This is a genomic window from Rossellomorea vietnamensis (assembly GCF_008180615.1).
Lineage (GTDB): Bacteria > Bacillota > Bacilli > Bacillales > Bacillaceae_B > Rossellomorea > Rossellomorea vietnamensis_D.
Genome location: NZ_VTEH01000002.1, coordinates 346,029 through 403,699 on the forward strand (window position 1 = coordinate 346,029; position 57,671 = coordinate 403,699).

Consider the following 57,671-nt stretch of genomic DNA (forward strand, 5'->3'; position numbering starts at 1 on the left):
TTTCCTGATTTTAATAGGGTGTTTTCCCGCTAATCACCATGCTATAGACAGGTGCATTCACCGGCACTTTTTAAAAAAACACTCTTTTCGCAAGAACTCTGGCTGTTGCAAAAGTAATGCTCCTCCATCATGCAGGCTTGCATTGAGTCTCCTTCGGCTTCGTCAGTACAAAAAGTCGTATCGCCCCAGCCTGCCACTCAAGGATACTGTTCTAAAAGAAATCGATTGAGGTAGTAAGATTTCATAGTTTTCTGCCTTTACAGTTAGTTGACGGTAATAGAGTTTACACGGTATGGTTACCTAGATAAAGAGCTGGTTTTAAAAAATTTTTAGAACAAGGTGAGTTCACGTGGAAAATATAATAGCAGAATGGCTGGGTTCCCTGAATGGGCCTGCTGCCGCAGGAGTCAGCATCCTTTTAAACATCATTATCAGCACACTCGGGGTCATTCCCAGTGTATTTTTAACAGCCGCCAATATCTCCATCTTCGGTTTCGAATTTGGTTTATTTCTGTCATTCACCGGGGAAGTACTTGGTGCAATCATCAGTTTCATTCTCTACCGTAAAGGATTAAGAAAAATCGCAAGCAGGAAAAGCATTCAACAGAAGCATTTAAAAAAGCTGCTGCATTCCAAAGGCAGGGAAGCATTCCTCCTGGTTTTGGGCCTTAGATTGTTTCCTTTTGCACCATCCGGTTTGGTCACGCTGGCGGGCGCTTTCAGTACAATGAGCATCCTCAATTTCGCAGCCGCAAGTACACTTGGTAAGATTCCGGCCATTCTCATAGAAGCCTATTCCGTTCAGGAAGTGCTTCTGATGAGTGGAACAGGAAAATTCATTTTGACTCTCACTGCCATTGTGTTGATTGGGTCTTTCATTATCAGAGTCCGTAAGTCACCTCGAAGATGACTCTTCAGGGAGCCATTCATAAAAAAGTGTAAGCTTCGGCTGGAAAATCTCCCCTGAAAAAAAGGCGATTTTGTCTTTTATTATCCAAGTGTTATTTGGATCGCAAGCCAGCCCCTCCCTTCAAATGGAGAGGACGCAGCGGCCTTTTTAAGCATGAACTTGGCTCGATCGCTCATATTCTGGATTTCCCGCTCGTATTTGTGGATAAAGCGATCGTATAGTTGCATACTTCGCTCATAAATGTCTATAACCCGATCGTATTTTTGCATAACCCGCTCGCAAGCCCACCTCATCCCTTCAGCTGGAGAGGGCGCATGCACTTTTTAAAGTATGCACTTAGCTCGCTCGCTCATATTCTGAATTTCCCGCAAGTATTTGTGTATAAAACGATCGTATAGTTGCATTCTCCGCTCATAAATGTGCATAACCCGATCGTATTTTTGCATAACCCGCTCGCAAGCCACGCCACAAGACCATTCTCCTATCTGCTGCATGCCAATCAGCTCATTTTCCAAAAAATGCTTCTTAAACTGATAGGATTTCCGATAGGATAGATGGGGAGGACTTCCCCTATTTCGGATGAAATGGAGTGGGAAAATGAAAAGGTTGGGATTGATTTTGTTAATGCTGTTTTTGGTGCTGCCTGTCAGCGCAAACGCTGGGACAATCGGCGGGAAGGATAATCCCGGTGGTGTTCCTGGACAATGGTATGCCGGAGATGCTCCTGGTTACTCTGACCCTAATAAGCCGGTGCTTGTGTTTATTCACGGAATCAACAGCTCCTCCAAAACGTGGTGGGAGAGCAACAATATGTATCAAACCGCCCTCAATAATGGGTATCAAACTGCCTTTATCGACGTTCATCCAGACAAGAATATGTGGGATAACGGAACGATTATCAATAACCGTGTCCGTGACATCTACAACTATTTTGGCCAGAAGAAACTGGTGATAGTTGGCCACAGCAAAGGTGGAATCGATGCACAAAATGCATTGGTCCATTACGGAGCACACCCTTATGTTTCTAACCTCATCACTCTTTCTACACCTCATTACGGCTCACAGCTTGCCGATCTTGCTTATAGCGGTTGGGCCGGTTGGCTTGCAAGCATTTTAGGAAGCAAAAATGATGCTACTTACTCACTTCAGACTGGATACATGAGAAATTACAGGCCCCAGATTGACACACATATCAACCGCTCTAAAAATCCGGTCTTTACTTTAGCCGGTACCAAATGGGGAAGCTTCGGATCTTCTCTATATTGGGGAGGACTCTACCTAAGCTCTTACGGTTCCAATGATGGTGCCGTAACTGTTGCGAATTCCCGGCTTCCTTACAGTAAAGAGGTCCGTGTCAGCAGCTGGAATCATACGACAGTCCGGGAAGGCGGGACATTCCAATATTTCCGCCCTTACTTAACTCTTAATGCCCAGCCGGTTGCTGGAATTACATCTGCAGAATCAATGAGTGAGCCATTGGCCTCGGAACTGGAGCCTGCTAATATCAGTGTCCTTCATCGAGGAGGAGAATTTACAGCGAGTGCTCTTGAAAACTTCCAGGTGGAAGAAAACGTTGCTAAACTAGATCTTGACTGGCTCAGTGATAAAAAAATGAAAGATCTTGTAGTCATCAGCCCGTCTGGTGTTGAGTACAAAAAATTCACTCATTCAGTAGACGAAGGAGTATTCAAAGGCGGACATCACCACAGCTTTCAGATCCAGAAGCCAGAAGCAGGTCAGTGGAGTGTAAAAGTGAACAAAAACAAAGCAGCCTATCTGATGACAGTCGGCTTCCATTCTGATTTAAACGAAGAGATCATCCTGGATGAGAAGACCATTGAACTGAAGAACAAAGGCAGCAAAATTAAAGACTTCCAAGTCAATGTCAATATCAATAAAGATGGCCAGAAGAAGAAAGATGCCTCTATGATGATCACGCAAAAAGGAAAAGTGCCATTTACATTCAAGGAAGAAGGCGTCTACACCCTCACCCTGGATGTCAAAGGAAAGACCAAAGCGGGAAAAAAATTCGAAAGAACGATCGTTAAATCTATTTACGTGGACAAAAATGGGATTACCCATTAAATAATTCATTTTGAAGCAACACAGCCCTCTGCTATGCAAGGCTGTGTTTTTTTAGGAGATTTCTATTGAAGTTATGGGAAGGGACCGTTTTTATACACGAAACGCCTCTTATCTTAAATAAAGAAAAGAGTTATATTTACAGTGGCCGAACGGGGTTGGATTCTAATTTCGACTGATTTTGAACTACCTAAACGTTCACGGTGAAAAAGTCATGAACTTCAACAGTATCATTACAGGTGTTTACCAATTGCACACTAAGCATACTTCAATGACCTAGCGAATAAATCACTCTATGAGAACCTGTTGGAAGCTATCACAGCAACGTGCTTTCAAGAATGAGACTGATTTTCCTTATAGTGCTTTCTTTGTATGCAGTTTATCAGAACATCAAGTTCTTGGCTGATATCAATGGTCACCTGACTATCCAAACCATTTTTAGCTGCGGACTTGAATAATCTTGACCTGGTTTCTTCTATTAGCCTGCGCAAATCACACTCTCTCAAAAGAATCTCCTCCAGAGAATAATATATAAACAGAATTTGGTATTTTTTCTAACCTCCTAAAAATTATAAAATTTGTTCCTATTAATGTAAATTTAATGATGTTAAACTTTATTTAAGCATTACTTAACATAAGGAAGAATGGTGTTGATTTTAAAGTGAATATTGAGCAGATTAAATACATACTTGAAGTGAGCAAAGAAGGGTCCATTACCAAAGCTGCTGAGCGGTTGCACCTTTCTCCTTCCGCCTTGAGCCAGTCTATTACTCAATTAGAAAAAGAGTTGGGAGTAACAATCTTTTCACGTTCCCGAAAAGGGACCACACCAACTTCGGAAGGAAAAAAAGTTTTAAATCGCGGACATGAAATGATTCACAGCCTGGAAAAATTGTATAAAGAAATATCAATAGATAAAGAGGAAAAGCTTTTAAAAATAGGATGCTCTCCCTCCATCACCTATCTGGTATATGACGCTTTTGTACTTTTTTACGAAGATCACAGCAATGTAAAAGTAGAAATCATTGAACTTGACCAGGATGAAATCTTGAGCAGGCTGATCCACGGAGATATAGATTTAGCCTTTTCTCCTTTCAGTGAGGAGGAATTGAGCGGACTGAGAATCAGTGATTTTCTCGACTATCAATTAATCTATACTGGCTATGCCTGCCTTTGTGCAAGTAAACATTCTCCTCTTTTCTTAAAAGACTTTGTCACCCCTGAAGATTTAAAAGGAGAAAAAGTCGTCATGTATAATTCTAAACGTTCCAATCACTTTGTGAATTCCTATTTGCCGGGTGCTTCTCTTTTATTTACCACTAATAACATAGGGGTATTAAAGAGTGCGATTTTTGATGGTCATGCCTCCTGTCTCGTATATAATTTCACTTTTAAAAACCATATGGACGTTAAAAAAGGAAACCTGGCCATCATTCCCTTCATGAACCCTGGCAAGATTCTCAATTATTTTTGGGTCATTTATAACCGGAACAAAGAGCTTTCTTATGAAGCCCAGGAATTTCAGAAGAAAATCATCCAATTGCTTAATGAGTAAGTTTAGAGCCTGATTCAGAAACACTGCTTGACAATAGAAATTTAATACTTTCTTATCTTATAAAAAAGGATTAACGCAGTGTGCGTTAATCCCTCTCCTTAATTGCTTTGTTGTTTTTGTCCCTACAGGCTTTCTTTAAAATCCTCCACCATACTTAAGAAACGGCTTTCTTCTTCCAAATAGGGAAGGTGGTTGCTTTCATTAAAGATATATAACTGTGAATTCGGAATCTCTCTATGTATTTCTTCTGAATAATGCAGTGGACACTGCTTATCGTGGCTTCCGCAGTAAACCAGGGTTGGAATGTTAATCCCCGAAAGTTTTTCACGAATATCAAACAGGGGAAGCTCTTGAAAAGAGTAATAATCCAGCCTTCTTTGAACGACTCTTCCGCTTGATGGTCTCTTAAAATAGTCTTCTCTTTTATCTGCATTAAATAATGACATGTTCGTCCATTCTTTATTAGCATTCCTTTTTTCCTCAACCGTTGCCTCAGGTGACTTTAAAATAGCAAATATTTCTCTGAGACGTTTGTTTAAGGGACTTTGGGAACAATACATACTTTCCCGGTTCTCCATATATTTTTTAGAGGCAGCAGCACCGCCGACAACCAATCCTTCAAGACTATCGGAGTATAAATCCCCATAAACAAGCCCTAACATTCCACCAGTAGAATGACCTGCAAAACTCCATTTCTCAAAACCCAATGCTTCCCGAACCGCTTCAAGATCCTTCACTGATTCTGCCATACTCAACTCTTCTGCCAAATCAGCCCTGCAAGAGTTCCCAGCTTCTTTAAGATTAACAAGAATAACCTTGAATTGATGCACAAAAGTATCAGCAAAATAATAACCCAATTCATTGAATTCACTGTACAAGTGTGTGATACATACAGGTTTACCTTTTCCTCTGACAAAGATTTCAAAAAGCCCTCGATTCGTTTTTAGCAACTGCTGTTTCCACATAAAAAACACCTCCGCAAAAAGTATTATCCCTTAATGAGTATCTGGCTGATTTCCGCTCCAGGTGTACGACTCCTCGGGGCGGGCGGTGAAACTAAAGCGGAAGCGGCCGTTCAGCGACGTACAGATTTTAGGGCTCTCGTATGAGATAAAGGAATCACGAAGAGCGTAAGCGATTCGATGATGACTTATCGCAAGGAGAGAGACCGAAATCTGCTAGTCGCTGGCCGCTAAAGCTGGGTGAGCCTCCTCAGCTTCGCTTGCGGGGTCTCACCTGTCCCGTTAGTCCCGCAGGAGGCCGTACACCTACCACTTCAATCATCCTCAACTTGAAATTGCCATCCTTCTGATAGTCACTCAATACATATTAGAGAGCAAAAGCTTTAAAGACAGCGAAAATCGAAAGAAACACAATCGCAGATAAAATAACAGCCATTTTTTTATTCAGCTCTCTCTCTAAGCCAGGTATTCGTTCTATTAAGAAATAACTTATTGAGACAAGGCCTCCTGCAAGGATTCCTCCTTCAAGTGTAGAAAAATCATATACATATTGATCAATCCACCTAAGTGAAATAACTGAAAAGGGAACAGAAAGGGCTTTGAAAAAAGTTGAATAAGTTTGCATAATTCCGTCCCCCTCTTTACGATTACTGATTAATTTCTAATTAGACGAACATTAGTTCAAAATGGTTTCATTATTCGTGTTCCTTTTTCGTACTAATGAAACACCTCCCATACATAGCTTTTAATAATACAAAAACAGCAATCGAAAGATGATTGCTGCTTGCACTTTGACTATTCATTTCTACTACCGGCTGCTCTCTTTAGTAGTTTTTATATAATTCATTAAGAGAACAGTACCTGACACATTCAATATCAAACTCGAACTAAGCAAAATACCCTTTAAGACAGCTGCCAATGGCATCGTAACTCCAAGCAGCAGAAAGATTAAACCGCATAGCACAAGCACTAACCCTTTTGTTTTGTTATCCATAAAAATATTCCTCCATAGTATGACCCATCAGATTTTATATCTATTATACGAAGCAGCAGTAGAATGGTTTCATTTTCTAAACTATTTTTCCACTAGCATCCGTTACCTTTTCCTATCTATTATTCACTTATACTTATCCCGATACATATGAGTTTAAGATCAGTCGACTCAAATACAGCCCATGTGTATGCAGTGTTTAGTTGCCGCCTCTACCTTTATCCCAAAGAAATAGCACATATAGTTTGAATTCTTGAGGTAATAAGAAAATAAGCAAAACTCCCACAACTAAAAACGGCAGCAGAAGCATCCAGTAACGTTTACTTTTAAGCATTTATACCTCTCTCTGGAACTATGATAAATGGCAGTATGCCCTCATAGCCTGGCTGTTTCCCAGTCTAACAACCAACAGTGAATTCAATCGCCAACCGAAATTTTCCGTTCAAATATAATTTCATAATCTGTTGGTTTTCCATGTCCGTTATATTTGAGAGGCAGTACCTGAACCAATCTCCAGCCCTGCGCAGCGTACTCATCGATTACCTCTCTGTGCTGAGGAGAAGTGAAAAATCCTCCAAGCGTCGTTTCCACATACTTGTATTCATACCTTGGCGGCCCTCCGTCTTCTTCTATATGTTATATACGAGGCTGGCCTCGAAATGGTTTCAATCAGGAACTATTAACTAAAGAAAAACCCCTGTGAAGGTCACTAAGGGGTGCCGTTTTGGTAGAAAAAATTACCAATAGCATTATAAATAGCAGGCTAATTCATATGAATTAGCCTGCTTTATTTGATGTTATAACAATGTTTGTATTCGAATTTGGGGTTTATTAGCACTTCGAATATTGAACAGATAATAAATGAGATGTTAATTGGGGTGATAAATGACTTGTCAATTAGCAACCTGTTCTTGCGAAGATGAGCATCTAGTATTGTGTGATACAATTGTGAATAATGGATATTTCTATAAACGGGCAGCTTGCTGGAATATGATCTTACTACAATGGGGTGGCATATAATGGAAATCTACTCAGTTGAGGATATACCGAGAAACAAAATAATCGAGTTTTTCAAATTACATTGGGGAAGTCCAGAAATGGTTATTTCAAGTGGCGTTTATGATTGCAGTATATTAGAGGGTTTTGCAATTGTAAATGTGAAAGGAGCAATCATTGGCTTAATTACTTATATAATCAAAGATAAAGAATTGGAAATTATATCTTTGGATAGTATTGAAGAAGGTAAAGGAATAGGCACATCGTTAGTTCAAGAAGTAGAAAATCTTGCTATTAAAAAAAGATGTAGACTCGTTAAACTTATAACAACAAACGATAATTTATCAGCATTAAAGTTTTATCAAAAAAGAGGTTTTATTCTTTCTCACATTATAAATAATGCAGTTGATAAAGCAAGAGAGTTAAAACCAGAGATACCCTTGATTGGCAATGAAGGTATCCCAATAAGAGATGAGATTGAATTGATAAAGATATTAAACTAACGAAGGCTTTAATGTAATAAGAAGATCCTAAAAAATCAAAAAACCCAGATCCTTTTGAATCTGGGTTTTTTGCTATAAAATACGGTATTATTCTTAGATCTTTAAGCCTAGTTTATCAAAGTCCGCAAGTAAGACAGATTTTTTAGACGCTTAATAATAAGGGGAGAATTTCCCCTTATCTGGTAAAACAGCTCCTAAAATGCCTTTAATAGAGGGAAATATTCCCTCTATTTGCTAAAAATCAGGTCAAAAGAGTCATTTTTCTTTGCTTAAGGGGAAAATTTCCCCTTATTCACCTTAAATCGGCATCTATTTTTCATCATAACGGGAAAATTTCCCCTTATTGATCTAACATTGTATTGAAATCTCTTCTTATCATAGGCGTCTGCTCAATTGCAGGGTAAGAAAAAGTTAATAATAAATATCCACAATAAAAAACGCACTGTGAATTTTAAAGTGAATTCACAGTGCGTTATCTTTTTTAATTTAATGCGCTCCTCTAAAGTAAAACTGTTTTCAAGCCTCACAGAAGTTTTCCCATTCTTATATTACAGATTAACAACAGTCACTTTCGTTCCCTTTGAGTTCCAGGCCGTTGCTATCCTGATTAAAATCGAGGGTCAGGTTTTGCGCAGCCGATTCTATTCTCGGGTCAATCGCTACCTTGATTGTATTAATCGTTGCTACTTCATCATTTTCTTCCGGCTCATCCAGAGCCAGCCCAACTTGTGGCTGTCCTCAGCCAAAGCCTGCAAAATAAAAACGAATGTTTTCGGCTTCGTGTTCTTTTAACATTTCCTGCAAGAAATCACGAGCTCCATCTGTGATCTTCACTATATCTGCACTCCTTACTATTTCATGATTTTTTCATGCCAATTACCATGATACCTTATTTATTCGGGAAAATGCGACCCAAAGACTCTTTCATTTCAGGTTTTACGTTAATTTTCGGCCGGGCAGCCTTTGCCATGCCCTCTGCCTCTTCAATCGAGTTTGCTTTCCCTAATGAAAGTAATGTCCCAATGGCTACTGTTCCGGTTCTGTTGCTGCCCCCTGCACAGTGAAAGTAAACCTTTTTCCCCTGTTCGTAGGCATCAACCACCATGTCTATAGATTTCCTGATGGATTCATCCTGGTGTTCAGCATCATCCACGATAGGGCTGTGTGTTCTATCGTATTCAACTTCTGGTGCTTCGGCACGTAAATCAAAGATGACATCCGCCTTGCCATTTTCCAGGATTTCTTTGGCTCCATCAGCACCGCCGATATAAATGCGATCTGGGATTAATTCATGATAGTGTTGAGTTGTCATACTTCCTCCGCCTTTTTAAAAGAGTGTTTAATATAGAAAGCTGCGTTTTGTACCCTTGAGGATGAGCAGCTTTTTTCTTGCTAATTTACCAAGATAGCTCAGGCTAAATATGTGTTCATACTCATTGTTGAAAATGCAATATTCTTTTAGCAACCAGCCTCTTATAAAGATTTACTCCAATCCTGCACTCTGTTTCCTTCCAGGTATCTTTCCGTATCAAGTGCGGCCATACAGCCTGTCCCCGCTGCTGTGATCGCTTGGCGGTATTTGCTGTCCTGAACATCACCGCATGCAAAGACGCCGGGAATATTTGTTTCAGTCGTGCCTGGAACCACATCGATATAGCCATTTGAATCCGTATCAATCTGGCCTTTTAAGAAGGAAGTGTTGGGTGAATGGCCTATTGCGACAAAGATTCCGTCTGTGTCGATCAGCTCTTCCATACCTGTTTCATTGTTTTTGACTTTCAAGCCTGTAACCTTCATTCCATCTGAGATGACTTCAAGAGGTGTCCTATTCAGGGACCAGGAAATTCTTTCGTTTTCTCTGGCACGGTCCTGCATTATTTTGGATGCCCTCAGTTCTTCGCGGCGGTTCACGATTATCACTTCTGATGCAAATTTCGTTAAGAAGCTTGCCTCTTCCATGGCCGAATCTCCGCCTCCGATGATGACGACTCTCTTTCCACGGTAGAAGAAACCATCACAGGTTGCACAAGTACTGACTCCGCGGCCGATGTTTTCAGATTCTCCCGGAATGCCCAGCATTTTGGCTGAAGCCCCAGTGGACAAAATAAGTGATTCAGTCTGGATCTCACCCATTCCGCTGACCTTCAAGGTAAAAGGACGCTGCGATAAATCAACATCGGTTACCCAGCCTCTTTTAAACCGGGCACCAAATCTTTCCGCCTGGTTCCTCATATTGTCCATTAATTCCGGGCCCATTATACCATCTACAAATCCAGGAAAGTTCTCTACTTCTGTTGTTAATGTCAACTGCCCGCCCGGCTGATCTCCTTCTATAATAAGAGGTTCCATATTCGCTCTTGCCAAATAAATCGCTGATGTCAGACCCGCAGGCCCAGTTCCTAAAATCACTACTTTTTCCATATCACATTTCCCCCATTTTACCGATTGATGTATTTCGATACCTGTTCATGACCTGATTCGTCCTCATCCATAAACGGGACAATGGCACATTGTTCACTGTATTCTGAGGATACTTTCTTGATCCAGCCGGCTTCAGCTTTTGCTCTGCCTTTCAGTACTGGATCTGTTGTTTCTGTTGCGTGAAGGCTTTGGTTGATCAGCCACCATCTTGGCACGATGTTTGCACGCTTTAAGTCACTTTGCAGCCTGCCAGCTTCAAGCACAGGTGTTGCTTCTGCCAGCGTAACAATCACGACACCCGTTTCTTTCGGGTTGCGAAGCCGCGGCAGCAGTGTTTTTACACTTTGGGGAATTTCGCCAGTGGAACGCGCCAATTCTTTATGGTAAGACTGAGCAGCATCCAGGAGAAGTAAAGTGTGACCTGAAGGCGCGGTATCGATGACAACAATTTCTTCTTCCGATTTCGCCACCACTTCTGCAAATGCACGGAAAACAGCGATTTCTTCTGTGCAAGGAGAGTTCAAATCTTCTTCGATATAGGCCATGGCCTCTTCATCCAGGCCATCACTTACATTCGACAGTACTTCTGACTTATAGGCGTCCACCTCAGCTTTTGGGTCGATTCGGCTGATTGTCAGGTTGTCCTTCGTCTGGCTCCCCTTAAACATATATTCAAGATGTGCTGCAGGATCTGTTGTCGTCAACTGTACTTTATGTCCCTTCTCAACCAGTCCTATGGCTATCGCGGAAGCCATTGTAGTTTTTCCTACCCCGCCTTTACCCATCGTAAAAATGACCCTGGTGTTGGAGTTTGAGAAATCTTCAATGATAGCTCCGAGCCCCGGCAGGCTTACTTTCTCCAGTTGACTTTCCGTGTCTGCTTCATCGATGACCATTCCTTTGAATAAGTTTCGCAGGCTGTTAAGGCCAGTCAGTGAATAAGAAACGAATGGCAGGGAGTGAGTATCGAGCTGTTTCAAGTCTTCCGGAATCCCCTTTAGAGCTCTTTGCTGCCTGGCATGTAATGAAGAGGAAGCCTTATCTTCCGAAATATGTGATTGCAGCAGTCCATTCATGACAAGCTTCTGGTTGATGATCCCAATCTCTTTTAACTCCCGTGACGCACGGCTTGCTTCCAGCAGGGAGGATTCATCCGGCCTTGCCACAAGGTAGAGAGTCGTTTGCGCTGGATCTGCAAGTGCCTTCATCGTTGTGGAGTAGGCCTGCTTCTTTTCTGATAATCCCGATAAAGGACCCAGGCAAGAAGCTCCATGAGTACTTTCCTCAAGAAAGCCGCTCCAGGCTGTTGGAAGCTGAAGAAGCCTCAATGTATGTCCTGTCGGGGCTGTATCAAAAATGATATGCTCATAAGAATCGACAAGGGATGTATCACTTAATAAGTTAGTGAATTCATCAAAGGCCGCAATTTCAACTGTACACGCTCCGGACATCTGCTCTTCCATCGTTGAAACAACAGACTCCGGCAGTTTCCCGCGGTACGGTCCGATGACCTTCTCACGATAAGCGCGGGCCGCTTCTTCAGGATCCAGATTACAGGCAGACAGGTTGGCCACCCCCGGTATTGGCATCGGTGTGTTGGTCAGTTCCACTTCGAGCACATCCTGAAGATTCGAAGCGGGATCGGTGCTCACTAGCAGAACCGGCTTTCCTTCATCTGCCAATCTTAAAGCGGAAGCGCAGGCAGTGGAAGTTTTTCCAACTCCGCCTTTACCTGTGAAGAATAAAAATTTTGTGTTGGCAATTGTTCTGGTATCGAATGGTTGAAACAAGAGCGTTCATCCTTTCTAATTCAAATCAAGTTTAATTTTAGGTTTTTTCTCTGTTAGTTCTTCCGGCTTAATTCCACACCATTGGGCAAGCTCACTGTTGGAAGGATACTCTCCGACCTTCACTAACTCACCGTTAACTAGGACGGCAGGAAGGGAGTCTGGACCTTTTTCATGAAGCAATTTATTAATTTCTTTATGGTCCACAAAAGCAGAAGGATCGCTGGCAAGGTTGAACCGTTTAATGTCAAAGCCTTTTTTTTCTAAAAGAAATACTGCTGAAGCCATCCTTGTTAATTCCGGGTCAACGCTCGGTCCGCAAACACCAGTCGGACAACATAAGGCAGGATCAAAAATATCAATTTTGTTCATCTCTCATGCTCCTTTACAATCAAATAAGCATATGCTTATATGTTATTTTTGAGAAAAGCCAAGAGATAAAGTCCCTTGGCTGTCTATTTTATTTTCCAGTTTGTGCAAATGTATGGATGCGCTCGCCAATTTCATCTCTGACGCGCTGGAAGAAAGCCCATTTCTCTTCTTCGCTTCCTTGCGCTTTTGCAGGGTCATCAAAGCCCCAGTGCTCACGTTTAACATGAGGAGGTGTCATCGGGCATTTATCTGCTGCATCTCCACAAAGGGTAACAACTAAATCAGCATTGTTCAAGATTTCCGGGTCAATGATATCAGAAGTTTGATTGGAGATATCAATTCCTGCTTCGTTCATTGCTTTGACAGCATTCGGGTTCAAACCATGTGCTTCAATTCCTGCGCTGTAGACGTTCCAGTCGTCACCTAAGTGTTTTTTAGCCCAGCCTTCAGCCATTTGGCTTCGGCAAGAGTTACCTGTGCATAAGAAGTAGAGTGTTTTTTTTGACATGATAATTAGTCTCCTTTGAATGTAATAATTTTTTTATGATTTTTACAGGTTTTTTATATAATCAGCAGCCAAATATAAAGGCCGACTAATGTGATGAACAGGGTTGGAACGGTTAAGATAATACCGGTTTTAAAGTACGTTCCCCAGGAAATCTTCACGCCCTTCAGGGATAGTACATGCAGCCAAAGCAGGGTTGCAAGGGAACCGATTGGTGTAATTTTCGGACCAAGGTCTGATCCGATGATATTTGCATAAATCAAGGCTTCCCGGACGACTCCGGTTGTATCCGTCTCCGCGATGGCAAGAGCATCAATCATAACGGTTGGCATATTATTCATCACTGATGACAGGATGGCCGCGATGAATCCCATACCGATGGTTGCTGCGAACAATCCCTGGTCCGCCGTCACCTGAATGAGGTCTGCCAGGACATTGGTCAAGCCCACGTTACGCAGTCCATAAACAACTACATACATTCCGATAGAGAAGAAAACAATTGCCCATGGTGCTCCTTTCACGACCGTCCTTGTGTCGACGGCTGAACTTCTTCTCGCCATCAACAGGAAGAAAATCGCTACGATGCCTGCTATGAATGAAACAGGAACACCGATGAATTCACTCGCAAAATAGCCCACTAATAGTATTCCCAAAACAATCCATGATAACTTGAACATCTTATGGTCCTGGATGGCTTCCTCTGGCTTTTTCAATTGCGAAAGATCATAATTGGAAGGAATGCTTTTTCTAAAAAATAAGTATAAAACAAGAATACTGGCAACCAATGAGAACAAGTTCGGCACAATCATCCTTGAGGCAAATTCAACGAATCCGATGTCGAAAAAGTCTGCTGAGACGATGTTCACCAAGTTACTCACAACGAGTGGAAGCGATGTAGTATCCGCAATGAATCCACTGGCAATAATGAAAGGAAAAATCATTTTTTCATTAAAGTTCAAGTTTCTGACCATCGCTAATACGATGGGTGTTAAAATCAGGGCCGCTCCATCATTTGCGAAAAAGGCAGCGACCAAAGCTCCCAAAATAGATACATAAACAAACATCCTGACTCCATTTCCCTTTGCAGCCCTTGCCATGTGCAGGGCTGCCCACTCAAAGAAGCCAATTTCATCTAAAATCAGAGAAATTATAATAATGGCGATAAAAGCTAAAGTGGCATTCCAGACGATGGATGTAACGTCAATAACATCATTGAAATCGACTACTCCCACAATAAGAGCCAGTATAGCTCCTCCGCATGCCGACCACCCAATGGATAACCCTTTAGGCTGCCAGATGACTAAGATGAGGGTGATCAGGAAAATCACCGATGCTAAAATAATCTGCGTCAAGATTCTTCCTCCTTTTTACTCACATGAAATTCTCAATCCTTGTTTCTCTAATTCTTTCAATCTGAATCCCTGGTCCGGAAGCTGATCGAGCAGGCTCTGCACCAAAGGGTAGAATTCACTGTTCTTATTCAATGAATAAATAATCCACTGACCTCTTCGTGATTCACTCACCAATCCTGCATCCTTCAGCTTACGCACATGCTGGCTGATGGCCGGCTGGCTCGTTTTGAAAATTTCCACGAACTCACACACACAGCAATCATGATGGTCCAGGATTTTCACCATCGTTAGTCTTGTTTTATCGCCAAGCAATTTCAAGACAGCAGCAGCCTTTTCTAATTGAATCATGACAGCAGGCATTTCATAACCACCTTCCATTTTAATAATAATCAAATAATGATTTACCTATAAGCTTGCGTGATGTTAATATTTTTAGTGTCTCAACGAGTAAAGTCATTTATTCGTTTGATATATAACGTTCTGCTTATATAATAATACGCTTATATATTAATTTCAAGGATGGAATTGTAAAGGTTTTGTTAAGACGGTGAGTATCTTGTTTTTTAAAAATATTTTCTTATGTAGAATGCAGGTTATTTTGATGCCATGTGGGAGACTCTAATCATTCATGGCTTGTTTTACTTTTGGGACGGATCTTTTCTTTATACTGCATTGTTTTCAAGAATCTTATTTTTGATGCTGTTAAAAACCCCTTTTTCCCCCAACATCTTTTGAATCTGAGCACTTGAGGCTGATTAAAACTCCTTTATAACCCATCATCTTCAGAATCTGGTTATTTGATGCTGTTTAACACTCCTTTTTACCCCATCATCTTTAGAATCTGAGCACTTGATGCTGTTTTAAACTCCTTTTTACCTCATCTTCTTCTAAATATGAGCATTTGATGCTGGTTAAAACTCCTTTTTAACCCATCTTCTTTTGAATCTGAGCCTTTGATGCTGTTAAAAATGCTTTTATAACTCATCATCTTCTGAATCTGAGCACTTGATGCTGTTTAAAACTCCTTTTTACCCCATCACCTTCTGAATCTGAGCATTTGATGCTGTTTAAAACTCCTTTTTACCCCATCATCTTCAGAATCTGAGTATTTGATGCTGTTTAAAGCCCCCTTATACCCCATCATCTTCGGAATCTGAGCATTTGATGCTGTTTAAAGCCCCCTTATACCCCATCATCTTCAGAATCTGAGCATTTGATGCTGGTTAAAGCTCCCTTATACCCCATCATCTTTAGAATCTGAGCATTTGATGCTGGTTAAAGTCCCTTTATACCTCATCATCTTTTAGAATTGGAGCATTTGATGCTGTTAACCACTCCTTCTATATTATGAAATCCCACTTTACGATCATAAAAAAAGAGAACGAAATCCTAAGTGATTTCATCCTCTACTCTATTTATGTACTCCCTTGACCCCAAGATTTCTATTATAGCTCTGAAAGCTGTTTGTTGAGCTCGGCCAATTCGTTTTCCAGCTGCTCTAATCGTTCTTCTGATTTTTTAGTGTTTCCTCCGACTGAATCCACTTTTTCCATATCTGCCTGGATACGGACATAATCAGCCTTTACCTCGGTGATTTTATATTCCAGCTCTCTTTTTGTCATGTTTTTGCAACCCCTTTTCATGTGATAGTAATCCCTGATGCTTTCAGTATATACAATAGAAAAATACTTTTGCTAGAGATATGGTTTGTTTTGTGGGGATTGTTTTGGCACAGTGACTTGGTAGTGTTTCTCAACACATGCGTACTGGAGAGACTCTTTGCCGGGTTTCTATGATCCAGCTCCCAAGAAACACTTCTACACAATATGCTCCTAACAAGTGTTCATTTAGCAGAAATCTGCAGCTAGTAAGACTTACAATAAAAGAAAAAAAGATGCTTCCGAAAAGGAATGCATCCGCGTAACATTTAATCACTTATTCTTTAACCTGATCAACTTTTGTCAGCAGTCAAAAACTGTTTCTTTCACTGCCCGACTGATTCAGCATCCCTTTAAAACAGTATTCGATGATTTCTCTGCGGCGGATGATTCCGATAAAGCGCTCTTGGTCGTCAACTACAGGCACAAAATTCTGTTCCAGTGATTTGGCTATAATGTCTTCCATCTCGGCATCAATATGAATGGGATCATTCGATTTATGCAGAGGAATGTCAGAAAGCATCACCTTGCTCGTGCTTTCAAATGAAAGCCCAGGGGTGTTTTTTATCTTCCATAATAAGTCCCCTTCCGTCAATGTGCCTGCATATTTTCCATTTAGATCGACTAACGGAACGGAAGTGTAGCGGTGGTACTCCATCTTTTCAAGCGCCTGCCTCATTGTAGATTCATATTTTATGAAGGCGACTTCCCTTTTTGGAACTAAAAAAAATGCTATGTTCAAGTGAATCCTCCTAGTTATCTGCCATCCGCCACGATATGGATATCGATGTTGGATGTTTCTCTCATAATCATGTTAACGATGGATCCTTTTCGTATTTCTTCCCACCGGGTCCTGGCTGACTGGCCCAGCAGGATCTGCGTGACTTTATATTTATTGGCCACATCAATGATGACCTGGGCCGGCTTTCTGTTTTGTTTTTCCTCAAAAATCAATTTGGCATTGAATTGCTGTGCAAGCATTTTCCATTCATTTTTTTTTGTTCTTTTACAGAACTGGCTTCAGACAGTTTCTCTGAGGTTACATTCAAAATATATAATTCTGCTTTTAACCTATGCGCCATCCTCCAGCCTCTTCTTATTAGCTTCTCGGCTGTTGGCCCATAGTGTACACATACAAGGATTTTCTCATGTACGCCATAAGGCCCGTTCATCATGTCACCGCTGATTTGTTCAATCCTCTCATCCACATCATTGGCAATTTCCCTTAAGGCCAGTTCACGAAGAGCCGATAAATTAGCCTTCGTGAAAAAATGCGACAAACTCTGGGCAATCTTTTCAGCTGCATAAATCTTTCCGTCACTCAGCCGCTTTCTTAGGGTTTCAGGAGTTATATCGATTAGTTGAATTTCATGAGCTTTTTGTACGAAGGTGTCTGGCACTCTTTCTCTGACTTTTACTCCTGTGATTTGCTGGACAATATCATTGACACTTTCAAGATGCTGGATGTTCACTGCGGATAAAACATCTATTCCAGCATCCAGTATCATCGAAACATCCATATATCTTTTGGGGTTGGCCGAACCCGTAATATTAGTATGAGCAAGTTCATCAATAATCACGATTTCTGGAGATCTTTCAATAATGCCTTCCACATTCACTTCTTGAAATTGCTTCCCTTTATAGGTGATCACGTTTAAAGGAACCTGTTCTAAATCTTTGATTTGAGCCTCCGTATCTGCACGGCCGTGAGTCTCGATAAATCCGATTACCACATCGTTTCCTTCTAGTCTAAGGTCAATGGCATCCTGCAGCATTTTGTAGGATTTTCCTACTCCCGGTGCTGCACCTACATATAATTTCAGCTTTCCTCTTTCTGATTCAGAAATTTCATTAAGGATTTCTTCCGGTGTTTTTCTTCTAAAATAAGGGTGGTTCTTTTCCAAGCTTAATCACCCCGGACATTGAAACCTATGAGAATCGGTTCTTCTTTAATTGCCGTTGGCGCATTCTCAAAAATGATACCTACTCTGACATAGTAGGACATATGGGCAGGCAGGTCGTGTGGAATCGTCATATTAAATGGTATTTCCGTTCTTTCTTGACGTGTGCATTCTTTTGAACAAAGGACATGCCGGTCATTGAATACACTTGTATTCGATTGATCTTTACCAATCAATTCAACTTCATAGCCTTTTACTTTTTCTTTTTTGAGATGAGTGCCGATGGTCATTACACCACTAACTCGTTCTCCCAAGTTCCAACTTTTATTTTCAATCGCAAGACTTAGCTGCGCATGTTTTGTTTTCATCCTAAAGATATTTTCACCAATCATTTCATTTCCTCCTTATGAACATGCAAGGGACCCTATCCAAATAAGAGGATAGGGGCTCACTGCTGATTATCTCTGGGTAAGTTCCTGCAAGTCCAGGTTAAGCATCAGTACATTGACCCGCTCTTCACCAAAGAGACCGAGTTCTTTTCCCTGGGTATTTTCTTCTATTAGATTCTGCAGCTTTTCTTTCGATACTCCTGTCAATTCAGAAATACGATTGACCTGGGCTTTGGCGCCTTTGACAGAAATATGCGGGTCGAGGCCCGATGCTGAATCGGTTACTAAATCGATTGGTACCTGGTTGATCGGTGTTTCTGGATTTGCTTCCTTCCAAGCTGCTATTGATTCTTCCGTGCGGTTGATCATATCTTCATTTGAAGGGGCATAGTTATTAGATCCTGAACCAGATGCGTCATATTCAATGGCGGATACCCTTCCTTGAAAATACATTGGATCAGTAAAGTTCTGCCCGATCAATTCTGAGCCCACAATTTCGCCTTCTTCATTATATATTAGACTTCCATTCGCTTTATCCTGCATGATGGCTTGCGCAATCCCAGTTGAAGCCAGAGGATACACCAGCCCGGCCAGCACCATTATTGTAAAGCTGGACCTGATGATCGGTCCAGCAAGCTTTTGTTCATTTTTCATAAAAAATCTTCCTCTCCTCATTGGGGTTGTAATTTATAGGAACAGTGAAACCGCCATATCAATCAATTTAATGCCAATGAATGGAACCAAGACTCCGCCAAGCCCATAGATCGTCAGGTTTCTTCCTAATAGCTTATTGGAACTCATTGGTTTATACGCGACCCCTTTCATGGCCAGCGGAATCAATAATGGGATGATGACCGCATTAAAGATCAAGGCTGAAAGGATGGCAGACAATGGAGTTGAAAGCCCCATAATATTCAATGCGCTCATTTCCGGAATGGCAAGCATGAACATAGCAGGAATGATGGCAAAGTATTTGGCAATATCATTGGCAATACTGAAGGTGGTCAGTGCACCGCGTGTCATCAGCAATTGCTTTCCTATTGAAACCACTTCAATAATCTTTGTTGGATTGGAATCCAGATCCACCATGTTGGCCGCTTCTTTAGCAGCTGTTGTACCGCTGTTCATTGCGAGCCCCACATCAGCCTGCGCCAGGGCAGGAGCATCATTTGTTCCATCACCAGTCATCGCAACCAATTTTCCTTGTGACTGTTCATACTTGATCACTTCAATTTTATCCTCTGGTTTACACTCGGCAATAAATTCATCAACACCTGCTTCTCTTGCTATTGTAGCAGCTGTCAGAGGATTATCCCCCGTTGCCATGATCGTTTTAATACCCATGCGGCGGAGTTCATCAAAACGTTCTTTCATTCCAGGCTTTACTGTATCTTTAAGATAAATAAGACCAAAAATTTGTCCTTCCATTGCAACCGCCAAAGGAGTTCCGCCTTCACGGGCTATTTCTTTTGCTTCTTCATCAAGGTCTGCAGGAATAGTACCTCCCTGAGCTTTAACCCAATTCTTTACTGCATCAACGGCACCTTTCCTCACCTGCCGCCCATCTCTCAAATCAATTCCGCTCATTCGGGTTTCTGCTTTGAATTCAATGACCTGTCCGCCTGCCGCTGCAGATGCATCCAGCTTGCTTCCTTTTTCTTTGAGTAATTCAATGGTTGAACGTCCTTCAGGTGTTTCATCATTTAATGAACTGATTCCAGTCCAATAATGAAGTTCATCCAGAGAAGAATTGCCTACAGGAATGAATTCGCTTGCCATACGGTTACCAAAGGTGATGGTTCCGGTTTTATCCAAGATAATCGTATTGATGTCCCCCGCTGCTTCAACTGCTTTCCCGGACATAGCCAGTACATTGAATTGAGTAACACGGTCCATCCCTGCGATCCCAATAGCTGATAGCAGCCCCCCGATTGTTGTAGGGATCAAGCAGACAAGCAGTGAAATCAATACAGGTATTTCAAGCGAAAATCCAAGGTAATTTGTGAATAATGGAAGTGTGACAACAACAATCATGAAGATCAAGGTCAGACTTGTCAACACAGTATTTAACGCTATTTCATTAGGAGTCTTTTGACGTTCTGCTCCTTCCACTAATGAAATCATCCGATCCAAGAAAGATTCACCTGGGTTGCTGGTAATTCTGACTTGAATTTCATCACTTACTACTCTTGTTCCGCCAGTAACGGAATTAAAGTCGCCGCCAGCCTCCTTGATGACAGGAGCTGATTCTCCTGTGATCGCCGATTCGTCTACAGATGCAAGGCCTTCAATGACTTCACCGTCACCAGGAATCATTTCTCCTTGAGAAACAACGACCACATCGCCCTTCTTAAGAGAAGTAGAAGCAATCTTTTCTATTTTCCCATTCCCTTTTAAAAGGTTTGCTGTAATCTCCTGCTTCGACTTTTTCAATGAATCAGCCTGCGCTTTTCCTCGTCCTTCCGCAAGTGCTTCAGCAAAATTCGCGAATAGGACTGTGAACAAGAGAATCATGCTCACCGTTACATTGAACCATGGCTCTACTCCGCTTGTGCCAAATGCATTAGGTGCAAAAGATAAAATGAGTGTAATGATGAAACCAATCTCTACCACGAACATAATTGGATTTTTAACCATTTTCCTTGGATCAAGTTTTATAAAAGAATCCTTAAGCGCCTGCATCACCATCGCTTTATCCATCATTTTTCTTCCATCCTTATTGTCATTATGATTAGGCTGCTGAGATAGGTTCTCTTTATAAGAACTTTTCCGGTCTTTCCCTGGAAATTCAGCAACGTTATGCTTTTCTTTTACTAAATGATTTGCCATTATTTCCACTCCTATCTACAATGTCAGATATTCTGCTACAGGTCCCAAAACAAGTGTCGGGAAGAACGTTAATGCACCCACAATAAAGAATGTACCTACCAGGATCACTCCAAATAAAGGAGTATCTGTTCGGAATGTTCCTACTGTTTCAGGGACAAGCTTCTTGGATGCCAGCGAACCGGCAACAGCCAACATTGCGACAAGTCCAAAGAATCTTCCTAGATACATGACGATACCAGTAGAGATGTTCCAGAATGGTGTTGCATCACCAAGTCCTTCAAAACCTGATCCATTATTGGCAGCGGAAGAGGTATATTCATACACAACCTGAGAGATGCCATGGAAACCGCTGTTTGAAATCCCTTCGGCTCCAGCAGGTGTATATAAGGCAATTGCAGATGCACCTAAGATTAATAAAGGATGCATAAGCATGGTGATAGCTATAAGCTTCATTTCGCGTCCTTCAATTTTCTTTCCTAGAAACTCAGGGGTACGTCCAACCATCAGCCCTGAAAGGAAAACGGCGATCATCGCGTACATCACAACATTGATGAATCCGGCCCCTACTCCGCCAAATACGGTGTTCAATAACATATTGGAAAGAGCCAGCATGCCTCCGATCGGTGTCAATGTATCATGCATAGTATTAACAGCACCCGTTTCAGTGGCTGTCGTAACAAGGGCATAAAAGATGGATTGGCCTGTTCCGAACCGGACTTCCTTCCCTTCCATACTGCCTTGCTCTGTATCAATACCCATGGCATTCAGGGCTGGGTTACCTTGATATTCATAGAATAAAGCGGTTGATAGAAATACAATGAACACGGTTAACATAGATACAAACAGGACACGTCCCTGCTTTGCATTTCCGGCCATTTTTCCATACGTAAATGGCAGCGCGGTCGGCAGCAGGAACATTAACAAAATTTGAATGAAGTTGCTGATAGCATTTGGATTTTCAAAAGGATGAGCAGAATTGACACCAAAGAATCCACCGCCATTATTACCAAGCTCCTTAATCGATAAGAACGTTCCAACAGGACCACGTGCTATTTCCTGTGAACCACCTTCGATCGTCTGGGCTGTAATGGAAGAATCGAGTGTCTGCGGCACGCCCAATGCCACAAAAATCAAACCTGTCACAAGAGCAACCGGCATAAGAACACGCGTGATGGCTCTGAATAAATCTACAAAGAAGTTCCCTATCTCTGATCCTGAAAGCCCTCTTACAAATGCGATGGCAACTGCCAAAGCTGTTCCAGGCGCTGCAAACATCATGAACAGGATCCCAATCATCTGTCCCAGATAGGAAAGACCTGACTCCCCGCTGTAATGCTGCAGGTTTGTATTCGTCATAAAGCTGACAGCTGTATTGAAAGCCAAAGTAGGGTCCATTCCTGGATTTCCGCTAGGATTCAGCGGCAGAATACCTTGAAGCCTGAATACAAGATAAACAAGAAATATCATAAACCCGTTAGCTAAGATTAGAGCTATTGCATACTGCTTCCAGGTTTGGTTCACCTTTTTAATTCCACCGAGTTTAAAAAGTACGTTCTCTAAGGGGCCGAAAACCTTATCGAGCCCCGTTTGGTTATAATCAAAAGCTTTTGCCAAGTAGATTCCGGCAGGCTTAGCAATCAAAACCATGGCTGCCAATGTAATGATGATAGATAGAATAGTAGTAATCACCTGATTTACCTCCAACTAATTAGAATTTCTCTGGATTAAGCAAAACATAGAATAAGTACAATGTTGTAACTGCGGTAACGCCCAATAAAAGAATCATGAGGACTTTTCACTTCCTTGATCTACAACAGTAGAAGACCAATTTGCCAGTCCGAGCATAAGCGCTGGAAGAAGTATAAAAAGCCCGATCATTAAGACATCCAACATTAGAAAAACCTCCTGATATTATCTTAGAAAATATGAAATATTACTGCTTCTTGTATAAACCACATACTTTGCACCCATCGAGTAATAAAGGCGCATAGGATATCCTTGGACTGTCGTTATGACAATCACAGGTGCGCAAGTGCTGTTCTTAATGATTTTCATCAGTTCGCATGTATCCACAATATGACTTTCAAAAACAATGACCTTGCTAAAATGATCTTGAAGATGCAAGTACTCATCATCGGGACTAAACTCGATAACATCCCGGAAGCCTTTTCCACTCAAATTTTCCGTGATCTGAGAATTGGGAGAAAGTAAACAACATGCTGGTGAAAGTGACAAGTAACTTTCTATTTGCTGCAGGATTTCATTATTCGGAATGAAAACCAATGAAGCAGCTTCCTTTGGTGTATCCAGAGTGAACACATAGATCCTCCTTCCTTTTGCTGCAGCAAGCCTGCTTTTTCTAATAGGTAAGATCCGCTTATGCCATCGAAAAGCAATGGAATGAATAGCGTTACGTTTCCACCATTGAATCTCCTTAATGGAAAAAAGATCCAACTTCTAAAAACAAAAATAGACCAATGCTTACTTTTCCCCCCGACAATCGGCAAGAGCCTGAATCCATTCAGCTCCTGTAAAAGGAATGAATGATCCAACTATCTCTTGTTCATCTGGAGAAAAAGTACACATTGGTCTACTTAACGCCTAGCCGGCTGGTCAGCCTTCTATGCATTCTGTCTTCCATGTTCACTTTTTCGTAATAGGCATAATAAAAAGACCTACATATTAATCAAGCTGCCCTCTTTGCTGCTTTTACACAACAAAAAAAGCCCCCTGAAAAAGGTGGTCTTCTAGACCTCCTTCGCTTTAGCCGACGAAGTTAGCTGACGGGTAGGATGGCGAAAGAGTTATACTCTCATCCCTTCTACAATGTAGAATTAACCCCTGTTAATTGGTTCCTCCGCTCTCGTTTCCGAGACTAGGCCGAAATATTCAGTTGCTGCTTACGAGCAATATATTACTCCCTCGCGATGAAGTTGTAAATTCCGAAAAAACACTAAAAAACCTGATTACGATCTATTTAATCAACTATTTATCTATTTTTCTTTAATTTCCTAACTAATTCGTAAATTTTCTCAGTTTCATAAAAATATTGACAGACCTCTGCACCTCTAAGTAAGATATTTCATGAATTCATTTCAATTCACTAAAAACATATTGGAGGAAGAAGAATGAAATCTTCTAAACGACGACTAGAGGCAGAGTTAAGTGAAGCGTTTATCAAACTGCAAAGAGAACTGATCGGCCGCGGCCCTCAGGAAACAAGAACTTACATTGTAGAAGACATGGTCATTGCAAGATTCAAAGGTGTCTTGACTGTAGAAGAAAAGCATCTGGTAGAGCACGATACCGGAAGAAAACTCGTCAAACAGATGCGCCAGGTACTGAGGGAGATGTACAGCAAGAATATTGAAGAGATTGTCGAAAAACACACTGACTGCAAAGTTTTATCCAGCCACAGTGATATAAGTACCAAGATGGGCGAGCGTATGGAAGTATTTGTACTCGATAAGAACTTGGAAAAGTGCTTGGAAAATTAAAGTGAATTAGTTAGAAAAATACAGTATTCACTTGAAAAACGGACTAATATTGTGATTTTAATAGAGAATTCGCCGATTTTGCCTTTTTACATGACGCAAAACCGGGCATATGATAATATCAATTCTGACCTAAGCCGCTGAATCCATGCGGAACGGAGGACCCAACCGGTTAGTAACCTAATCATGGGGTGAAGCCATTTGGCCGGGAGACTTCTACCTTCCGAACCCGTCAGCTAACTCCGTAAGCGTTGTAGGAGAGGGGAGCGATCAATACCAAAACCTTTATACTAAAAATTTTATAGCACTTAAGCGCTGAATCATTTTGAGCGGGGGAACCATTTTTCGACTGCATCTGCAGTCTGGGGTGAGGCCATTATTGGCAGGGAGACTCTTACCTTCCTAATCCGACAGCTAACCTCGTAAGCGTTGTTTAAGAGAGTGATCTTGGTTATAGAGCACACGTTTATTTACCTGTGCCTGAAGCTGCGAAGAATCCTCTTCGCAGCTTTTTTAATTTACTTTTAAAGGGGATATTGATGATGACTCAATTGACGGTTAGAAATGAAAAATACGAGGATATAAAGAATGACATTAAGAAGTTTCATGTAGAATTATTGCATCTTCAATTTGTTGATTTAGAAGGCATTCTCAAGCATGTAACCATTACTATCGATCAGCTGGAAGATGCTCTAAAAGGCAAAATTATGTTCGATGGTTCTTCTATCCAAGGGTTCAGCCCAATAAATGAATCAGATTTATACCTCATGCCCGATATAGACACATTCTCTGTTATTCCTTGGTCAATAGAGGAAGGGTATGCAGAAGGCAGGCTGCTTTGCAGTGTACTTAATCCAGACTCTACTCCTTATGAGGGAGACCCGCGAAACGTTTTGAAGAAGACGGTTGAGAAAGCAGCTGGATTAGGCTATTCCATCAGCATAGGGCCAGAACTGGAGTTCTTTCTATTCAGTGCGGATAGTGAAGGCAACCCTACTTCTACACCCCAGGACAACGGTGGTTATTTTGAACCTGCCCATGATCTCGGAGAAAAAGTCCGCCTTGAAATCTATAGAACCTTAAAAGCAATGGGCTTCAAAATTGAAGCTTCGCACCATGAAGTGGCCATGGGCCAGCACGAAATTAATTTCAAATTCATGGATGCATTGATTTCCGCGGACAATGCCACTACTTACAAATGGGTTGTAAAAAACATCGCTAAACAATTTAATCTTCATGCATCGTTTATGCCAAAACCAGTCCAAAGTATTAATGGCTCCGGTATGCATGTCAACATTTCATTATTTAGAGAAGAACAGAACATTTTTTACGATAAAGCCGACCCATGCGGACTTTCCGACAGTGCATACTATTTTATCAACGGTTTAATGACCCACCTTGAATCCCTGACGGCTATTACGAACCCGACAGTGAATTCTTACAAAAGGCTTGTCCCTGGGTATGAAGCTCCATGTTATATGGCTTGGTCGACTTCAAACAGATCTACCTTGATTAGAATACCATCATCAAGGGGGGCAGGAACCAGAATTGAAGCACGTCACCCGGACCCTTCTGCTAATCCTTATCTCGCGTATTCTGTCATTGCAGAGGCTGGGATTGAAGGAATTAGAATGAAGCAAATGCCCATAGACCCTGTGAACGAAGATATATTCAATATGTCAAATGAAGAAAGGAAATCTCTTAAAATCAACAACCTTCCTGATAACCTGGAATCTGCTATAAAACTTCTGGAAGGCAATTCTCTGGCTAAAGATAAACTGGGTGACCATGTTTTCAGAGAGTTCATCGCACTGAAAAAGGTTGAATGGGAGGAGTATCGAAACACTGTCCATGATTGGGAACTGAAGCGTTATCAATTGAAGTATTGATAAAAAAGCGCAAGCGCCTTGATCAGCCCCGACAGGCAAATGTTCCCTGGAGAAAAAAAGGGGGTTTTTCCTTTTATTCTCCAAGGGTTATTTGACCCCGAGGGGCTGGGCGCTGGAGCTGGATTCAGAAGCGCTGCCAAATTTTCAATCTGAAAATTTTATACTTTTTTATCCTTTGGAGAAAGGGAACTCTTGTTTAGGAGTTCTCTTTTTCTTTTTGAGGGGCAGTTTTCATTGATACCGCGGCTAGACTTTTTAATTGAAGGCTTAACAACATAGCAAGGTTTGTTAAATCCGTATATTCGATGAACTATTGAAAAGTTTTATAAGCTTTGTCAATAACTTCCCTTATAAAAGGTTCCTTTTGTTTCGTGTAAACAGGCCGATCATTTTTATATAGAGAAGAAAGCTCACTCTTTAGCAGTGCATACTCCTCAGCTGCCTTAGGAAACTTCCTCAGATAATCACGAAACAGTAACATCTCATCCCACTCCCTGCTATTTATCTTACAAATATGCAAATGGCAGGTGCCTCTGCCCCACTGTCCCTTTCTAAAAAACCTTCTGTCGGTTAAATCCGCCTTAGGAACATACTCAAAATCGACTTCACTTAAAGGACCGATCAGAGAAGAAACCAGATTTAAATCTCTGACTCCTGCCAGGATATCGATGATGGGCTTAGCCTTCAGTCCCTGGACCGAAGTGCTTCCGATATGTTCAATTCCTAGCATTTTATCTCCAACGACAGCAAAGATCTGTTTTTTCTCATACTCGAACTGATCTTCCCATTGGGGATTATACTCACTCAGAATGACAACTGGTTTTTCCATTACTTCTCCACCAATCGTAGAATTGTCCTTGTACTCTATGTAGCTGAATCGAATGTTTTAATTTGGAAACTTATTCTAATTATTTCAAAACCGTTCAGCAAACTCAAGGGAAATTCCTTGTAAAAAGAGGCTTACCCATTTTGGATAAACCTAGCTAAACGGAGCTACTCTAAGATTATATTTTCAACAAAACCTTCCCCTCATAATTACGACTCTCAATTAATTTATGCGCCAGCCCGGCATCCCTTAAATTAAATACTTGTGCGATAGGAAGCGAAATTTTATTAGAAGCGAATAGTTCTATCACTTTTTCTGCGACAGGCTTCAATCGTGCAGGATCAAGTTTTCTTGTTGTTCCCAGACTAAATCCTTTAATATTCCTGCAGCTGCCATGTACATCACTTGTTTTGATTGTGGCCGCTCTTCCACTGCTGTTTCCAAATTGAACAAGGGTTCCGTAAAAGGCTAAGCAGTCTAAACTACTAGTGGTCACATCTCCGGCAACCGAATCGAATATCACATTTGCACCTTTCTGATCAGTCTCCTTTAATACTTCTTCAGAAAAAGTTTCATACGTGCATACAATATCCGCACCTAACCTCTTAACATAAGATTCTTTTTCCAAATTACCGACAGTCCCTATTATCTTCCCGACACCTGCTATGCGGGCTAATTGAATCAACATCGATCCGACACCGCCAGCCGCACTATGTATAACAATGGTGTCCGTTTCCTTCACTTGTCCAATCTCATGGAGAAGAATATACGATAAAATTGATACGGTTGGCATGGCAGAGGCTTGTTCAAATGACAGACTGTCTGGAATTTTAAAAACTAACTGTTCATTTGCTGCGACATATTCAGCATAAGATCCATTCTTAGGAAAAGCAATTACCCGGTCTCCTAGAGAAAAGGCAGAATTAGGAGATACCTCTTCAACAGTTCCTGCAACATCCAATCCAAGCATTAAAGGAAACTTTCCTTTTCCCTTATTCCCCACACGTTTCTTAATATCTGCATAGTTAACACTTGTATGTGATGCTTTAATTAGCACCTCGTTAATGGTTGGTATCTCAATATCGGTGTATGTAAGGACATCCGCACTGCCAAACTCACTCTGTAAAATAGCTTTCACTCTTATCACCGGCCTTTCCTAACTATAATTTTCCCTAAAGATTAAAGTAACACGAAAATTCCGAAACTTTAACCGAACATAACTCGTAGAAATGTTATACCTTGAAAAGGAGGACCATCTATTTTGAATAATACTGAACCTCCCAAGGCACATCGCCTTGGACTACTGGTAATATCCATACAGATAGCCATAAATCTGATCTTAGTTTTCACTTTACATAACTTGGACTCTATTAGCTGGGAGTTTACTTCTTTGATAATTGCCACATTAGGCATAGCTTCATTATTCATCATGAAACCCATACGTACTTTTTTAGTTGACTCTTTGAAAAACTTTGAGGTTTTTAAGAAAGCATCGGTCTACTTACATGTTTCACTAGGTTTTTTAAGCCTTTTTTTCTTTCAAGCATATTTGTACCATACTGATATTTCTCTAACGACCACAATGAACTTATTAACAAGTAAAGCTGCCATTCATCCAGGGCAGACTTTATCACAGATCAGTTTATTTATCTTAGGTACAGCTATTTTAATACCAATCTATGAAGAATTATTTTTCAGGAACCTCCTGCAAGGATACCTTCAAACGAAACTGCCTGTTGTATGGAGCATCTTAATAGTAAGTGTCTATTTTGGAAGTTTTCATTTTGCTTATGTATATGTTGCGACAGTATCTGGTATTATTGCCGGTATTTTATATGCCCTGCACAGGTCTCCCTATCCACCGATCATGTTTCACATTCTTTGGAGTCTGTTTTCATTGTTCTACTATAATTACATTTAAAGTAAATCTAATGAAGCCATAGCTTAATAGGATGGCTTCTTAGAGTTTCTCTTGAGTTCAGATAAGCTTTATAAGACTTTTATAGTTAGGCAATCAGTGCTGCTTCGTCTTTAGCATTACTTCCGCAAAATCTTTTCCATCGCTTTTCCCTTAGCTAATTCATCAATCAACTTATCCAGATAGCGAATTTCTTTCATAGTTGGTTCTTCGATATCCTCCACTCGGATACCACATATCACACCTTTGATTAAAGTACGTGAAGAATTCAGTTGGGGAGCTTCCGCAAAGAAGGTTTCAAAGTCTGTCTTATTCTCCAGTATATGTGCTAACTCTTCCCGGTTGTATCCTGTCAACCAGCATATGATTTCATCGACTTCTTCTTTGGTACGTCCTTTTTTCTCGGCCTTCGTTACATAATGGGGATAGACGCTTGCAAAACTGGTAGTATAAATTCGATGTTTGGCCATGATACACCCTCTCTTCTTTAGTTTTCTTTAGTATATCATGACTTTTTCAGAGCCTGTACAAACGTATCCTTAAGACTTTATCATTTACCTTGCCCTGATATTCAAGGATTGCACTTAGAAAAATAAGAAGGCTCTAATCAAGTAGCTGCTAAGCTTGTTGAAAGCCATACATGGCTACAAACACCAAAAATAATGAAAGAGCTACACTTAAAACATTCACCAAAACAAGACTAATTTTGACCTTCCCTCTCTTACCAAGCAAAGCAAAAGTCAATCCCGCCAAACCAAAAATCAAAGGCAAAAAAATGCTTACATTCAAAACAGCTGCATATAGGTCATTTCCCCACTTAGTCAACCCAGCTATGAGTGGGAAAACAGCCAGTAGAAAGAAGACTATCGATAAGACTGAATAATACTGCTTTTTCATTAACAAACCCTCCTCAGTTTAGATTTACTTTAGGAACGTATAGATACTCTGGACTTCAATGACTTCTCCCATACATCCATCTTTACTTGTTATTGTATGTATTTTTTAATAACAGTGACGATAACTGCAATAATTAAAACAATGACACTATTAATCAGCAAATAATATCCAACTTGCAAACCATAAAATATTGCAAATGGGTCACGAATAGTAAGTAATGCTACAACACCGCCAATTGCCCCAAATACAGCTGCCAGCAGTAATAGAACAAAAGCAGCAGCATATAAACTTTTCTTTTTCTTGTAAGAAATAAACGCGATAATGTTTGCCATTACGATAAAGAAAATCATAAGTGCTATAAAGAAACCAGACATCCTAATGCCCCCTATCAGTGATGCAACTTTGATTAGATTTTGGTTTGATGATTTTCCCAAAACAAATAGTTGAAGAAGCCCTTCCCCACACTGACAGTTAATTTCCTGCTGTCTCTTAAGAATATGACGAGTTCCAAATAGTTAATGTTTCAAATTCAACTTATTCAATTTTGAAATTCAATCTCCATTTGCATGAGGTCTCTTAATACGCTGGCTAGTTCTGGATCATCTTTTGTTACAAGCATAACTCTCCTACTCTAGAATATCCCCTGGGACCCATACAGCTAAATCATCCCCTGGGCAGGCTGCTACTAAAAAAACTTCATTTTCAAGAGTGTTATTTTGAACTTCCACTTGCCAGCTCTCAAATTTGTCATGATGACCATTAATGAATAAGACTTCTCCAGATTGAAGAATTAAGTAGAGATGAGGAGTTTCTTGTCCCAACTTAACATCTACAATCTTCTTCAAACGCAGTTCACACAGTATCTTCGCTGATTCCACCCAATCAAGATTAGGTATTTCATTGGACTCTGGATCTGTTTCAGGCATTGATTGAAATACCTTGATACCGCTTTCAATATTTATCGATATTTGTCCATCTATTCTGTGGCTGTTGTTTTCATTTTCAGAAAGAAGAACCCTTAAGCCATGAAATATTACCCCTTCAATTTGTGAACCATTACATAAATAGTTTAAAGTTTTCAAGGCCATATCTCTATTCTCTTTTTTCAATAAGATCACTCCCAAGTGGAATTTCATATTAATTTAAGTGCTTTTTGCGATTTTCTTAATCTATGAAACTGTTCGATTAATAAAGAAAGAGAAAGCCGGAGATCATTTGGCTTTATCCGAGCCTAATGAAATAATATATAAACTACCTATAACCCTTGTATAATCTATCAACATCTGCTAAACTCTTCAAAGTATTTATAAAAATATAAACCCTGTATAACCTCAAGAATACGGCTTGGGGGTCTCTACCAGGAACCTTAAACTCCTGATTACAGAAAATGAATTTCTATTCTTTTTCTGTAATCAGGAGTTTTTTATTTTCTGAAATTTGAAGTTTATTGTGAAAGGGCGTTGAATCAAGATGAATTTTAAAGTGTTTATACTAGCCTTATCAACTGTTGCGGTTGGTTTGGTTGAATTAATCGTAGGCGGCATCCTTCCTACGATCGCAGAAGATTTTAACATTTCATTAAGCAGTGCAGGACAGCTGATAACCGTTTTCGCATTGATTTATGCTGTAGCGGGACCAGGCTTGCTTGTCTTGACTAGCAAAATTGAGCGAAAGAAACTGTATCTCATATCTCTTTTTGTTTTCTTTATCGGGAATATCATGACTTATTTCAGTCCTGATTTTACTTTTATGATGATCGCAAGGGTGTTGACGGCAATGAGTACAGCACTCATCGTTGTCCTGTCTTTAACCATTGTTGCTAAAATTGTTACTCCTGCACACCGGGCAAAGGCTCTGGGGCTTATTTATATGGGAATCAGTTCATCCCTTGTGATGGGCGTTCCGCTTGGAATTCTTATTTCCGATACATTCGGCTGGAGAGTGATATTCCTTGGAATTGCAATTTTGTCGATTGGATCCTTCATCCTTATTTCAATCTTTTTGGAACGTGTACCAGGGGAAAGTACCATCCCTCTTTCACAGCAATTAAAAGCAGTTGCCAGCGCCAAAATAGGAAGTGCTCATCTTGCAACTGTATTCTTGCTGGCCGGACACTATACACTTTATGCCTATTTCACTCCATTTTTAGAATCGGAAATGAACTTGAGTTCCGGCTGGATTAGTATTTGTTATTTGTTATTTGGGATTGCTGCTGTAAGTGGAGGAGCCTTTGGAGGCATTCTTTCCGATGCGATCGGAGCTCAAAAAAGCATTATTCTTGTGATCAGCGCATTTGCCATTATCCTGTTTATATTGCCATTTTCGACTTTTTCACTGATCCTATTTATACCTGTTATGATGGTTTGGGCAGCATTAAGCTGGAGTCTCGCACCGCCGCAGCAAACCTACTTGATCAATACAGATCCAGCTACTTCCGATATTCAGCAGAGCTTTAACAATTCAGCGATACAAGTAGGGATTTCACTAGGTTCAGGATTCGGCGGGATAGTGCTTAATCAAACCGGAACCGTCACCTATACTGCCTGGTTTGGGGCCGGCATTGTGATTATTTCGTTATTATGCGCAGTATTTTCCCTGACAAGGACATCTATTAATAGAGAAAATACTGTTCCAAATAATTAAGTTTTAACAAGAACAGGAAGCCAGTTTCTATAATATCAAGCCATTGTTATTCCTTATAATCCTATAGTCAAAGATTGGTACCACTCATAACTGTAAAAATGAGTGGTACTTTTTAATGGCTTGGCGCAATCGTCTTAATCTTTCTAATAAAGTAATAATGTTTATACAGGGCAAGAGATAGCAAAAGGACTTTGACTAACAGGATATCTACATACAAGATAGAGAGGATCACGAAGAAATCCGCAATGACATTTATTCGTATTTTCTCTCTCCGGGTCATCCCTTTTTTCTGCAGAAATGCTTCCACATATCTTTTATATAAAGAAGTGTTTCTGAACCAATTGTCAAACCGCTTGGAGCTTCTGGCAAAGCAGAAAGCGGCAAACAAATAAAACGGACCGCCGGGCAATACAGGCAGCACCGTTCCCAAGACACCGATCGCGAGCGACAGGCAGCCAAGTATCAGAAATAGGATGATTTTTATCTTTTTTAAAGTGATCATAGCATTACCTCTATATGTGATAGTGAACTACACGTCTGCAAATGTGGATAAAGACTCCACCTGATACCCCTAATACGTACGCTTTATATTTCCAGACTAAGATTCACTAAACCTGCTATAAGTAGTACAAGCATTATGGCAAGATATATGTAATTTCTCTTGATAAAAAAGGTAACTATCAAAACTGTAGAAATTAAAAACCAAAAGAGATTATCTGCAGCAGTTGGCAGCAGGTCAAAGAAAAAGAGGTCAATTGCATTCTTTACTAATAAAATCACTACCAATGCCATCAATAGTGAGTCAATTTTTCTGTTTTCTTTTATCGGTTTTTTAATATTCTTCACAAAATCCCCCTCTATGGCTTCTTCTCCCAGCAATTAAAGCAATGACCACTCCAGCAGCAGAACAAATAACTGCAAACAAGGTAATTCAATCACTTTGACTATTATTAATTGAAAACTAGCTGCTTTGCACTGAGTAATGGAAGTTATCTATATAATTTCAATGCCTCAAAAATTGCAGCTATCAATAGTAAAGGGATTTCTCCTTGTCTTCCATCAATGAAGATTTTTCTTGGCGGCAATTTACCTATCAAAGAAATTTTCGCAGCTTCTTTATCATTTCTGTAAAAATGATAGGTCCTTTCACCAGATGGCTTAGCTACTCTGATCAATTCGTTTTGAAAAGTAAAAGATGCAATTACATGACTGGGACTTTTCCTCTCCCCTTTAATCATGAATCTTTCGTTTAAATTTGGAGAGTTTAATTCCACTTCCCAGCTGCTTTTAACCATGCCATTTTTGCCTTTTATTTTTTCCACCCTGACAAAAGTACCATTCTGCTTGTCAGTTCCTTTAATAGATACAAAGTAATTAGGCATTAATAAAGATAGAAACAGTTTAGAAACAGCATTATATTCTCTTTGAATTTGTCCTACATGCCCCATCTTCACATCTACAACTTCAATAGGCTTAGTCATAAACTTCAATGGATTTTCATAATAAAATGCTTTTGTACCCCGATCATTAGAGACTCCGGGTTTTAATTCCACCCTTCCACTGCTCATCAAAAAACTGATAGCAGCAAAAACAATGACAATAATTAGAACCATTATCAGGAACCAATCAGGTATGTGTTCCCCTCCGTACACTCTATCACCTCAATATCTGTGTTAACTCTAGAAGAATCCTCTTACCTCTAATAAATTTCAGATTTTATTTGGTGTATCCGTTTTTCAAAAAAGTAAGATTGTTTCTAATCAACTTAAATTTTATTACCAAGTCGATCTTCGATAATGTAAAAAACAACAAGCGTTGCAAGGATTAAAAACGGCGTTATGCCATATGAAATTATACCAAAATACGGTAATATCAAAGCCAAGATTACAAGCACTGTAGCAACGATTCGAACAACTAATAGGTCTTTGGAATATCTTGTTTTTTGCAAATCAGTCCATTCCTTTCTGGAACAAATAGTGGCTGCTTATTATGCATATGCACCTGTTACTTTAAAGTACAGTTTTTTCACATTTGAAAATTTCCCATAGTTTATTTATCTTCAAGTTCTTTAATTCTTTTTTCTAATCTTTCTATCTTCGAAAATGCAAATAATGCAATGCTTAATGCACCTGTTGCAACAGAAAACGCAAGAATTACCATAGTGTCACATTTTTCTCCTTATATTGTTTTAATTTTGGTCTTACAAAGCTGAACTCTACTTATAGCCGCTGTTTGCTCTACTGACGCTGCCGTGTAACAAAAAGTCTAATATTTTACTTTCTTCAGCCATTCTTCTGTACCATCCGTTAATTTCACTTTAATTTCCTCGTTTTCATTTTCACTTAAATGATACCAAACCCGCTTTGAGCTGCCTTCCACTTCAATTATGTTAGCTTCAGCATCGCCAACATAAACTTTATCTTGTGCTGGCTCTGTTAAAGTTCCACACCAAATATATGGCTTATCTCCTAAATAGGCAGACCATTCATCGTAACAAGCTGCTGCTTTATCCAATACCCATTCTTTGTTCCCTTTTTTGAAATAACTAATAATTAGTTGTTCGTTGTTTTGCTCGTCACCCTCAATGTAAGTATTAAATAGTATTACATTATCCTTCTCCACTTTCTTTAGCAAATTGTAATCATCAACATCTTCAAGTCGGTTCATTTCTTTATAAAATGCATCTTCCATCGTCTTAGCATTATTACACCCTACAAGCAGGGCGGCTAATAAAAGTATACCTGCTTTTTTTGACAAGTTTTCACCTCTTACTATTTAAAACAAATCTGCTTCTTTCTATATATACGGACACGTTATGAATAAGATTTAAGGCTGTTCTGTCTACCTGCCCAATTATGGAAGAAGGGGTAATAGCCAGATCAATTAGCTGATCTTTAATTATTGCCTCTCTTTAATGAAATGAATTTTACCCCTCGGTTAAACTCTTCCCAGTAATCAGCTCAAAGAATTCTTCTGCCTGCTCGTGATGAAAATACGCCCTTTTCAACTCTGTATCTGGTGAATTCCTATATACAAAAATTGAGTCATCTTGTTTATTTAATAAGACATCAAATTTTTGACCATTCCACGTAAAATTATAATCTACCCCTATATAATCTGTAATTGTATTCGGGCCATTAGGTAATCTCCATTTTTGTTCGTCTAGTAAGGTTTGTAGTTCATCAATTCCCTTCTTTGTTTTTAATGTACTGACTTCATTTTGTTCTTCTCCTCCATCGTAAACTTTTACTTCAGTAATTTCAGTCGTACTACTCTTATTACATCCACTAAGAGCCAAAAATGCTAAAAAAGTGCATATAAATAATTTTCTCTTCATTTTCCTCTTCCCCCTAATAAATCTAATTGTTGTCACTTTTAACCTGGCTCTTTTCGCATACTTTGCTGCTATTTGATAATAATTCCGGAAAAAATAACCATAATTCACCGGAATAACCTGGTAAACATGAGAGAAAAGAGCTACTCTCCCTATTAGCGAGAAAAACCTTTGTATCCGAGGAAAAATCCGGCTCTTGGGATTTTTCCGAAAACAACAATATATGCGAAAACAACCTTTAACTAAGAGAAGCTGATATTCAGTTATACTGCTCCTTTACTTGAACAAGGGGCGGCTGCTTGTTCAACAAATGCCCTCTGTAGTTTCAGTACATTTGAAACCAGCAGTTATCCAAAGTGATTATAAAAACACCACACAATAAGAAACATACTCACTATTCCCCAAGCTGCGGCACTCACTATCCACCAAATTATGGACCCAGTTTTAGCTTTTGTTGAACTTTCTTCGTCTTCCATATTTGCTGTGATAAAAGCAAGTTTACTTTCCATCCCTTTTTTCATAAAAGTAAGAACAGCAAATCCGACTATTATGAAAACAATAGTTATCCAGAGTAATAAGTCCAGCTTCTATCCCCCCTTTTTTGTGCGTGAATTATTTTCCTTTCAATCTTCTAACCTACCTATACTCAAAGGGCGACAGCTTGTTCAGCCAACGCCTCCGTATATGGAACTCAGTTCAAGACAAAAAGAAATAATAAATTGCAAACGATAATAAAAATAGAGGAAGAATTATCATTAGTTTTGTTCTAAAACCCTTAAATAACGAACTATTATCCGGTGCATACCAAAGTTCCAAAGAAGAGAAAAATAACAACAAAACAGCAATTAAAACCCCAAACACTATATCCACAATCAATTGCCTCCTCAACTTTAATACTTGCTCCCATTATGGCATTTTCATTTGGGTATATGACGATTAGCAAATGGATAGAGTTTCAATCTTTTACACTAATTCCATTAAATGCTCCAATAATTGAAAAAGGCAATAGCCTGGGATCAGTTGGATAATCTTCAGCAATGACACTACTTAATGAAATAAACCTACGCTGGTAAAGTTCAACACCAACCCATTAGCTATTTATAAGGTAGTTTGCCTATATATGGTTGCTTTCGGATATTCCCGTTTAGAGTTTTAACTCTAAATGGGGAAGAGCAGCTCTTTTCTTTTTGGTGTTACCTAATTTCATCTTCGTAATAGGGTTATCTTTTTGAAATTAGTATCAAATAGCAACAAAGTTTACGAAAAGAGCCATTTATAAAGATTTAATGCCTATTAAGCCCTTATCTACGGAAGTCTCTATATACCCAATAATTTGTTCCATTGTGAACACTCTTAGCGGCTGTTCAAGTTCGTCGCTGCCATAATCCATATCCCCTCTTACATAAGGGACAAATTCTTTTATATCGTTAGATTTTACCTCTTCCGTGTCAATGATTGTTCCACTTTTATTTAATGACTCTCTTAATTCTTGTGTGAAGCCATAGTAGTCTAATAGTTTCCCATTGAGTAATCGAAAATCATTATGGTATCGATTGAATATATCCTCATCTGCCTCCATTCGGTTCTTTAACCAAGGCAGATAAAAGCCTTTCAACCAAATGTCATCAGCGATTAAGTGAGTATAGTATCCCTTTATAAAATGGGAATCTTTATTAAAGCTATATTTATGTATGAATTCCGTGTAATCAATATATCGGGAATAGTCATTAACATTACCTTTGTAAAAATGTGATAAGTCTTTAGGTGAAACTGCATCAGCTGCGATGCCCCCTAAAAGAAATGATGTTTTATCTTTGAGTGACAGTTCATCTGCTATTCTATTTGCTATCACCAAATGCATTATTCTCGAACCCAATTTAATTTCCCCCTTTTCCCTTTATACTTTTAGGTTCAATAAAGATTGTAAAAGATCCTTCATTTCTATCCAATACTCTTCTAGTAAACTGCCCCTTTAATCCAATAACTTCCACAAAAAAAGCGTTAATCCTTTTCGATTAACGCCCCCTTTAACAGAATACTGTTAATATAAGAGGTCCCTTTCAATGCGGACATTTTTACAAACTTGAATTTCTTGATACTCCTTGGCGTTTACCAACACTAAATCCAAGTTGTACACCAATAACCAAAAACGCCAGACTGGTAACCTGAAATTCACCAATGTATAGACTAAATATGCCCCAAGCAAGGATTGCTCCAAAATGGGTAAATAAAAATGCTTTGTTCAAAGTTGCCACCTCCTCTAATGATGATATCCACATAATGATGTCTCATTTTTTTATCTTTTGAAAGACAAACACTAATAGTAATCCCATTAACCTGCCCCATTACTTGAACAGAGGGCGGCTGATTGTTCAGCAAACGCCTCCTTTAACGGAATATCCTATTGCTTCATTCCGAGAACCTTTCCTTCAATATTCTCAATGGACAACGGACCAAAAACCGAGCTGTCCAAACTTCTCCATCCGTTATCCCCCAAAACAAATACTTCGTTATCAGCGAGTTCGACTTCCTCTATATCTCTAGAGAAATATTCACGGAAACTCTCTTCATCATAGGTGGCATTTTGTTCATCCATATAAGAGAGATATTAATCCTGTCCCATCCCTAAACTTAGAGTGGAACCGTAAAAAGTGTCCAAGCGTTTGCCATCAACAATAATAGTACCGTCTTTAATCTCGACTGCTTCTCCAGGCAATGCGACTACCCTGGCAATGTTCATTTTATTTGGGTTTAAATTCGGGTATTTTTCCTTGTCTATTTCAGGCGTTGTAAAATAAACCACTTCTCCTCTTTCAATGGAGTTTTCCTTGTAATAATCTTCATCAACAACGACATTTCCCTCGTATTCGTGATTACCCCTGCTCATTCCATCTGAAAGATACTCGACCACTGTATAAGACGAAGTATCTGTTATTTGTTCAACTTCTGCATTTGTTTTTTCATCCTGTATCGTTCCACTAACAGAATTGTCTTGCTGACAGCCTACTAAAGGCAAAAAGCAAAGTATACTTATGATTAACCTTTTCATAAATCAACCTCCTATTAGGATTGTGTTATTCCGTTGTCCCTGTTCTCGACTAATACTTTAGTAATTAGACGAGAACTTATTCAACATAGTTTCGAGATATTCCATTAACCTGCCCTATAACGGAGGAAGGAAAAATGCTAGGGATAAATTCTATCCCATTTTTATAAAAACGATATCACTTCTCCTTTTTGCCCATTTGTCCAACTGTATTTAATATCAAATGAGAACTAATTAACGACAGTAAGTAAGCAATGACAGGTTCATTTGTATCCCAAATTGAAATTAACGAATAAAACAATAGCATTGAAACACCAAAAAGAATTATTAAATAAAGCAAAACACTTATTACTGCACTAATCTTAAAAACCTCCACAAATATTTAAGTTTTAAATTCTCCATTAACCCTTTACTTGAATAGAGGGCGGCTGCTTGTTAGATGTGAATCATTATTAATTTTGTTCTCGTTTAAATCTAACCACTTTTCAATTTTATCCGTTATTAGAGTGAACCCCTGCTCTATAAAAGGTGAGTTAATACCACTCTGGTCTAATAATTGGAGAAATGATTTACTTCCACCTAAATTACAAAGCTTCATGTATGCCTCCCAAGCCATCGATTCATTTGTTTGTGCATTGCTCCATATTTGTAAAGCACACATTTGGGCAAGGGCATAGTCTATATAGTAAAAGGGAGTGGTAAACATATGTGTTTGTTGCTGCCAATAAGATCCTCTCATTAAATAAGCGTGATTATATTCTCCTTTGTAAGGCATATATTTGTACTCAATTTCAATCCACTGCTCTTTTCTCTCAGAAATAGATAATGAGGGGTTTTTATAGATAAAATGCTGGAACTCGTCTATTGCAGCCCTATAAGGCATTGAATACAGTGCATCTTCAAGATGAGCATGTCTATACTTATCAGCATCCACACCAAATATCTTTTCTAAGTAAGGCCAAACAAGGAATTCCATCGATATGGAATGAATTTCGCAAGCTTCTTTTGTTGGCAGAATGTATTCTGGAATATTGTTATGTTGATTATACAGGTACATTTGCCAGGCGTGACCAAATTCATGGCTTAATACTTTAATATCTTTTCTGGTACCATTCATATTCGCAAAAATATAGGGTGTTTTTTCATTACATAGGTATGTAGCATAAGCACCCCTCGCTTTTCCCTCTTTAGGAAGTAGGTCTATTAAATGATTGACACTCAACGAATTGAAGAATTCCCCAGCTTCCAATGAAATTTCATTAAGAATCTCTTCAAATTTAGATACCATGAATTTGACATCTCCACCTGGTGAAGGGTTGCCTGTACTGAAGCGAATATCTTCATCGTAAAAAGCTAATTTATCCAGCCCCAACCTGATTCGTTGTTTATCTCTGGTTTTTTCAGAAATGGGAACGATGTATTTTAATATAAGCTCTCGGAACTCTTCTACTTTTGATTGACCATAACCAACTCTTGATAACCTTGCATAACCAAGCTCCACAAAGGAATCATGTCCAAGTTTTATTGCTATGGAGTTTCTTACTTTAATTAATTCGTCAAAAATGCGATCTATTTTATTTTCTAAATGGCTAAGTAACTCATACTTTTTTTCACCAGCTTGTTTTCTCATTGAACGATCTTCTGAGAACAAAAATGATTCTAATTGTGATAAAGTTCTCTTCTCTCCTCTGAATTCAACTGTTGAAGTAGCCATCAGTTTTGTATAGTCACTTACTAGATTATTTTCCTTAATTAAATCCTCAATTACTTCAGAACTAACTGTATTTTGAGAAGCCTCAGCAAAGCAAACTAATTGTTCTCCAAACTTCTCTTTAATTTCTTTTTTGAAAGGCGAATATGAAACATGCTCATGAAAAAGACCTACTAGTTTTTCATAGATTGGCCAGTTTAGATTGATATACTGCTGCTCTTTTTGATATTTAACATCTAAAGTATCTAAGTGACTCCTGATTTGAGCGATAGTTAGCATGGTCAACACATCATTACGAAGAGAATTAATTTGATCTATTAATTCGAACTGTTCCAAATGGGAATCACTATCTTTGAACCTTTCTAAAAGCTGAAGTACTTTTCTTTCAAATTCTTCAATGTCAGGTCGCTGGTAATTAAGGTTTTTAAAATTCATCCTACTCCCCCTGTCTCATTCAAATTAATGGTAATGGACAATTAAGAGTAAAAATAGTCTTATATTTCATAAAATTCAATGTTACAATAACAATATAAGATAATTACTCACTAAATGTAAGCAATTATTTATTAACACAAAAGGGAACTCCGTTAATCTTGAAATTCCCTTTCTTCATTTTCATTTAGTTTGTCACTTGTTCCACTTGAATTCTAATCCGGTCCTGCAGACAAATATATACTCAATAAGTGTAAATTTTTTTATCCTTATTCCATTAAATGGCCCGATACAAGAAGAAAGAGCCTCATACCCAATTTGCAAATAATAGTGCAGAAATGGAATAAAAAAGGAGACTTCAAATTTCTTGGAAGCTCCTTCTTCTACCTATGATTCCTTTTTATGATATGTAATTATTTTGGAATTATTGGAACCCAAAGTTCGTTTCTCGGTTTATGTTTTGGTGGATAATAACATTCAATACAAGGAATATTAGCAAGTTCATATCCAGAAGTTGGAACCCATTCTGTGTATAATCGCTTCCACGCATTCGTTATGCCTGGAAAAACAGCCCAAGTGCGGTGGGTAATAATTAGCGTTTCCATATCACTTGGTACCTCTCCATCATATCTGACACCCATAAAGTATGTAAATTCTTCGTCCATAATGGCTGCTTCCTTTCCGCAAACGCCCAAAAGACTTTCAAGAGAGCATTTTGGTTCCTCCCAGGACATCTCAATCAATTGTTGCATAAATCCATCTTTTTTAGCACTGCTCCAAAGCTGTGGAATTGTTTTAAAGGCTCTACTTGTTTTGACTACCTTACCTTTTCCTATAACTCTTAAATCAAAATCTAGATTTTCAATCCGATACTCCATTTCGGTATCCCCTTTTATTGAAATTTGGAAGGAGATTCTTGGAAAGGCCTTTAACTGTACCCCTTGATTCCGAGCTTCAGAAGGTTTAATTCCATGTATCTTTTGAAAAGCACGAGAAAAAGAATCAGCCGACTCATAGCCATACTTAAAGGCTACGTCTATAATTCGGATGTCACTTTTTTGAATATCAAATGCAGCAAGCGTTAAGCGTCTCCGTCTAATATATTCAGATAGAGATAGTCCCGAAATCGATGAAAACATTCTTGGAAAGTGATACTCGGAACTGTGAGCTATTTGTGCAATTTTTTTATAATTTATATCTTCCTCAAGATTATTTTCAATGTAATCCAAAGCACTATTCATTCTATTTATCCAATCCATTATCCCTCTCCTTCCACATATTAAATTTACTGGAAAGGGTATTTATTTATCCGACATTTCATGCACAAATATGTCGGATTATTTCAATACCATTAAATTAATTCGATTTTTTTCAAGAAATTCCTTCTTACGCTAACCTGCCCTTTACTTGAACAAAGGGCGGCTGCTTGTTCAACAAACACCTTTTTCAGTTTCATTTAGTTTGTTTAAACCATATTTTCCAATCTTCAACTTTATCAATTTCAACAATATTTAAGTTCTCAGGAATTGGAACATTACTTTCAATATAACCAACTTCATATCCAAAGTCCTCGTTAATAATGATTGTTTGAATTTCACCATTTCCTTCAAATGGTCCGTTCATTTGGACACTTTCTTTAGCTTTCCATTGACCGTCTTCTTTATGAACATCGGCAAGCCAAATATCCTCCCCATTCATTACTCCTCTAAAAACTATTAAGACTAAATCTTCATTTACCTTATGAGTGCCATAAACATTTATTTGTCTTTTTTCGTTTTCTACCTCTATCATCCTTAAAGCGTCTTCTGGTGATCTAGCTGGTTCTTGACTACTTTCATTACATCCTACAAGTAAAAACACAAGTGCCACAAATACAAGGGTTAAGCTTTTATTCATTTTTCCACTCTCCCTAAATTTTTAATTAAGTAAGTGGTCTAAACAGATAAGAATTGTTTCACTATACTGCCCCGTTAGCCGAAGATACAATGCGCTTTATGGCATAATGGAAAGGAGACGGCTGCTTGTTCAGCAAAAGCCTTAGTTTGCTTAGAATTACTCGTTTGTAGCGGAATACTTTTAATACCATTCTTTACCTGTTGACCACTCATTTACAGGATTCTTTTCACCTAAGATTTCCACACAAGCTGCAGCCATGATATATTCTTCCAAACTATTCTCTTCGCTTTTTTTAAGTTTTTTAAGGAAGTGGTCCAGTGTGATTTGTTTATTTGAAATGATGTTTTCAAAATCATCTAAATGAGCATTAATATAATCATTTGGATTTGAAGAAGTTTTACTTGGATCATTCAAAGTGAATATTGTTTCTAAATCCCTTTCGACTTGTTGGATGATGTCCATTTCTTTCTCAGCTGATGTACAAGCAGTTAATAAGATCAAAAGAAGAAACGGGAATACTTTCTTCATAAAATTCCACCCCTGATTTTCTCAAATATACATACGTTATTTATACGGAAACCGAATCATGTAGGTCTCATTTTGTTCCGTTAAGCTGCTCTTTAATTTAATACCAACTAATTCAAAATTCAGCTGCTTACTCAAGTTAAATTTGAATAAAAAGGAGCTTATCCTTTTCTAGATAAGCCCTCGTTAGTAAGCATGTAAGACACAGTTTCTTTGTACTGTGCAGTAAATGCCTTTAATTTGTTAAAAATTCTTAAAAATAGGCAAAAGTATAATAAGATATATTACTAAATTTTAATACAAACTTCTAAATTAAATTTAATTTCTAATTTCTTATATACATTTTCCCAACGCTCTTCCATATCCGAAGAATATAAAAAAGGTTTAAATCCCAGTTTTAGATAAGTTTTTAAAGCAGGTAATCTATGGTCATTTGTTACAATTCTAATACTTTTATAACCTGATGATATTAACCTTTTGGTAGCTAACGAAGTAACATAAAGCCCTAAACCTTTATTTCTATGTACAGGATTTGTAAAAACAAACCCTATATCTCCACCAAATGGAAAAGTATAATAACTAGATTTTGGATTATGTAAAGCCACTGCTGACGCAACAATCTCTTCGGATTCTTCGTTCACTAGAAAATATAGTCCGTCAGGTAATACTCTTGTAAAGAACTCATCTAATTCTTCATTACTTAACTTCCATCCTTCATCCTCTAATATCCTTTTGTAATTCAATTTGTCATCTTCTCTATAATTTCTTGCATAATATCCTTTTGGTAGGACTGGTTGTGGTGGTGATTGTAATAATTCCGATGGGCATAACAATATTAGGGCATTTTTCATAAATATCCTCCCTTTTTTCTAGAATAATCATATTCGATTTCCTTTTTCAAAATTCCTGCCAGTTAGTATCTTCACAAATACTTTTAAAACTGAAAACTTTTATTGTGCACTATTTAGTCTAATCTGTAATAAAGAGTTGTTCAATTAACTGGCCCTTTAACGGAACAACTCTTTCCAAGAAAACAAAAAAAACAGCCCTATAAAAAGGCTGTTCCTTTGTATTCCTTATTCCCCACACTGCTGAACAATTCTCTCTTCAAACCCTGCCTGCAGTTTTCTAGTTATTTCTCCCGGCTCTTCGGTTTCGAAGCTTTCTCCGACTACTTTCACAATCGGCATCACTTCTGAAGTGGTGCTGGCGAGGAAGATTTCGTCGGCGGCGAGAAGCTCATCAATGCTGAATTCCTCTTCTTTGATAGTGATGTTTTGCTCTTTACAGATGTCCATGATCACTCTGCGGGTGATTCCGTTTAGAATCAGGTTCGTTGCAGGGTGCGTTTTGATGATTCCGTCTTTTACGATAAACATGTTGGATGATGATCCTTCTGTGACGGTTGAGCCCCTGTGGAGGATGGCTTCAAAGCAGCCTGCTTCAGCCGCTTCCTGCTTGGCCATGATGTTCCCCAGGAGATTAAGGCTTTTAATGTCACATCTCAGCCAGCGGACGTCTTCCACCAGTTTTGCCTGCACGCCTTTTTCCAGCTTGTCTTTCGGTCTTTCGATTTCTTTTGTGTAGGCTGTAAAAGCTGGCTTCACATCTTTATCTGGGTAATGATGCTGCCTTGCTGCCACACCGCGGGAAAACTGAAGATAAATCGTTCCATCGTTAATATTGTTGCGTTTGACCAATGAAGCTAGGAGATTCTTCAGTTCTTCCAATGTGTATGGAAGGGTCATGCCGATCTTTTCTGCACTTTGAAATAAACGGGTAAGGTGCTCATCAGCTGTAAAAAAAGTTGAGTTGTAAACACGGATCACTTCATAGATTCCGTCTCCAAATTGATATCCTCTGTCTTCAATGTCGACTTTTGCTTTGTTTCTATCTAGAATCTGGCCATCCAATATTACATAATCCAATGTCTTCTCTCCCCTTAGAAACTATTTTTTTGCGAGCTCTGCGATTGCCTGTGCATAAATTGCCGTTGCTTTCAGGATGTCTTCTACAAACATATGCTCATCTTTCTGGTGAGCAACATCCGCTCTTCCCGGGAATAACGGACCAAAGGCCACACCTGATTCCAATGACCTGGCGTAGGTTCCGCCTCCGATGCTTAATAGTTCCCCTTTATCACCCGTTTGCTCTTCGTAAACCTTTTGCAGGGTTTTTATTAAAACATGATCTTGATCCACATGGTGCGGCTCCGAATCAGAGAAGTTTTCAATAGAGAAGCCGTGCTTTTTCACATGCGCTTCCAATGTCTCCCTGGCTTCCTTCATTTTAAAGGTAACAGGGTATCTCATATTCAATCCTAGTGAACCGCCGCTTTCATGATCAAAACGCAGCTTGCCGACGTTGATAGTCAACGGGCCAGTGATATCATCCTCATAATTGATTCCAAAACTCCTGCCTCTTGAATCGCCATAGAAATGATTTTTGACAAAGCTGAAGTATTCCTTGGAAGCGGAATCTACCTCACTGTCACTTAAGAAGCAAGCCAGAATCAGCCCGGCATTCTTTCCATTGTCAGGTTCCATTCCGTGGGCAGAGATTCCTTCAAGTTCAAGGTAAAGATCGCCGTTTTCCATATAATACTTACCTTGCAGATCTTGCTCTTTCAAGAAAGAATGGTAGTCTTGCACAAGTCTGGAGTGATCTGTCGAGACTGAAATCCTGGCCTTAGCAAAATCAGGAACCATGTTGTAGCGTCTGCCAGATTCAAACTGAAGTACGTGGAAGACAGCGTCTTCTCCGCTTCCAGAAACCTTCGAAACCAAGTCATAATCCGCGATTCCTTTTTCAGCATAAATGATCGGGAAATCCGCATCAGGCGCGAATCCCATTGTCGGCATTTCTTCCACCTTAAAATAGTGGTCAACACAGCGCCAGTCACTTTCTTCATCTGTTCCGATAATCATCCGGACGCGTTTATCGAGCGGGATACCTAATTCCCTGACGATCTTCATCGCATAGTAAGCTGCAATCGTCGGTCCTTTATCATCCATGGCTCCCCTGGCAAAAATTTTGCCATCTTTGATTTCGCCTCCGAACGGGTCGATACTCCATCCATCTCCTTCAGGAACTACATCAACGTGGCAAAGGATGCCGAGCAATTCGTCTCCTTGACCGAATTCAAGATGTCCTGCCAAGTGATCGACATTCTTAGCTGCAAAACCATCTTTTTCACCAAGGTTTAATAAATATGTAAGAGCTTCTTTTACCCCTTCTCCAAGAGGCGCTTCATCTGTCGTATTCTCTTCATCAAGGATACTTTTGATCTGCAGGAACTTCTGCAGGTCTCCTAATAAGTCACTTTTTCGTTTCTCTACTTCTTCCATCCAGTTAATATTCATAAGCAATCTCCTTTTCCAAAATGGGTTGACTACTCTCTATTCTATACGTTCTGTGCCTTCATGCAAATGATCACAATTTATTAGTTGATAGGCTTAAGCTGTTTGTTTTAAATTACGTTTTTATACATGAATTTTAATATTGAAAAAGTTGATTTCTTGTAGATAAAGCCTTTAAAAAACACCAAAATAACGCAGCATCGAAATGGCCAGGATGACAAAATACGGAATGAACGCCAGAGTTCTTGTTATGCTTTGGACTTTTATGAACTCAGTTTTCTCACTATATTTGCTTCCGATCGGGTGCTTGGTGATCAGTTTTCCCCAAATCCACTCGTTCCACACGAGAATGGACAGCGCCACAAGAGCTGCTGCGCCAAGCTTCAGCCATAACGCCGGAAGTACAATCTGTGAAAAAGAAAGGACTCCGATGGACTGAGTGTAAGTCGCACTATAGGTGAAGTTACGGATCAATACCTTGGTGAATAACTCAAGGTATCCAAAGGTTGGGGTCTGTCTCTTGAATAGGCGCTGAGATTTCCGGAAAAGCCGCGGCTTGCTTCGCTCGGAAGAAACCGGTTGTTTTTCGACATGCTGTGAGAACATAAAGATGAGTGAAATCCATTTCACCTTTAAAATTCCTTCGATGTGGAGATTTCTTTTCATTGAATTTTTACTGGTGATTCTCTTTCGATTCAAAATCAGGGAAAGAACGACTAACCCAACACTGACCAGCAGCAGAATGATTTCGAAACCGGCAGTAATAAGTCTGAAGGCAGTTCCCCACAATTGCAGCTGAACGACGATAGCCAATAAGAATAGTCCCGTCCTCTTCCAATCTTTCTTTCTGCCTGCCAGCACTCCTTTTACGGCCATATGGCTCCATTTTGAACTCAATAGGAAGACAATATAAACCACAAAAGAAAAGAAACTAAAGGCATAATGGTTCAGCCAAAAAGGGGCCAGGAGTCCCCCGACTGCAGCGGTTAACAAGAATGAGCCACTATAAGAACTGAATATCCCCCACTTTTTTAAACCAAGGATCAATCTTTGATGTTTTACCAGAAACACCTGGTCCGCTTCCAGCAGGCAGGTTCTGAAGTATCCTGTAAGAATGTACAAAAATGGAATCAGATAGAACAATTCGAATGGAATCTGTTCCACCCAATCGGGAATGTCTATCCACCACGACCTGTAAATCATCGTGCCTATCACCAGTGATGGAATGATCAAATAGAGCATAACGGTCCAGTCTGCGACGGATTTGATAGCTTTATATTGAAATAGAAATCCATCCCGGTACCTGCGAGAGAAAAGCCGGAAACTATTCACTGCCTTCCCTCTCTTCATCGGGGATGCAATCATAGAGGCTTCCTCCCTCTGCCCCGCATTCTTTTAACACCTTTTCCAGAGGTCCTGAAGCAAGCATCGTTCCTTGGTCTATGACGACAAATTCATCGCAAATCCTTTGAGCTGTGTCGAGAACATGCGTACACATCAAGATTCCCGCACCTCTGCTTCTCTCTTCTTCCAGAGATCTCAGCATCAATTTGGTTGCGTTGGGATCAAGTCCGATGAACGGTTCATCAATGATCAAGAGCTGCGGTTCTGTCAATAATGCCAGCACAATCATGCCTTTTTGCTGCATTCCTTTTGAAAAAGTCGAAGGAAACTGATGCGCGTGGTCAAAAAGCCTGTATTTTTTAAGAAGTTCTTCGCCTCTTTGTTTGTAAATGTTCTGCGGAATTTTCTCCACACTTCCAACAAAATCAATGTGCTCCCAAAGAGTCAGTTCATCATAGTAGATCGGCCTTTCAGGAATATACGAATATGTGACACCCTCAGCAATATCCGTTTCGCCTTCCATGAACGGCAGCAGCCCCAGCATCCCTTTAATAGTCGTACTTTTTCCCGCCCCATTGGAACCGATCATCCCCAGAATACTACCAGAAGAAATTGAAAACGCAACATTATGTATTAAAGTCTTTCCTGCTTCATATCCACCCTGCTCTATATCTACTTTTATAATAGTCATGAGTTCCCCTCCACTAGATACATACGGATTACCGAAAAAAAAGTTCTGTTTTTTTAATTTTTCAGACGGGTATACATATACTATAAGGAACAACCCTTCTTCAAGTTTTAATTTTTTGTAAATTTAGACATTATTCTAGAATTCTAATGTGAAGAGGGGTACAATAGAAGTGTTCCGGCATCTATGGAAAACCAAATGAAAAGGAGCTGTCTCAAACGGAATATTTTCCTTGATGAGTAGAATCTCTATAAGCTGATATGCAGGCTTTGCCTTTGGGAAAAAAGATGAGGGAGTGGTTTTTTGAAACCTTCAACAAATCGTATGCTGACTCGAATTAAATCGATCTACATTTTCATTAAAAAGAATGGCACTGTGACCACACAGGACCTGGTAGATGAGTTTTGCATTACTCCGCGCACCATTCAAAGAGATCTGAATGTATTGGCTTACAACGACCTGGTAGAAAGTCTAGGCAGAGGCCAATGGACAACGACGGAAAAGAAGGTTAAAATGACCTCCTAGCTACATAGGTTAGCGGGAACATCAACATTGAAGATGATCTTTAAAATGAATATGAACAAAAAGAGCTGACGCGGACCGCATCAGCTCTTTTCTTATTCTATCTTAAAATTCTTCAATTCTTCGACTTCTTCTTCCGTGAGTTCCCGGTACTCACCCAGCTCCAGTGTTTCATCCAACGGCAGAGGTCCCATCAACATCCTTTTCAGATAAATGACCCTCTTGCCCACTGCTTCAAACATCCTTTTCACCTGATGGAATTTTCCTTCAGTGATCGTTAATTGTATTTCTGACCGAAGCCCAGAAGAGATGATTTCAAGTTCACCCGGTTTTGTTTCGTATCCATCATCCAGCGTGACTCCTTTGGCAAAAGCAGTTACATCTTCTTCGGTCACTTCTCCATCAATGACGGCAAAGTACGTTTTCGGAACATGCTTTTTCGGTGAAAGCAGCTGATGCGAAAGCTGTCCGTCATTGGTAATCAGCAATAGGCCTTCTGTGTCTTTATCAAGTCTTCCAACAGGAAAGGGATTAAAAATCTGATCCTCCATCTCAAGGAGATCAATGACCGTTTCTCCTTCAGCATCCTCTGTGGCAGACAAAACACCAGGCGGCTTGTTCATCATGAGATAGACAAACTCTTTATAAACAACCTCTTCACCATGGACGGTGACCGTATCTTTTTCCGGATCAACCTGGAACTTTGCATCTTTGACCACTTCACCGTTGACGATCGTGCCTCCGCCTTTTAAATGTTTTTTAACTTCTTTTCTGCTTCCGTATCCCATATTGGATAACAATTTATCGATTCTCAAGTTTTGTCACTTCCTAACTATAGGTGTTGGCCTATACCCTTATGCCGGGTTCGCATAGGCTGTAGTAAATATATAAATAATGCGAGGTGTGCATGTATGTATCCTAGACAGCAAGGACAGGGCGGATTGTTCCTTCCCCTGCCACAATTTCCCCAGACTCCCGGTTATGGCGGCGGCTATGATGGAAGCTATGGCGGCGGAGTCGGTTCTTTTGAAAACCGGCTGGACCGTCTCGAAAGGCAATATCAGCGCCTGGACCGCAGGGTTGATCGTTTGGAGCGCCAGGTAGAGAGGATTCAAAGGCAGCTGGGTTATTAGTACGGATGAATATTAAATAAAAAACGAAGAGGCGGATTTTTATATAACCGCCTCTTTATTGTGTAAAAAGTGGAAGCGCCCTGGTCAGCCCCGACAGGCAAATGTTCTTAAGAGAAAAAAAGGCGATTTTCCCTTTTATTCTCTTGAGGTTATTTGACCCCGAGGGGCTGGGCGCTGGAACTAGATTGCCCGCTAGTTCCAGCGCACGCCTTCAGCTCTCGGCCCTCTCCATAAATGGAAATACAGAAAATCTAACATTAAAAAGCAATCTATTTTTTTGCTCTTCTATATCACATGGCTTTCTGTGAATCATAATCAGAAGAATTTTTAATCCCCACTCTTATATCTTGTTCGATGATTAAAGATTCATTCAGCATAGCAATTTTTTCACAAGCCTTCTCCTACTGCCCCATCCTCAGCTTTCTTCTGACCTTAGCCGCCCTTTCGCCGAACAGCCTGTCTGCAAGACGGGATCTGAAACTGAGATAGAAATAAATGAGCGCACCTGCTCCTCCGCAAATTGCTACGAGGGCAATGGCCTGCATTTTGGCTGAAGGATCCAGGAAGTTAGCCAGGATTACATACAACACAATGACAGCCGCTGCCATCACTGCGTTAAACATGATAATCAGCAAGGTCCTTCTGAAAACAGTATTGTATTCATAATTTCCATAAATTTTAATGACGATAAGGTTAATGACAGTCGCTGCCAGATAGCCAAGTGTCGTGGCAAGGATCGCTCCCTGAGTTTCCATCAATTTGATCAATGGGATATTCAGCATGAGTTTTACCAGCAAACCAACCAGCAAGCTGAGTATCGTATATTTCTGCTTGTCAATTCCTTGAAGAATCGCAGCCGTGACAGCAAACAGAGCAAACAAAATGGCTACTGGGGCGTAGGTTCTCAACACTTCTGTCCCCAAATCACTGTGGCTGTAGAACAACGTATAAGTCGGCTCAGCCAGCAGGGAAATCCCCAGTGCAGCTGGTATGGTTAAAAATAACAGAATCTGAAAAGTTTGGTCGAGCTGGCGGTTCATCTTGCCATATTCATTCTTTGTATAAGCAGAAGTAATCAATGGCAGCAATGACATAGAAAATGCCGTAGCCAATGAAACAGGAATGATGACAAGCTTATGGGCGGCAAAGTTCAAAACTCCAAAAGCCGTATCTGCTACATCAGCATTTCCGATGGCGCCCATTGCCCTGTTAAAAGTCACCTGATCCACCAGCTGAAACAGCGGGTTCGCGATCCCGACGAAGATAAACGGAATCGAGTAGGCGATGATCTCTTTATAAATTTCCACTAATGAGATATCGACTGTTCCTTTATCCTCTTCAAGCATCTTGTCAAAGCGGGGCTTTCGCTTGAACCAGTACCAAATCAGGGAGGCAAGACTGGCCGCTCCCCCGACAAACGCACCGAAAGTCGCAACGCTGATGGCGGTCGTCATATCTCCTTTGATCACATAAAGGACAACATACACACCGACCAGGAGGAAGACGATCCGGACAATCTGCTCAATTACTTGGGAAACAGCCGTTGGTCCCATGGAATTGTGTCCTTGAAAAAACCCCCTGATCAAACTCATGAACGGGATAATGATCAAAGCGAAGCTGACCGCTCTGATGACGGTGGTCACCTGTTCAACCGTGATAACCTGCTCATCACTTGGAATGGTTATTTCGGCAAAGAAAGGAGCGAATGCATACATGATCAGGAATGAGACAATACCGGTAAGGGTCATTAAAACGAGACCTGATTTGAACAGCTTTCTTCCAACATGATATTCTTGCATGGAATTATATTTAGAGATGAATTTTGATACTGCCAGCGGCACCCCGGCCGTCGCAACCGTCAAAAAGATCGTGTAAGGGACATATCCATAGGAATAGAGTGAAGTCGGTTCAACTTCATTGCCCAGTAAAGCGTAAAACGGTATAACAAAAAAAAGACCGAGAAACTTTGAAATAAATACGCCGAGCGTTAAAATAAACGTACCTCTAATTAAAGTCGATGACATAAAAATTCCCTTCCGAAACTTCTAATTTCACACTATAGGTAGTTTACTATTCAGACTTCTGAAACACAACTAGAAAGCAATCGGATCAGGGTTTGTAATCTATGGCAAATAGCTTTAAAATTAGCAGTGACAGTGTGAAAGATGGTGGAATGAATGAAAAAATATGATGTAATCGTAATCGGAGGAGGGCCATCAGGTTTGATGGCATCCATCGCCGCAGGAGAAAACGGCGGAAAAGTCCTCCTGATTGATAAAGGAAACAAGCTCGGCAGAAAGCTTGCCATCTCAGGCGGTGGCCGTTGCAATGTGACGAACAGGCTCCCAATTGAGGAAATCATCAAGCATATCCCTGGAAACGGCCGCTTCCTCTACAGCGCCTTTTCCGAGTTCAATAATGAAGATATCATTGCCTTTTTTGAAAAACTGGGCATTGAACTGAAGGAAGAAGACCACGGCAGAATGTTCCCTGTTTCCAACAAGGCCCAATCGGTTGTAGATGCTCTTTTAAACAGAATGAATGAGCTCGGCGTCGAAAAACGAACGAACTCGCCTGTTAAAAAAGTGAATTATGTGGACGGCCGGGCTGCAGGTATTACATTGCAATCCGGTGAAAGCTTCGCTGCCGGCTCCGTCATCATCGCAGTAGGCGGAAAATCCGTTCCCCATACAGGTTCTACAGGTGACGGCTATGCCTGGGCAGAAGATGCCGGACATACAATCACGGATTTATTTCCGACAGAAGTGCCGCTCACATCTGATGAGCCCTTCATCAAGGAACGCGAACTTCAAGGATTATCTCTTCGTGATGTGGCACTCAGCGTACTGAACCCGAAAGGAAAAGCGCTGGTCACCCATAAAATGGACATGATCTTCACCCATATCGGCATTTCCGGCCCAGCCGTCCTTCGCTGCAGCCAATATGTCGTCAAAGCAATGAAAAAATGGAACCTGACCCACGTGACCATGCATATCGACAGCTTCCCTGATAAGAATGAAGAAGTATTATTTCAGGAACTGAACTCTCTTATCAAAAAAGAAGAAGAGAAAAAAGCGGTGAAAAACATCCTTAAAGGCCTGATGCCCGAACGTTACCTCTTATTCCTGCTCGAGCGTGCCGAAATCGATCCCGGCCAGCAGGGCATCACTCTATCAGGTGAGAAAATCCGCGAATTGGCCCGCCTGGCAAAAGGGTTCACCTTCACAGTCAATGGAACCCTATCCATCGACAAAGCCTTCGTAACAGGAGGCGGCGTGTCCGTTAAAGAAATTCAGCCAAAGACAATGGCCTCGAAAAAAATGGACGGCCTGTTCTTCTGCGGCGAAGTCCTCGACATCCACGGTTACACAGGAGGGTACAACATCACCTCCGCTCTAGTAACCGGAAGGCTTGCCGGCGTGAATGCAGCTTTAAGTGCGTTGGAAGTTTCGAAATAATTGCGGTGAAAGTGCCGGCTCCCTCTCCTTCCCTTTCGGTTGGAGAGGGAGCCGGCGTTTTTTTGTTAAACTTTATCCCTTTAAAGCACGACCAGGGACAGTCCCTCTTCGCGCTTTAAAGGGATAAAGTGGAATTTAGGCAGGCCGCTCATATTTTGGGTTTTTCGCTCGTATTTATGTATAAAGCGATCGTATATTTGTATACTCCGCTCATAAATGTGAATAACCCGCTCGTATTCTTGCATATCCCGCTCGCATAGCCACCTCACCCATACAACGAGCGCTAACTTCGTCACTTTCAGGTGACCTAAACCGAATTTCCACCGTTAGTCACCCTATAAATCACTTTTTATACACAATCATCGCGGAAAAACAGTAGATTTGCTCATCATCCACTTCTTCCGGCATCGCCGCCACATGATATTTGATATCGACAATGCTGTCTTCATCCACCGACTTCAAAAACTTATTCATATCCTGCTCCAAATCCTTTTCATGCTCATAATCGAATACTTTTACCTGGATCATGATCATTTCTCCCTTTTCTTATATTCTATTAGCATTCTAGACATTTTTTCTAATTTTCAGTCATGTGACTATCCAGTTTAAGTACATCATAAAGCTGAAAGGCATGTATCTAAGAGACTTGCGTTTGCTTAAAATCGAGAACTCATGTATCCACATCGACTAGCTGGGTACATATGTTGCACCTAAACCAGGTACTCATGTATCCACATGGGCTCGCTGGGTACACGAGTTGTACCTTAACCAGGAACTCATGTATCCACATGGGCTCGCTGGGTACACGAGTTGCATCAAAACTAGGAACTCATGTATCCACATAGGTTCGCTGGGTACATGAGTTGCACCCAAACCAGGTACTCATGTATCCACTTGGGCTCGCTGGGTACATGAGTCGCATCTATACCAGTAACCCATGTATCCACATAGCCACTATGGGACACGAGTTGAACCTAAACCACAAACTCATGTATCCACATAGCCACTATGGGTACACGAGTTGCACAAAACCAGCAACCCATGTATCCACACCGACTCGCTGGGTACACGAGTTGCACCCAAACCAGGTACTCATGTATCCACATGGGCTCGCTGGGTACATGAGTCGCATCAAAACCAGCAACCCATGTATCCACATGGGCTCGCTGGGTACACGAGTTGCTCCAAAACCAAGTACTTATGTATCCACATAGGTTCGCTGGGGACATGAGTTGCACCCAAACCAGATACTCATGTATCCACATAGGTTCGCTGGGGACATGAGTTGCATCAAAACCAGTAACTCATGTATCCACCTTAGCTCGCCGGGTACACGAGTTGCACCTAAACCCGTAACTCATGTATCCACATCGACTCGCTGGGGACATTTGTTGCACTCAAATCAGTAACTCATGTATCTACACCGGCTCGCTAGGTAAATGAGTTGCCCCAAAACTAGGTACTCATGTATCCACAGGCACACGCTGGGTACACGAGTTGACCCAAAACCGAATCTCATGTATTCAAACCGACTCACCAAGCACACGATTCACACCCAAACCAGTAACTCCTGCACCCCAAAAAACAATTCTAAAAATAAATTGACTTTTTCATCCAAGGAAAATATAATACTTAAAAATAATAAAACATTGAGAAGGATCAGTAGGATGATCCGGTCATTGAAAGAGAGGGAACTCCCGGCTGCAAGGTTCCCATTGGCCTCCATCCGAACCTGCCTTTGAGTTCTGTAGCGCATACAGCGGTTCAAACCGTTATCATGATATGAGAGTAAAGCTTTGCTTTGAATCAGGGTGGTACCGCCAGTTTTTCTGGTCCCTGACATCGCAGGGCTTTTTTTGTTTTTATAAAAATTTGGAGGTGCAAGGAATGGGAAAAGAGTTTGTAAAGAACATCACTGGCATGGATGAAGATTTTGCCCAGTGGTATACCGATGTAGTCACAAAAGCTGAATTGATCGATTATTCCAGTGTCCGGGGGTCAATGATCATCCGCCCCTACGGCTATGCTCTTTGGGAAAATATCAAAGATGCACTCGATAAAAGAATAAAAGAAACCGGGCACGAGAATGTTTACATGCCTCTTTTCATACCGGAAAGCCTTCTGCAGCGAGAGAAAGATCACATTGAAGGATTTGCTCCAGAAGTCGCCTGGGTCACGCACGGCGGTGAAGAAGAACTTCAGGAACGTCTCTGTGTCCGCCCGACATCAGAAGTCCTGTTCGGCGAGCACTATAAAAACATCATCCATTCATACCGTGACCTTCCAAAGCTATATAATCAATGGGCAAACGTTGTAAGGTGGGAAAAAACAACGAGACCTTTCCTCCGCACGCTTGAATTTCTATGGCAAGAGGGGCATACATGCCACGAGACAGATGAAGACGCTCATGAAGAAACGGTCAAAATGCTCGAAGTTTATGCAGAGCTGTGTGAGAACATCCTCGCCATCCCTGTCATCAAAGGACAAAAAACAGAAAAAGAAAAGTTCGCTGGAGCTAAATACACTTATACCATCGAAAGTCTGATGCACGATGGAAAAGCATTGCAGTCCGGGACCTCCCACCACCTAGGTGACGGGTTTGCCAAAGCATTCGGCATCCAGTTCTCTGACCGGGAAGGCAATCTTCAATATGTACAGCAAACGTCATGGGGCTTTACTACCCGCATTATCGGAGCGATGATCATGGTTCACGGTGATGACCGCGGCCTTGTCATTCCGCCAAAAGCAGCTCCAACCCAGCTGATGATCGTGCCTATTGCCCAGCACAAAGAAGGTGTATTGGATTTTGCTTACAACCTGAAAGACAGATTAACTGGAGCGGTTCGGGTAGGCATCGATGCCAGCGACAAAAAGCCAGGCTGGAAATTCAATGAATATGAAATGAAAGGGATTCCTCTTCGTTTGGAAGTCGGCCCTCGGGATATTGAAAATAATCAGGTCGTCATTGCCCGCCGAGATACTGGGGAAAAAGTGACGGTCAGCCTTGATGAGCTGGAAAGCAAAATCGCCGATCTGCTCGAAGACGTACAGAACAACCTTTTTGAAAAAGCTCTTAAACACCGAGAGGAAAAAACAAGCATTGCCTTAAACTTTGAAGAATTCGCGGAAAAATTGGATTCCAACAAAGGATTCATTAAAGCCATGTGGTGTGTTGACCAGGCATGTGAGGACAAAATCAAAGAAGAAACCGGTGCAACTTCACGCTGCATACCGTTTGAAGAAGAGAAAGTTTCAGATGATTGTGTATGTTGCGGCAAGGAAGCGAACCAGCTTGTTTATTGGGCTAGAGCTTATTAAATAGAAAAAGGATGCCAGTCTCTAT

The 57,671-nt window shown here is 40.3% G+C and carries 59 protein-coding genes, 2 pseudogenes, 4 riboswitches and 1 other annotated feature; of the genes and pseudogenes, 12 read left to right on the forward strand and 49 right to left on the reverse strand.

The window, feature by feature from the left end:
- Window positions 1–349: 349 nt before the first annotated feature.
- Window positions 350–910, forward strand: coding sequence for a TVP38/TMEM64 family protein (locus FZC79_RS04910; RefSeq protein WP_148945720.1), 561 nt, complete (start codon window positions 350–352; stop codon window positions 908–910).
- Window positions 911–1,507: 597 nt separating this feature from the next.
- Window positions 1,508–2,995: an esterase/lipase family protein gene (locus FZC79_RS04915; RefSeq protein ID WP_252183247.1), complete on the forward strand. Its 1,488-nt coding sequence runs from the start codon at window positions 1,508–1,510 to the stop codon at window positions 2,993–2,995.
- A gap of 329 nt (window positions 2,996–3,324) precedes the next feature.
- Here FZC79_RS04915 and FZC79_RS23790 read toward each other — a convergent pair whose 3' ends face one another.
- A complete protein-coding gene (locus FZC79_RS23790; RefSeq protein ID WP_148945722.1) occupies window positions 3,325–3,498 on the reverse strand; it encodes an aspartyl-phosphate phosphatase Spo0E family protein in 174 nt (57 codons plus the stop codon).
- Window positions 3,499–3,653: 155 nt separating this feature from the next.
- Between FZC79_RS23790 and FZC79_RS04925 the strand changes: the two genes are divergently transcribed.
- The gene (locus FZC79_RS04925) at window positions 3,654–4,547 is read left to right on the forward strand and encodes a LysR family transcriptional regulator (RefSeq protein ID WP_187442644.1); all 894 of its coding nucleotides are present in this window, start codon (window positions 3,654–3,656) and stop codon (window positions 4,545–4,547) included.
- A 122-nt stretch (window positions 4,548–4,669) separates the two neighbouring features.
- On the opposite strand, the gene FZC79_RS04930 is transcribed toward FZC79_RS04925, so the two are convergent.
- From FZC79_RS04930 to FZC79_RS04945, 4 genes are all read right to left on the reverse strand, one after another.
- Complete coding sequence (locus tag FZC79_RS04930) at window positions 4,670–5,512, reverse strand: alpha/beta fold hydrolase (RefSeq protein WP_148945724.1); 843 nt, start codon at window positions 5,510–5,512, stop codon at window positions 4,670–4,672.
- Between the two features lie 364 nt (window positions 5,513–5,876).
- Entirely contained in the window at window positions 5,877–6,134 is a 258-nt protein-coding gene (locus FZC79_RS04935; protein ID WP_148945725.1) for a hypothetical protein, read from the reverse strand.
- Window positions 6,135–6,317: 183 nt separating this feature from the next.
- On the reverse strand, window positions 6,318–6,503 hold the full coding sequence (locus FZC79_RS04940; protein ID WP_148945726.1) for a hypothetical protein: 186 nt from the start codon (window positions 6,501–6,503) through the stop codon (window positions 6,318–6,320).
- A 414-nt stretch (window positions 6,504–6,917) separates the two neighbouring features.
- On the reverse strand, window positions 6,918–7,133 hold the full coding sequence (locus FZC79_RS04945) for a DUF4177 domain-containing protein (protein WP_148945727.1): 216 nt from the start codon (window positions 7,131–7,133) through the stop codon (window positions 6,918–6,920).
- A 386-nt stretch (window positions 7,134–7,519) separates the two neighbouring features.
- Between FZC79_RS04945 and FZC79_RS04950 the strand changes: the two genes are divergently transcribed.
- The gene (locus FZC79_RS04950; protein WP_148945728.1) at window positions 7,520–7,999 is read left to right on the forward strand and encodes a GNAT family N-acetyltransferase; all 480 of its coding nucleotides are present in this window, start codon (window positions 7,520–7,522) and stop codon (window positions 7,997–7,999) included.
- 889 nt (window positions 8,000–8,888) lie between these two features.
- Here the strand turns inward: FZC79_RS04950 and FZC79_RS04955 are convergent.
- From FZC79_RS04955 to FZC79_RS05030, 17 genes and pseudogenes are all read right to left on the reverse strand, one after another.
- The gene (locus tag FZC79_RS04955) at window positions 8,889–9,311 is read right to left on the reverse strand and encodes a protein-tyrosine phosphatase family protein (RefSeq protein WP_148945729.1); all 423 of its coding nucleotides are present in this window, start codon (window positions 9,309–9,311) and stop codon (window positions 8,889–8,891) included.
- 161 nt (window positions 9,312–9,472) lie between these two features.
- Entirely contained in the window at window positions 9,473–10,420 is a 948-nt protein-coding gene (gene trxB / locus FZC79_RS04960) for a thioredoxin-disulfide reductase (RefSeq protein WP_148945730.1), read from the reverse strand.
- Between the two features lie 17 nt (window positions 10,421–10,437).
- The gene (gene arsA, locus FZC79_RS04965) at window positions 10,438–12,210 is read right to left on the reverse strand and encodes an arsenical pump-driving ATPase (RefSeq protein WP_148945731.1); all 1,773 of its coding nucleotides are present in this window, start codon (window positions 12,208–12,210) and stop codon (window positions 10,438–10,440) included.
- A gap of 15 nt (window positions 12,211–12,225) precedes the next feature.
- The gene (gene arsD / locus FZC79_RS04970) at window positions 12,226–12,579 is read right to left on the reverse strand and encodes an arsenite efflux transporter metallochaperone ArsD (RefSeq protein ID WP_148945732.1); all 354 of its coding nucleotides are present in this window, start codon (window positions 12,577–12,579) and stop codon (window positions 12,226–12,228) included.
- 88 nt (window positions 12,580–12,667) lie between these two features.
- On the reverse strand, window positions 12,668–13,087 hold the full coding sequence (arsC, locus tag FZC79_RS04975; RefSeq protein WP_148938028.1) for an arsenate reductase (thioredoxin): 420 nt from the start codon (window positions 13,085–13,087) through the stop codon (window positions 12,668–12,670).
- Window positions 13,088–13,140: 53 nt separating this feature from the next.
- Complete coding sequence (locus tag FZC79_RS04980; protein ID WP_148945733.1) at window positions 13,141–14,436, reverse strand: arsenic transporter; 1,296 nt, start codon at window positions 14,434–14,436, stop codon at window positions 13,141–13,143.
- A gap of 15 nt (window positions 14,437–14,451) precedes the next feature.
- Window positions 14,452–14,796, reverse strand: coding sequence for an ArsR/SmtB family transcription factor (locus FZC79_RS04985; protein WP_148945802.1), 345 nt, complete (start codon window positions 14,794–14,796; stop codon window positions 14,452–14,454).
- Window positions 14,797–15,881: 1,085 nt separating this feature from the next.
- Entirely contained in the window at window positions 15,882–16,058 is a 177-nt protein-coding gene (locus FZC79_RS22970; RefSeq protein WP_187442645.1) for an SE1832 family protein, read from the reverse strand.
- 346 nt (window positions 16,059–16,404) lie between these two features.
- Window positions 16,405–16,836, reverse strand: a complete 432-nt coding sequence (locus tag FZC79_RS04990) for a CBS domain-containing protein (protein ID WP_148945734.1) — start codon at window positions 16,834–16,836, stop codon at window positions 16,405–16,407.
- A 14-nt stretch (window positions 16,837–16,850) separates the two neighbouring features.
- Window positions 16,851–17,998 (reverse strand): annotated as a pseudogene (gene kdpDN, locus FZC79_RS04995) (KdpD-like non-kinase potassium sensor).
- A 2-nt stretch (window positions 17,999–18,000) separates the two neighbouring features.
- Window positions 18,001–18,387, reverse strand: a complete 387-nt coding sequence (locus FZC79_RS05000; RefSeq protein ID WP_148945735.1) for a hypothetical protein — start codon at window positions 18,385–18,387, stop codon at window positions 18,001–18,003.
- A 66-nt stretch (window positions 18,388–18,453) separates the two neighbouring features.
- Window positions 18,454–19,038, reverse strand: a complete 585-nt coding sequence (gene kdpC / locus FZC79_RS05005) for a potassium-transporting ATPase subunit KdpC (protein ID WP_148945736.1) — start codon at window positions 19,036–19,038, stop codon at window positions 18,454–18,456.
- Between the two features lie 33 nt (window positions 19,039–19,071).
- The gene (gene kdpB / locus FZC79_RS05010) at window positions 19,072–21,087 is read right to left on the reverse strand and encodes a potassium-transporting ATPase subunit KdpB (RefSeq protein ID WP_252183256.1); all 2,016 of its coding nucleotides are present in this window, start codon (window positions 21,085–21,087) and stop codon (window positions 19,072–19,074) included.
- Window positions 21,088–21,228: 141 nt separating this feature from the next.
- Window positions 21,229–22,890, reverse strand: coding sequence for a potassium-transporting ATPase subunit KdpA (gene kdpA, locus FZC79_RS05015; RefSeq protein WP_435873914.1), 1,662 nt, complete (start codon window positions 22,888–22,890; stop codon window positions 21,229–21,231).
- Window positions 22,891–22,921: 31 nt separating this feature from the next.
- Window positions 22,922–22,999, reverse strand: coding sequence for a potassium-transporting ATPase subunit F (locus FZC79_RS23965; protein ID WP_148945803.1), 78 nt, complete (start codon window positions 22,997–22,999; stop codon window positions 22,922–22,924).
- Complete coding sequence (locus FZC79_RS05025; RefSeq protein WP_148945739.1) at window positions 22,996–23,106, reverse strand: hypothetical protein; 111 nt, start codon at window positions 23,104–23,106, stop codon at window positions 22,996–22,998. The genes FZC79_RS23965 and FZC79_RS05025 overlap by 4 nt, the downstream gene beginning before the upstream one ends.
- A gap of 18 nt (window positions 23,107–23,124) precedes the next feature.
- Window positions 23,125–23,532: a hypothetical protein gene (locus tag FZC79_RS05030; protein WP_148945740.1), complete on the reverse strand. Its 408-nt coding sequence runs from the start codon at window positions 23,530–23,532 to the stop codon at window positions 23,125–23,127.
- 431 nt (window positions 23,533–23,963) lie between these two features.
- A riboswitch (cyclic di-AMP (ydaO/yuaA leader) is annotated at window positions 23,964–24,105 on the reverse strand.
- 236 nt (window positions 24,106–24,341) lie between these two features.
- On the opposite strand from FZC79_RS05030, the gene FZC79_RS05035 reads away from it, so the two are divergent.
- Together FZC79_RS05035 and glnA are read left to right on the forward strand one after the other, a co-directional pair.
- On the forward strand, window positions 24,342–24,710 hold the full coding sequence (locus FZC79_RS05035; protein WP_148945741.1) for a DUF2294 domain-containing protein: 369 nt from the start codon (window positions 24,342–24,344) through the stop codon (window positions 24,708–24,710).
- A 125-nt stretch (window positions 24,711–24,835) separates the two neighbouring features.
- Window positions 24,836–24,974, forward strand: a riboswitch (cyclic di-AMP (ydaO/yuaA leader).
- Window positions 24,975–25,010: 36 nt separating this feature from the next.
- Window positions 25,011–25,152: riboswitch (cyclic di-AMP (ydaO/yuaA leader) on the forward strand.
- 94 nt (window positions 25,153–25,246) lie between these two features.
- On the forward strand, window positions 25,247–26,596 hold the full coding sequence (glnA, locus tag FZC79_RS05040; RefSeq protein WP_435873911.1) for a type I glutamate--ammonia ligase: 1,350 nt from the start codon (window positions 25,247–25,249) through the stop codon (window positions 26,594–26,596).
- Window positions 26,597–26,906: 310 nt separating this feature from the next.
- On the opposite strand, the gene FZC79_RS05045 is transcribed toward glnA, so the two are convergent.
- Both FZC79_RS05045 and FZC79_RS05050 read right to left on the reverse strand, forming a co-directional pair.
- On the reverse strand, window positions 26,907–27,425 hold the full coding sequence (locus FZC79_RS05045; RefSeq protein ID WP_148945743.1) for a GrpB family protein: 519 nt from the start codon (window positions 27,423–27,425) through the stop codon (window positions 26,907–26,909).
- Between the two features lie 175 nt (window positions 27,426–27,600).
- Window positions 27,601–28,560: a quinone oxidoreductase family protein gene (locus FZC79_RS05050; RefSeq protein WP_148945744.1), complete on the reverse strand. Its 960-nt coding sequence runs from the start codon at window positions 28,558–28,560 to the stop codon at window positions 27,601–27,603.
- 123 nt (window positions 28,561–28,683) lie between these two features.
- Between FZC79_RS05050 and FZC79_RS05055 the strand changes: the two genes are divergently transcribed.
- Window positions 28,684–29,343: a CPBP family intramembrane glutamic endopeptidase gene (locus tag FZC79_RS05055; protein ID WP_148945745.1), complete on the forward strand. Its 660-nt coding sequence runs from the start codon at window positions 28,684–28,686 to the stop codon at window positions 29,341–29,343.
- Between the two features lie 116 nt (window positions 29,344–29,459).
- On the opposite strand, the gene FZC79_RS05060 is transcribed toward FZC79_RS05055, so the two are convergent.
- The 4 genes from FZC79_RS05060 to FZC79_RS05075 form a co-directional block, all read right to left on the reverse strand.
- Window positions 29,460–29,810: a DUF2200 domain-containing protein gene (locus FZC79_RS05060; RefSeq protein ID WP_148945746.1), complete on the reverse strand. Its 351-nt coding sequence runs from the start codon at window positions 29,808–29,810 to the stop codon at window positions 29,460–29,462.
- Between the two features lie 148 nt (window positions 29,811–29,958).
- The gene (locus FZC79_RS05065) at window positions 29,959–30,237 is read right to left on the reverse strand and encodes a hypothetical protein (RefSeq protein WP_148945747.1); all 279 of its coding nucleotides are present in this window, start codon (window positions 30,235–30,237) and stop codon (window positions 29,959–29,961) included.
- A gap of 89 nt (window positions 30,238–30,326) precedes the next feature.
- The gene (locus FZC79_RS05070) at window positions 30,327–30,611 is read right to left on the reverse strand and encodes a 3-isopropylmalate dehydrogenase (protein ID WP_148945748.1); all 285 of its coding nucleotides are present in this window, start codon (window positions 30,609–30,611) and stop codon (window positions 30,327–30,329) included.
- Between the two features lie 252 nt (window positions 30,612–30,863).
- Window positions 30,864–31,346 (reverse strand): hypothetical protein, encoded by a 483-nt coding sequence (locus FZC79_RS05075; protein ID WP_148945749.1) that lies wholly within the window; start codon window positions 31,344–31,346, stop codon window positions 30,864–30,866.
- Between the two features lie 192 nt (window positions 31,347–31,538).
- Window positions 31,539–31,638: riboswitch (purine riboswitch) on the forward strand.
- 69 nt (window positions 31,639–31,707) lie between these two features.
- Between FZC79_RS05075 and FZC79_RS05080 the strand changes: the two genes are divergently transcribed.
- Window positions 31,708–32,880 (forward strand): MFS transporter, encoded by a 1,173-nt coding sequence (locus tag FZC79_RS05080; RefSeq protein WP_148945750.1) that lies wholly within the window; start codon window positions 31,708–31,710, stop codon window positions 32,878–32,880.
- A gap of 112 nt (window positions 32,881–32,992) precedes the next feature.
- On the opposite strand, the gene FZC79_RS05085 is transcribed toward FZC79_RS05080, so the two are convergent.
- The 18 genes and pseudogenes from FZC79_RS05085 to FZC79_RS05175 all read right to left on the reverse strand — a co-directional run bounded on the left by FZC79_RS05085 (window position 32,993) and on the right by FZC79_RS05175 (window position 49,218).
- Window positions 32,993–33,382 (reverse strand): YbaN family protein, encoded by a 390-nt coding sequence (locus FZC79_RS05085; protein WP_148945751.1) that lies wholly within the window; start codon window positions 33,380–33,382, stop codon window positions 32,993–32,995.
- An 83-nt stretch (window positions 33,383–33,465) separates the two neighbouring features.
- Window positions 33,466–33,726, reverse strand: coding sequence for a hypothetical protein (locus FZC79_RS05090; protein ID WP_148945752.1), 261 nt, complete (start codon window positions 33,724–33,726; stop codon window positions 33,466–33,468).
- Window positions 33,727–33,869: 143 nt separating this feature from the next.
- Window positions 33,870–34,532 (reverse strand): tubby C-terminal domain-like protein, encoded by a 663-nt coding sequence (locus FZC79_RS05095; RefSeq protein ID WP_148945753.1) that lies wholly within the window; start codon window positions 34,530–34,532, stop codon window positions 33,870–33,872.
- A 613-nt stretch (window positions 34,533–35,145) separates the two neighbouring features.
- Entirely contained in the window at window positions 35,146–35,637 is a 492-nt protein-coding gene (locus tag FZC79_RS05100) for a hypothetical protein (protein ID WP_252183249.1), read from the reverse strand.
- Between the two features lie 169 nt (window positions 35,638–35,806).
- Window positions 35,807–36,217, reverse strand: coding sequence for a hypothetical protein (locus FZC79_RS05105; protein ID WP_148945754.1), 411 nt, complete (start codon window positions 36,215–36,217; stop codon window positions 35,807–35,809).
- A 344-nt stretch (window positions 36,218–36,561) separates the two neighbouring features.
- A complete protein-coding gene (locus FZC79_RS23550; RefSeq protein WP_148945805.1) occupies window positions 36,562–36,798 on the reverse strand; it encodes a hypothetical protein in 237 nt (78 codons plus the stop codon).
- Window positions 36,799–37,487: 689 nt separating this feature from the next.
- Window positions 37,488–38,090 (reverse strand): zinc dependent phospholipase C family protein, encoded by a 603-nt coding sequence (locus FZC79_RS05120; protein WP_148945755.1) that lies wholly within the window; start codon window positions 38,088–38,090, stop codon window positions 37,488–37,490.
- A gap of 199 nt (window positions 38,091–38,289) precedes the next feature.
- The gene (locus FZC79_RS22975) at window positions 38,290–38,460 is read right to left on the reverse strand and encodes a hypothetical protein (RefSeq protein WP_187442646.1); all 171 of its coding nucleotides are present in this window, start codon (window positions 38,458–38,460) and stop codon (window positions 38,290–38,292) included.
- A 155-nt stretch (window positions 38,461–38,615) separates the two neighbouring features.
- Window positions 38,616–39,263 (reverse strand): annotated as a pseudogene (gene lepB, locus FZC79_RS23555) (signal peptidase I).
- Window positions 39,264–39,669: 406 nt separating this feature from the next.
- Entirely contained in the window at window positions 39,670–41,406 is a 1,737-nt protein-coding gene (locus FZC79_RS05135) for a M3 family oligoendopeptidase (protein ID WP_148945758.1), read from the reverse strand.
- Between the two features lie 410 nt (window positions 41,407–41,816).
- Complete coding sequence (locus tag FZC79_RS05140; RefSeq protein WP_148945759.1) at window positions 41,817–42,662, reverse strand: AraC family transcriptional regulator; 846 nt, start codon at window positions 42,660–42,662, stop codon at window positions 41,817–41,819.
- A gap of 193 nt (window positions 42,663–42,855) precedes the next feature.
- Window positions 42,856–43,299, reverse strand: a complete 444-nt coding sequence (locus FZC79_RS05145) for a hypothetical protein (protein WP_148945760.1) — start codon at window positions 43,297–43,299, stop codon at window positions 42,856–42,858.
- 180 nt (window positions 43,300–43,479) lie between these two features.
- Window positions 43,480–43,827 carry a hypothetical protein gene (locus FZC79_RS05150; RefSeq protein WP_148945761.1) on the reverse strand — a complete coding sequence of 116 codons (348 nt, stop codon included), beginning with the start codon at window positions 43,825–43,827 and terminating at the stop codon, window positions 43,480–43,482.
- A 284-nt stretch (window positions 43,828–44,111) separates the two neighbouring features.
- Window positions 44,112–44,675: a GNAT family N-acetyltransferase gene (locus FZC79_RS05155; protein WP_148945762.1), complete on the reverse strand. Its 564-nt coding sequence runs from the start codon at window positions 44,673–44,675 to the stop codon at window positions 44,112–44,114.
- Between the two features lie 225 nt (window positions 44,676–44,900).
- Window positions 44,901–45,752 (reverse strand): D-amino-acid transaminase, encoded by an 852-nt coding sequence (gene dat / locus FZC79_RS05160; RefSeq protein ID WP_148945763.1) that lies wholly within the window; start codon window positions 45,750–45,752, stop codon window positions 44,901–44,903.
- Between the two features lie 21 nt (window positions 45,753–45,773).
- The gene (pepV, locus tag FZC79_RS05165; RefSeq protein WP_148945764.1) at window positions 45,774–47,186 is read right to left on the reverse strand and encodes a dipeptidase PepV; all 1,413 of its coding nucleotides are present in this window, start codon (window positions 47,184–47,186) and stop codon (window positions 45,774–45,776) included.
- 171 nt (window positions 47,187–47,357) lie between these two features.
- Window positions 47,358–48,548 carry an ABC transporter permease gene (locus FZC79_RS05170; protein WP_148945765.1) on the reverse strand — a complete coding sequence of 397 codons (1,191 nt, stop codon included), beginning with the start codon at window positions 48,546–48,548 and terminating at the stop codon, window positions 47,358–47,360.
- Window positions 48,508–49,218 (reverse strand): ABC transporter ATP-binding protein, encoded by a 711-nt coding sequence (locus FZC79_RS05175; protein WP_148945766.1) that lies wholly within the window; start codon window positions 49,216–49,218, stop codon window positions 48,508–48,510. The genes FZC79_RS05170 and FZC79_RS05175 overlap by 41 nt, the downstream gene beginning before the upstream one ends.
- 300 nt (window positions 49,219–49,518) lie before the next feature.
- Between FZC79_RS05175 and FZC79_RS05180 the strand changes: the two genes are divergently transcribed.
- Entirely contained in the window at window positions 49,519–49,740 is a 222-nt protein-coding gene (locus FZC79_RS05180; protein ID WP_148945767.1) for a DeoR family transcriptional regulator, read from the forward strand.
- A gap of 92 nt (window positions 49,741–49,832) precedes the next feature.
- Here the strand turns inward: FZC79_RS05180 and FZC79_RS05185 are convergent, their stop codons facing one another.
- Window positions 49,833–50,552 carry a pseudouridine synthase gene (locus FZC79_RS05185; protein WP_148945768.1) on the reverse strand — a complete coding sequence of 240 codons (720 nt, stop codon included), beginning with the start codon at window positions 50,550–50,552 and terminating at the stop codon, window positions 49,833–49,835.
- Window positions 50,553–50,648: 96 nt separating this feature from the next.
- Here FZC79_RS05185 and FZC79_RS05190 point away from each other — a divergent pair, with 96 nt between their 5' ends.
- Window positions 50,649–50,870: a hypothetical protein gene (locus tag FZC79_RS05190; RefSeq protein ID WP_148945769.1), complete on the forward strand. Its 222-nt coding sequence runs from the start codon at window positions 50,649–50,651 to the stop codon at window positions 50,868–50,870.
- Between the two features lie 401 nt (window positions 50,871–51,271).
- On the opposite strand, the gene FZC79_RS05200 is transcribed toward FZC79_RS05190, so the two are convergent.
- Window positions 51,272–52,894 (reverse strand): putative polysaccharide biosynthesis protein, encoded by a 1,623-nt coding sequence (locus FZC79_RS05200; protein WP_148945770.1) that lies wholly within the window; start codon window positions 52,892–52,894, stop codon window positions 51,272–51,274.
- A 153-nt stretch (window positions 52,895–53,047) separates the two neighbouring features.
- Here FZC79_RS05200 and FZC79_RS05205 point away from each other — a divergent pair, with 153 nt between their 5' ends.
- Entirely contained in the window at window positions 53,048–54,328 is a 1,281-nt protein-coding gene (locus tag FZC79_RS05205) for an NAD(P)/FAD-dependent oxidoreductase (RefSeq protein ID WP_148945771.1), read from the forward strand.
- A gap of 342 nt (window positions 54,329–54,670) precedes the next feature.
- On the opposite strand, the gene FZC79_RS05210 is transcribed toward FZC79_RS05205, so the two are convergent.
- Window positions 54,671–54,856 carry a sporulation protein Cse60 gene (locus tag FZC79_RS05210; RefSeq protein ID WP_148945772.1) on the reverse strand — a complete coding sequence of 62 codons (186 nt, stop codon included), beginning with the start codon at window positions 54,854–54,856 and terminating at the stop codon, window positions 54,671–54,673.
- Between the two features lie 1,112 nt (window positions 54,857–55,968).
- Window positions 55,969–56,169: a binding site (T-box leader), on the forward strand.
- A 46-nt stretch (window positions 56,170–56,215) separates the two neighbouring features.
- On the opposite strand from FZC79_RS05210, the gene proS reads away from it, so the two are divergent.
- Window positions 56,216–57,646 carry a proline--tRNA ligase gene (gene proS / locus FZC79_RS05215; RefSeq protein WP_148945773.1) on the forward strand — a complete coding sequence of 477 codons (1,431 nt, stop codon included), beginning with the start codon at window positions 56,216–56,218 and terminating at the stop codon, window positions 57,644–57,646.
- The last annotated feature ends 25 nt before the right edge of the window (window positions 57,647–57,671 follow it).

What these genes read in the sequence shown, in the direction of transcription:
- FZC79_RS04915 (WP_252183247.1), top strand. Translation starts at nt 1,508, where the DNA reads ATGAAAAGGTTGGGATTGATTTTGTTAATGCTGTTTTTGGTGCTGCCT.
- FZC79_RS04930 (WP_148945724.1), bottom strand. Translation starts at nt 5,512, where the DNA reads ATGTGGAAACAGCAGTTGCTAAAAACGAATCGAGGGCTTTTTGAAATC.
- FZC79_RS04935 (WP_148945725.1), bottom strand. Translation starts at nt 6,134, where the DNA reads ATGCAAACTTATTCAACTTTTTTCAAAGCCCTTTCTGTTCCCTTTTCA.
- FZC79_RS04940 (WP_148945726.1), bottom strand. Translation starts at nt 6,503, where the DNA reads ATGGATAACAAAACAAAAGGGTTAGTGCTTGTGCTATGCGGTTTAATC.
- FZC79_RS04950 (WP_148945728.1), top strand. Translation starts at nt 7,520, where the DNA reads ATGGAAATCTACTCAGTTGAGGATATACCGAGAAACAAAATAATCGAG.
- FZC79_RS04955 (WP_148945729.1), bottom strand. Translation starts at nt 9,311, where the DNA reads ATGACAACTCAACACTATCATGAATTAATCCCAGATCGCATTTATATC.
- trxB (WP_148945730.1), bottom strand. Translation starts at nt 10,420, where the DNA reads ATGGAAAAAGTAGTGATTTTAGGAACTGGGCCTGCGGGTCTGACATCA.
- arsD (WP_148945732.1), bottom strand. Translation starts at nt 12,579, where the DNA reads ATGAACAAAATTGATATTTTTGATCCTGCCTTATGTTGTCCGACTGGT.
- arsC (WP_148938028.1), bottom strand. Translation starts at nt 13,087, where the DNA reads ATGTCAAAAAAAACACTCTACTTCTTATGCACAGGTAACTCTTGCCGA.
- FZC79_RS04985 (WP_148945802.1), bottom strand. Translation starts at nt 14,796, where the DNA reads ATGCCTGCTGTCATGATTCAATTAGAAAAGGCTGCTGCTGTCTTGAAA.
- FZC79_RS22970 (WP_187442645.1), bottom strand. Translation starts at nt 16,058, where the DNA reads ATGACAAAAAGAGAGCTGGAATATAAAATCACCGAGGTAAAGGCTGAT.
- FZC79_RS05000 (WP_148945735.1), bottom strand. Translation starts at nt 18,387, where the DNA reads ATGATTGGTGAAAATATCTTTAGGATGAAAACAAAACATGCGCAGCTA.
- kdpC (WP_148945736.1), bottom strand. Translation starts at nt 19,038, where the DNA reads ATGAAAAATGAACAAAAGCTTGCTGGACCGATCATCAGGTCCAGCTTT.
- kdpB (WP_252183256.1), bottom strand. Translation starts at nt 21,087, where the DNA reads ATGATGGATAAAGCGATGGTGATGCAGGCGCTTAAGGATTCTTTTATA.
- FZC79_RS23965 (WP_148945803.1), bottom strand. Translation starts at nt 22,999, where the DNA reads ATGATTCTTTTATTGGGCGTTACCGCAGTTACAACATTGTACTTATTC.
- FZC79_RS05025 (WP_148945739.1), bottom strand. Translation starts at nt 23,106, where the DNA reads ATGTTGGATGTCTTAATGATCGGGCTTTTTATACTTCTTCCAGCGCTT.
- FZC79_RS05035 (WP_148945741.1), top strand. Translation starts at nt 24,342, where the DNA reads ATGAAATCTTCTAAACGACGACTAGAGGCAGAGTTAAGTGAAGCGTTT.
- glnA (WP_435873911.1), top strand. Translation starts at nt 25,247, where the DNA reads ATGATGACTCAATTGACGGTTAGAAATGAAAAATACGAGGATATAAAG.
- FZC79_RS05045 (WP_148945743.1), bottom strand. Translation starts at nt 27,425, where the DNA reads ATGGAAAAACCAGTTGTCATTCTGAGTGAGTATAATCCCCAATGGGAA.
- FZC79_RS05060 (WP_148945746.1), bottom strand. Translation starts at nt 29,810, where the DNA reads ATGGCCAAACATCGAATTTATACTACCAGTTTTGCAAGCGTCTATCCC.
- FZC79_RS05065 (WP_148945747.1), bottom strand. Translation starts at nt 30,237, where the DNA reads ATGAAAAAGCAGTATTATTCAGTCTTATCGATAGTCTTCTTTCTACTG.
- FZC79_RS05070 (WP_148945748.1), bottom strand. Translation starts at nt 30,611, where the DNA reads ATGTCTGGTTTCTTTATAGCACTTATGATTTTCTTTATCGTAATGGCA.
- FZC79_RS05080 (WP_148945750.1), top strand. Translation starts at nt 31,708, where the DNA reads ATGAATTTTAAAGTGTTTATACTAGCCTTATCAACTGTTGCGGTTGGT.
- FZC79_RS05085 (WP_148945751.1), bottom strand. Translation starts at nt 33,382, where the DNA reads ATGATCACTTTAAAAAAGATAAAAATCATCCTATTTCTGATACTTGGC.
- FZC79_RS05105 (WP_148945754.1), bottom strand. Translation starts at nt 36,217, where the DNA reads ATGAAGAGAAAATTATTTATATGCACTTTTTTAGCATTTTTGGCTCTT.
- FZC79_RS05135 (WP_148945758.1), bottom strand. Translation starts at nt 41,406, where the DNA reads ATGAATTTTAAAAACCTTAATTACCAGCGACCTGACATTGAAGAATTT.
- FZC79_RS05140 (WP_148945759.1), bottom strand. Translation starts at nt 42,662, where the DNA reads ATGGATTGGATAAATAGAATGAATAGTGCTTTGGATTACATTGAAAAT.
- FZC79_RS05145 (WP_148945760.1), bottom strand. Translation starts at nt 43,299, where the DNA reads ATGAATAAAAGCTTAACCCTTGTATTTGTGGCACTTGTGTTTTTACTT.
- FZC79_RS05150 (WP_148945761.1), bottom strand. Translation starts at nt 43,827, where the DNA reads ATGAAGAAAGTATTCCCGTTTCTTCTTTTGATCTTATTAACTGCTTGT.
- FZC79_RS05155 (WP_148945762.1), bottom strand. Translation starts at nt 44,675, where the DNA reads ATGAAAAATGCCCTAATATTGTTATGCCCATCGGAATTATTACAATCA.
- pepV (WP_148945764.1), bottom strand. Translation starts at nt 47,186, where the DNA reads ATGAATATTAACTGGATGGAAGAAGTAGAGAAACGAAAAAGTGACTTA.
- FZC79_RS05170 (WP_148945765.1), bottom strand. Translation starts at nt 48,548, where the DNA reads ATGATTGCATCCCCGATGAAGAGAGGGAAGGCAGTGAATAGTTTCCGG.
- FZC79_RS05175 (WP_148945766.1), bottom strand. Translation starts at nt 49,218, where the DNA reads ATGACTATTATAAAAGTAGATATAGAGCAGGGTGGATATGAAGCAGGA.
- FZC79_RS05190 (WP_148945769.1), top strand. Translation starts at nt 50,649, where the DNA reads ATGTATCCTAGACAGCAAGGACAGGGCGGATTGTTCCTTCCCCTGCCA.
- FZC79_RS05200 (WP_148945770.1), bottom strand. Translation starts at nt 52,894, where the DNA reads ATGTCATCGACTTTAATTAGAGGTACGTTTATTTTAACGCTCGGCGTA.
- FZC79_RS05205 (WP_148945771.1), top strand. Translation starts at nt 53,048, where the DNA reads ATGAAAAAATATGATGTAATCGTAATCGGAGGAGGGCCATCAGGTTTG.
- FZC79_RS05210 (WP_148945772.1), bottom strand. Translation starts at nt 54,856, where the DNA reads ATGATCCAGGTAAAAGTATTCGATTATGAGCATGAAAAGGATTTGGAG.
- proS (WP_148945773.1), top strand. Translation starts at nt 56,216, where the DNA reads ATGGGAAAAGAGTTTGTAAAGAACATCACTGGCATGGATGAAGATTTT.